Annotated in this window: 43 protein-coding genes and 2 tRNA genes; 20 read left to right on the top strand and 25 right to left on the bottom strand. The window is 41.5% G+C overall.

The window, feature by feature from the left end; genetic code table 11:
- A partial coding sequence (locus GX654_06110; protein NLD36428.1) for a lysophospholipid acyltransferase family protein occupies positions 1–857 on the top strand: 857 nt, incomplete at its 5' end.
- Between the two features lie 3 nt (positions 858–860).
- On the opposite strand, the gene GX654_06105 is transcribed toward GX654_06110, so the two are convergent.
- Both GX654_06105 and GX654_06100 read right to left on the bottom strand, forming a co-directional pair.
- Entirely contained in the window at positions 861–1781 is a 921-nt protein-coding gene (locus tag GX654_06105) for a diguanylate cyclase (protein NLD36427.1), read from the bottom strand.
- The gene (locus tag GX654_06100; protein NLD36426.1) at positions 1778–4966 is read right to left on the bottom strand and encodes a response regulator; all 3189 of its coding nucleotides are present in this window, start codon (positions 4964–4966) and stop codon (positions 1778–1780) included. Before GX654_06100 ends, GX654_06105 begins: the two co-directional genes overlap by 4 nt.
- A gap of 536 nt (positions 4967–5502) precedes the next feature.
- Here GX654_06100 and GX654_06095 point away from each other — a divergent pair.
- Positions 5503–5883, top strand: coding sequence for a response regulator (locus GX654_06095; protein ID NLD36425.1), 381 nt, complete (start codon positions 5503–5505; stop codon positions 5881–5883).
- Here the strand turns inward: GX654_06095 and aroB are convergent.
- Together aroB and GX654_06085 are read right to left on the bottom strand one after the other, a co-directional pair.
- A complete protein-coding gene (aroB, locus tag GX654_06090) occupies positions 5867–6895 on the bottom strand; it encodes a 3-dehydroquinate synthase (protein NLD36424.1) in 1029 nt (342 codons plus the stop codon). The genes GX654_06095 and aroB overlap by 17 nt on opposite strands.
- A gap of 19 nt (positions 6896–6914) precedes the next feature.
- Positions 6915–7451: a DUF2284 domain-containing protein gene (locus tag GX654_06085; GenBank protein NLD36423.1), complete on the bottom strand. Its 537-nt coding sequence runs from the start codon at positions 7449–7451 to the stop codon at positions 6915–6917.
- A 269-nt stretch (positions 7452–7720) separates the two neighbouring features.
- On the opposite strand from GX654_06085, the gene GX654_06080 reads away from it, so the two are divergent.
- Entirely contained in the window at positions 7721–8707 is a 987-nt protein-coding gene (locus GX654_06080) for a hypothetical protein (protein ID NLD36422.1), read from the top strand.
- A gap of 86 nt (positions 8708–8793) precedes the next feature.
- Here GX654_06080 and GX654_06075 read toward each other — a convergent pair whose 3' ends face one another.
- Positions 8794–9852, bottom strand: coding sequence for a glycosyltransferase family 9 protein (locus tag GX654_06075; GenBank protein ID NLD36421.1), 1059 nt, complete (start codon positions 9850–9852; stop codon positions 8794–8796).
- Between the two features lie 405 nt (positions 9853–10257).
- On the opposite strand from GX654_06075, the gene GX654_06070 reads away from it, so the two are divergent.
- The 3 genes from GX654_06070 (at position 10258) to GX654_06060 (ending at position 12921) form a co-directional block, all read left to right on the top strand.
- The gene (locus GX654_06070; protein NLD36420.1) at positions 10258–10983 is read left to right on the top strand and encodes a hypothetical protein; all 726 of its coding nucleotides are present in this window, start codon (positions 10258–10260) and stop codon (positions 10981–10983) included.
- Between the two features lie 5 nt (positions 10984–10988).
- A complete protein-coding gene (locus GX654_06065; GenBank protein NLD36419.1) occupies positions 10989–12044 on the top strand; it encodes a glycosyltransferase family 9 protein in 1056 nt (351 codons plus the stop codon).
- A 202-nt stretch (positions 12045–12246) separates the two neighbouring features.
- Positions 12247–12921, top strand: a complete 675-nt coding sequence (locus tag GX654_06060; GenBank protein NLD36418.1) for a hypothetical protein — start codon at positions 12247–12249, stop codon at positions 12919–12921.
- A 22-nt stretch (positions 12922–12943) separates the two neighbouring features.
- Here the strand turns inward: GX654_06060 and GX654_06055 are convergent, their stop codons facing one another.
- Positions 12944–13969, bottom strand: a complete 1026-nt coding sequence (locus GX654_06055) for a glycosyltransferase family 2 protein (protein ID NLD36417.1) — start codon at positions 13967–13969, stop codon at positions 12944–12946.
- A 266-nt stretch (positions 13970–14235) separates the two neighbouring features.
- Here GX654_06055 and GX654_06050 point away from each other — a divergent pair, with 266 nt between their 5' ends.
- Entirely contained in the window at positions 14236–14862 is a 627-nt protein-coding gene (locus GX654_06050; GenBank protein NLD36416.1) for a phosphotransferase, read from the top strand.
- Positions 14863–14877: 15 nt separating this feature from the next.
- On the opposite strand, the gene GX654_06045 is transcribed toward GX654_06050, so the two are convergent.
- Together GX654_06045 and GX654_06040 are read right to left on the bottom strand one after the other, a co-directional pair.
- The gene (locus tag GX654_06045) at positions 14878–15267 is read right to left on the bottom strand and encodes a response regulator (GenBank protein NLD36415.1); all 390 of its coding nucleotides are present in this window, start codon (positions 15265–15267) and stop codon (positions 14878–14880) included.
- Positions 15268–15372: 105 nt separating this feature from the next.
- Entirely contained in the window at positions 15373–19461 is a 4089-nt protein-coding gene (locus tag GX654_06040; protein ID NLD36414.1) for a response regulator, read from the bottom strand.
- A 435-nt stretch (positions 19462–19896) separates the two neighbouring features.
- Here GX654_06040 and crcB point away from each other — a divergent pair, with 435 nt between their 5' ends.
- Genes crcB through GX654_06015 form a run of 5 tightly spaced genes read left to right on the top strand, consistent with a single transcriptional unit; the run spans position 19897 to position 24305 of the window.
- Positions 19897–20274 (top strand): fluoride efflux transporter CrcB, encoded by a 378-nt coding sequence (gene crcB, locus GX654_06035; GenBank protein ID NLD36413.1) that lies wholly within the window; start codon positions 19897–19899, stop codon positions 20272–20274.
- A gap of 11 nt (positions 20275–20285) precedes the next feature.
- Positions 20286–21560, top strand: a complete 1275-nt coding sequence (locus GX654_06030; GenBank protein ID NLD36412.1) for a CBS domain-containing protein — start codon at positions 20286–20288, stop codon at positions 21558–21560.
- Positions 21561–21609: 49 nt separating this feature from the next.
- The gene (locus GX654_06025; protein NLD36411.1) at positions 21610–22206 is read left to right on the top strand and encodes an MFS transporter; all 597 of its coding nucleotides are present in this window, start codon (positions 21610–21612) and stop codon (positions 22204–22206) included.
- A gap of 26 nt (positions 22207–22232) precedes the next feature.
- Positions 22233–23507, top strand: a complete 1275-nt coding sequence (gene eno / locus GX654_06020; GenBank protein ID NLD36410.1) for a phosphopyruvate hydratase — start codon at positions 22233–22235, stop codon at positions 23505–23507.
- A 45-nt stretch (positions 23508–23552) separates the two neighbouring features.
- On the top strand, positions 23553–24305 hold the full coding sequence (locus GX654_06015) for a hypothetical protein (protein NLD36409.1): 753 nt from the start codon (positions 23553–23555) through the stop codon (positions 24303–24305).
- Positions 24306–24420: 115 nt separating this feature from the next.
- Here GX654_06015 and GX654_06010 read toward each other — a convergent pair whose 3' ends face one another.
- The 3 genes from GX654_06010 to ileS all read right to left on the bottom strand — a co-directional run bounded on the left by GX654_06010 (position 24421) and on the right by ileS (position 29878).
- Positions 24421–26088, bottom strand: a complete 1668-nt coding sequence (locus tag GX654_06010) for an OFA family MFS transporter (GenBank protein ID NLD36408.1) — start codon at positions 26086–26088, stop codon at positions 24421–24423.
- Between the two features lie 227 nt (positions 26089–26315).
- On the bottom strand, positions 26316–27080 hold the full coding sequence (gene lgt, locus GX654_06005; protein ID NLD36407.1) for a prolipoprotein diacylglyceryl transferase: 765 nt from the start codon (positions 27078–27080) through the stop codon (positions 26316–26318).
- Positions 27080–29878 carry an isoleucine--tRNA ligase gene (gene ileS, locus GX654_06000; protein NLD36406.1) on the bottom strand — a complete coding sequence of 933 codons (2799 nt, stop codon included), beginning with the start codon at positions 29876–29878 and terminating at the stop codon, positions 27080–27082. Before ileS ends, lgt begins: the two co-directional genes overlap by 1 nt.
- A gap of 201 nt (positions 29879–30079) precedes the next feature.
- Here ileS and GX654_05995 point away from each other — a divergent pair, with 201 nt between their 5' ends.
- The 3 genes from GX654_05995 to mgtE all read left to right on the top strand — a co-directional run bounded on the left by GX654_05995 (position 30080) and on the right by mgtE (position 33140).
- The gene (locus tag GX654_05995; GenBank protein NLD36405.1) at positions 30080–30475 is read left to right on the top strand and encodes a DUF3568 family protein; all 396 of its coding nucleotides are present in this window, start codon (positions 30080–30082) and stop codon (positions 30473–30475) included.
- Between the two features lie 295 nt (positions 30476–30770).
- Entirely contained in the window at positions 30771–31763 is a 993-nt protein-coding gene (locus GX654_05990; protein ID NLD36404.1) for an exopolyphosphatase, read from the top strand.
- Positions 31764–31784: 21 nt separating this feature from the next.
- Positions 31785–33140 (top strand): magnesium transporter, encoded by a 1356-nt coding sequence (gene mgtE / locus GX654_05985; protein ID NLD36403.1) that lies wholly within the window; start codon positions 31785–31787, stop codon positions 33138–33140.
- Between the two features lie 19 nt (positions 33141–33159).
- Here the strand turns inward: mgtE and GX654_05980 are convergent, their stop codons facing one another.
- Positions 33160–35829: a hypothetical protein gene (locus GX654_05980; GenBank protein NLD36402.1), complete on the bottom strand. Its 2670-nt coding sequence runs from the start codon at positions 35827–35829 to the stop codon at positions 33160–33162.
- A 213-nt stretch (positions 35830–36042) separates the two neighbouring features.
- Positions 36043–36118: transfer RNA gene (locus tag GX654_05975), tRNA-Ala, on the bottom strand.
- Between the two features lie 92 nt (positions 36119–36210).
- Here GX654_05975 and GX654_05970 point away from each other — a divergent pair.
- Positions 36211–36295, top strand: a tRNA-Leu gene (locus GX654_05970).
- 110 nt (positions 36296–36405) lie between these two features.
- Here GX654_05970 and GX654_05965 read toward each other — a convergent pair.
- From GX654_05965 to GX654_05910, 12 genes are all read right to left on the bottom strand, one after another.
- A complete protein-coding gene (locus tag GX654_05965) occupies positions 36406–37596 on the bottom strand; it encodes a tyrosine-type recombinase/integrase (GenBank protein NLD36401.1) in 1191 nt (396 codons plus the stop codon).
- Between the two features lie 168 nt (positions 37597–37764).
- The gene (locus GX654_05960; protein ID NLD36400.1) at positions 37765–38109 is read right to left on the bottom strand and encodes a hypothetical protein; all 345 of its coding nucleotides are present in this window, start codon (positions 38107–38109) and stop codon (positions 37765–37767) included.
- A 505-nt stretch (positions 38110–38614) separates the two neighbouring features.
- Positions 38615–38866 carry a hypothetical protein gene (locus GX654_05955; protein NLD36399.1) on the bottom strand — a complete coding sequence of 84 codons (252 nt, stop codon included), beginning with the start codon at positions 38864–38866 and terminating at the stop codon, positions 38615–38617.
- An 81-nt stretch (positions 38867–38947) separates the two neighbouring features.
- Positions 38948–39661 (bottom strand): hypothetical protein, encoded by a 714-nt coding sequence (locus tag GX654_05950; GenBank protein NLD36398.1) that lies wholly within the window; start codon positions 39659–39661, stop codon positions 38948–38950.
- A gap of 56 nt (positions 39662–39717) precedes the next feature.
- Positions 39718–40140 carry a hypothetical protein gene (locus tag GX654_05945; protein ID NLD36397.1) on the bottom strand — a complete coding sequence of 141 codons (423 nt, stop codon included), beginning with the start codon at positions 40138–40140 and terminating at the stop codon, positions 39718–39720.
- 204 nt (positions 40141–40344) lie between these two features.
- The gene (locus tag GX654_05940) at positions 40345–40632 is read right to left on the bottom strand and encodes a hypothetical protein (protein NLD36396.1); all 288 of its coding nucleotides are present in this window, start codon (positions 40630–40632) and stop codon (positions 40345–40347) included.
- The gene (locus GX654_05935; GenBank protein NLD36395.1) at positions 40632–40838 is read right to left on the bottom strand and encodes a helix-turn-helix domain-containing protein; all 207 of its coding nucleotides are present in this window, start codon (positions 40836–40838) and stop codon (positions 40632–40634) included. The genes GX654_05940 and GX654_05935 overlap by 1 nt, the downstream gene beginning before the upstream one ends.
- A gap of 48 nt (positions 40839–40886) precedes the next feature.
- Positions 40887–41126: a hypothetical protein gene (locus tag GX654_05930; protein NLD36394.1), complete on the bottom strand. Its 240-nt coding sequence runs from the start codon at positions 41124–41126 to the stop codon at positions 40887–40889.
- 420 nt (positions 41127–41546) lie between these two features.
- A complete protein-coding gene (locus tag GX654_05925) occupies positions 41547–42290 on the bottom strand; it encodes a hypothetical protein (GenBank protein ID NLD36393.1) in 744 nt (247 codons plus the stop codon).
- A 693-nt stretch (positions 42291–42983) separates the two neighbouring features.
- A complete protein-coding gene (gene zupT / locus GX654_05920; protein ID NLD36392.1) occupies positions 42984–43877 on the bottom strand; it encodes a zinc transporter ZupT in 894 nt (297 codons plus the stop codon).
- Between the two features lie 372 nt (positions 43878–44249).
- Complete coding sequence (locus GX654_05915; GenBank protein ID NLD36391.1) at positions 44250–45716, bottom strand: sodium:solute symporter family protein; 1467 nt, start codon at positions 45714–45716, stop codon at positions 44250–44252.
- A gap of 196 nt (positions 45717–45912) precedes the next feature.
- A complete protein-coding gene (locus GX654_05910) occupies positions 45913–47391 on the bottom strand; it encodes a sigma-54-dependent Fis family transcriptional regulator (GenBank protein NLD36390.1) in 1479 nt (492 codons plus the stop codon).
- A 183-nt stretch (positions 47392–47574) separates the two neighbouring features.
- Between GX654_05910 and GX654_05905 the strand changes: the two genes are divergently transcribed.
- The 4 genes from GX654_05905 to GX654_05890 all read left to right on the top strand — a co-directional run bounded on the left by GX654_05905 (position 47575) and on the right by GX654_05890 (position 53249).
- A complete protein-coding gene (locus GX654_05905) occupies positions 47575–48981 on the top strand; it encodes a radical SAM protein (GenBank protein ID NLD36389.1) in 1407 nt (468 codons plus the stop codon).
- 9 nt (positions 48982–48990) lie between these two features.
- Entirely contained in the window at positions 48991–49416 is a 426-nt protein-coding gene (locus GX654_05900; protein ID NLD36388.1) for a divergent PAP2 family protein, read from the top strand.
- Between the two features lie 263 nt (positions 49417–49679).
- Complete coding sequence (locus tag GX654_05895; GenBank protein ID NLD36387.1) at positions 49680–50753, top strand: sel1 repeat family protein; 1074 nt, start codon at positions 49680–49682, stop codon at positions 50751–50753.
- A gap of 303 nt (positions 50754–51056) precedes the next feature.
- Entirely contained in the window at positions 51057–53249 is a 2193-nt protein-coding gene (locus GX654_05890; GenBank protein NLD36386.1) for a PQQ-binding-like beta-propeller repeat protein, read from the top strand.
- Positions 53250–53521: the final 272 nt, after the last annotated feature.

Genomic DNA, 53521 nt, shown 5'->3' with positions numbered 1-53521 from the left:
CATTTCATCTTATATCAAGGATATTCCCCTTAAGGATATGGCTCTTCTTTGGTCGACTTTTTGGCCTCATCTTTTATCTGATTGACCCTCATCATAGAAGAATCTCTTTGATAAACCTAAAATTTGCGTATGGCAAAGAAAAGAATGAAAAGGAGTTAAAGGCTATTGCCAGATCAAACTTTATGCACTATGGCATGATGGGATTTGAATGGATACACATGATGCGGTTAACAAGAAAGGGCATGGATAAATTAAAGACCCGTATTCATGTTGAAGGCGAAGAGCATCTGATCGCAGCCAGAAAAAAGAACCCCTCAGTTATCATATTAAGCGCCCATTTTGGGAACTGGGAATATGCCCACCTCTATTTCGCTGACACCTTTAACAGGCTTAATTTTATTGTCAGAATGATTGATAACCCTATTATTGAGAAGGAGAGGGTTTTCAATAATGAAAATTTTGGTGTAGGCATACTCTATAAGGAAAACGGGCTCAGACCGGCCATTAAAAAACTTAAGAGTGGCGAGGATCTTGTTATCTTTTCAGACAGGAAGGCTAACCTTCGCGAAGGGATACCCTGCCACTTTTTCAATCAGAAGGCATCAACCATTCCGCTTATATATAGCCTTGCAAGCAAATATCATATCCCTGTTGTTCCCATGTTTATGTACCGCACAAAGGATGTAACAAAACACCGACTCGTCTTCTTCCCTGAGTTAAACATTGAAGGGCTTGATATGACCCAGGCCACACAGCTTCAGAATGATACCATTGAAAAGGCAATCAGGGAGCAGCCTGAACTATGGCTGTGGATTCACAGGAAATGGAAATGCTATCATGAGGAGATCTATAAATAGCCATCATGAAGGCGCACCACATTGTTCTGAATAGCATATGGCGTTTCTTGTGTTCTTGGCCCTGTAAAGGGCATTATCTGCCTCAGACAGTATCTCATCAATACCCTTTTCTCCATCTGCTTTTGTTACGCCTATACTCACAGTAACAGATAGATCACCTGACCTTGTCGCTATCTTTGTATCTGCTATAACCCTGTGCAGCCTGGTAAAACATGTCATCTTATTAATATTGCTTTCTGATGAGGGTAAGATAATCAAAAATTCCTCTCCACCATACCTGCCGATAAAGTCATGTTCTCTCAGATTTGAGTTCATGATCCTGGCAAAACCCTGGAGTATTTCATCACCTGTCTGGTGGCCATATCTGTCATTAATCAACTTGAAATGATCAAGGTCACACATGCCTATATGGAGTATACTGCCGTTCCGTTTAATCCGCGAAAGCTCCTTTGCAAGCATTTCAAGTATGGCCTTTCTGTTATAGAGCCCTGTTAGTGAGTCATGCATGGCCTCATAGATAAGCGCATGTTTGGCCTTTTCCAGCTCTGACTGTATTTCCACCATGCGTTTCCCCACATTAATCCGTGCCTGAAGCTCTTCATTGTCATAGGGTTTTATTATATAATCGTTTGCACCTGCATTGAGACCCTCAACGATATTCCTTTTCTCGCTCTTTGCGGTTAGCATGATTATGTAGATAGTATCATTAACCTGCGCTTTTCTTAGATTCCTGCATACATCTATTCCTGACAAAACCGGCATGTTCCAGTCAAGAAGGGCAAGTTTAGGCCCATCAGGCTGCGACAGGATATCCATTGCCTGCTGCCCGTCAACCGCAAATACTACTTCATAACCCCATTTGGCAAGTATTGCCCCCAGGATTGTTCTTGATGTCAAGTCATCTTCTGCTACTAAAACTTTCATGGATTCCTTTTTCCTGTCTCAAGTCTAAATTTATCAAATTCCTTTTCAAGCCTTGCCATAAGGTTTTTCAGGTTTTCCAGATCCCCTGACTCGCCGGCCTTTTCCATGTCACTTGCGATCCGCTGTAAAGAAGGGCTAGCTATATTTGCTGATGCCCCTTTGATCTTGTGTGAGAGGACTCCTGCTAAAGCATGATCTCCTTCCTCTACTATTATTTTGAGATCAGCCATCTGGGCCGGTATATCCTTTAAGAAACCCTGTAGGACTATATCGGTAAGCTCTTTATCTCCCATTAATCTTTCAAGAAGAATTTCATAATCAAATACACTCAGTTCAGGGGCATCACTTTTATCAGGATAATTTTCATTGGGAAATTCCTCCACGATCCCCTTATTCAGAAGCCATCTTTCAAGCTTATCCCTTAGAACCAGCGGATCTATTGGTTTACTGAGATAATCATTCATGCCTGCATTCAGGCATTTTTCCCGGTCACCTTTCAAGGCATTTGCAGTAAGTGCAATTACCGGGATATGTGGGTTTTTCACCCCGTCATCGTTTTTCCTGATCCTTCTAGTGGTCTCATAACCATCCATATCAGGCATCTGGCAATCCATAAGGACAATATGGTAATTATTTTTCTTTAAAGCATTTATGGCTTCAGCGCCGTTTATCACAGTATCCACCCTGTACCCCAGCTTGTTCAGTATAGCCGCTGCAACTGCCTGATTTGTTATCGAGTCATCAGCAAGCAGGATCCTGAAATGGTGCTTTCTCTCATGCTGAACAGTATTATCATCTTTTACAGGTTGTGATAAAATGCCCTTATCAATATCAAGTGCAATCTTTTGACCTAGGGCCATTGAAATAGAATCAAAAAGCTGGCTCTGGCGCACAGGCTTTAAAAGGCATGCTGAAAATCCCGCTTTTTTAAGTTTTTCATTTTCACCAAGGTGCCCTGAAGAGGACATCAGGATCAGTGCAATATCGCCAGTCTCCTTATCTTCCTTTATCTTTCTTGCCAGCTCTTCTCCATCCATTTCAGGCATCTGCATATCAAGAATAGCCGCATCAATCGTAACACCTTCTGATGTAAATCTATGGATTATATCAAGGGCGCTTGACCCGTCAGGGGCCTCAAGGGTATGGGCACCCCAGGAGTTTAAGAGTGTGCTCAGAATCAGGCGGTTGGTTTTGTGATCATCAACTATTAGTATCCTTTTATTTTTCAGGTCAATCTGGTAATTGATATCCTGGGTATCAATATTATCATTTATTCCAAATTTTAATGTGAACCTGAATGTAGAGCCAAGGCCCTCATCACTTTCAACACCTATCTTCCCTCCCATCAACTCAACAAGCTGCTTTGATATTGCAAGACCAAGCCCTGTTCCGCCATATTTTCTTGTCGTAGAGCCGTCTACCTGGGTAAAGGCGGAAAAAAGGATGGCTATTCTTGAACGGGGAATGCCAATACCAGTGTCAGAAATTCTAAAATCCAGGGATGCTATCTTGTCCTCTCTATCTTCAAGCGTAACCTGAACCGATACCTCTCCATGATGGGTAAATTTTACTGCATTTCCCATCAGGTTAACAAGTATCTGCCTCAGACGTCCGGGGTCACCCTTCAGATGAAGTGGTACCTCCGGTGATATAAACGATGTAAGCTCAAGCCCCTTTTCCTGTGCCTTTAGTGATATCATTTCAACTGTATCTTCCATGAGGGCACGCAGATCAAAATCTATGGTCTCAATCTCAAGCATGCCTGCCTCAATCTTTGAAAAATCAAGGATATCATCTATAAGAGAGAGGAGTGAATTGCCGCTTGTATCTATTACATCCAAATAATTTCTCTGTTCATTATTAAGTTCTGTCTGCATCAGAAGCCCGGTCATACCGATTATGCCGTTCATTGGGGTCCTGATCTCATGGCTCATATTCGCCAGGAATTGACTTTTGGCGCTGTTTGCTATCTCAGCCTTAACTACCATCTCATTTGAATATAGGATAGATTTTTCAAGCTCGCGGTTGGTTTCCATAAGCTGTTTCTGATATTCCTCAAGGTCTATTGTCCTCTCCTTAACCTCTTGCTCGATAACAGACCTTTTTTTTATCTGGAGATAAAAGAGATAGGAAAGCATACTGCCTATTAAGAGGGTTATGAAACCAGCAACAGCCGGTTGATAGGTAAGGTATTTTTCAAGCAGCCCCTTTTGAAAGATAGAAACTACTGCCCATTCCCTTTCGCCAAGCCTGAAGGTATGACATCTCCTGAAAAAAGCTTTTCCTGATCTATCCAAACCTTTTTGAGCTATCAGTAAATTCAAATCGGTTTTTTTAATGGGTGCATTATCTGTGTTTGGCTGGTTTACTGACATAATCAATGATGCGTCGCCAGATCCATCCGTGATATCGTAAAAATGGGATGAGACCCCTGTAAAACCTAGGTGCCTGAATGCATCCTCAACCATCTCCCTGAAATTTATCGCCCCCAACAGAAAACCTGTCAGCCCCTGTTTACCGCCTGATGATATGAATGATGTGCCATTTTCATCATACACAGGTGTAATCAGGAGGAGTTTTTCCCTGGAATCAGCCTGACCGGTCATATCATAATGGCTGATTGCCACCACCTTGCCTATCTCAGATGATTGACTCATCGCTGCAAAAATCTTTTTGTTTGTAGAGAGATCATAACCTATTGTCTGATCATTCCCAGAATAGGGCTCAATATAATATACCGGGAAGTATTCATCCTTTTCCTTTGCCGGGTACATCATGTTATCCTTACCACGGTATAAGAACAGGTAGTTTTCAATCCCATCTCTACGGGCCTGTTGTTCAAATGCATGCCTCTCAATGTTCTTAACCCTGGGGACCCATTCAAGGGTCTCTAAAAAGGGGTAGGTCTTCAGGAGATCAGTTGCAAAGTGTTTAAATTCATCCCTGGTTATAGAATCAGATGAATTATAAAATGAATTTAACAGACCTATTATAGATATGGCATGTGAACCCACCAGTTCAAGATATCTGGCTCCACGGTCAGTTGTATTTATAATATATTCCCTTTGAAGAAGATGCTCCTTCTCCCTTATTATCATAAAGGTTATAGCCGAAAGAAACAGGCTTATAATCAGGATAACTACAGGCAACCCCTTTATCTCTTTTATGTGTTTTGATAAATTCACAGCCTACTCCACGACAATAACATCCATCTGTTTAATAAGATCAGATTGCGGGGTTAAATCGCCTGCATAAGGCAAAACTGATATAAATGAAATTAATATTATAAACTTCATGTTGAATATTTTCATATCCGCTGAACCAATTTTTCATGCATACTATTGAATTAAAGAACCAAATATTTATGTAAAAGCAATATACATGCCATTAACTCATCCTTGTTTATTCATCCTGAAAATGGTCAAATAAAGGACAATAAAATAAAGTGATTTCAGGAAAATGTGTTTTAACATCCTGTAAATATTTGCAAAACCTGGCAATCAGCGTCTGAGCGATCAGCCTGTTACCATACTCTTAAGAAAGGGACCTCCTCACAAAGACATAAAAGATTTTATATTAGTCAATATATTGACATAATCGAGAAAAAAATGATGTTCTTATTATCAGGGAGAAAAAGAGATAATTTTATACAGAACAGGTTGACAAATTCCAATATAAATTTTAGATCATGCCTGATCCCGTAAATGATTGGAGAGTTAATATGACAAGCAAATATATACTGGTAATTGATGATGATCCGGACATGGTTGAAACAATAACCCTGATGCTTGAAAGCAGGGGTTGCACCGTTGGGAAGGCCTATGACGGCGTTGAAGGTGAGGAATCCATAAAAATAAAAAGACCTGATCTGATTATTCTTGATGTAATGATGCCCAGGAAGGATGGGTATACCCTTTGCGCAGAGCTTAAGGCAAGCGCCAGTACAAGGGAAATTCCGGTTATTCTTCTTACTGCTGTGAGTGAGCATGTGCCGGGCACAAAATATTCCCATGCAGATGGAATGAACACAGAGGCAGATGAATACATACCCAAGCCCATAGATACTGAGGGGCTCTGGAAAGCGGTTACTTCGTTAATATAAAATATTCCTCAAGCTCTTTTATTGAAAGATCCTCTATTACTGCCTTTCCTATTCCATGCAGGAGGACAAAATGGATGGTGCCGCCATCTCTCTTCTTATCCCTCTTCATTGCATCCAGTATCCTTTGTTTATCCGCCTTTAATTCAAAAGGAAGCCCCAGGTTTTTAATCAGTTCAATAATCCTCTCCTTGTCAGGTTGAGTTAGGATACCCCTGCTTTCTGAAAGGCCTGCTGCCGCTGACATACCAATGCTTACGGCCTTTCCATGACTTACGCCTGTAACCTTTTCCACTGCATGGCCTATTGTATGGCCGAAATTAAGAATCCTTCTTTCCCCTCTCTCCTTTTCATCCCTGTTTACGACATCAGATTTTATTTTTATAGAATCATATACAATGCGCTCAATTACATCGTTATCAAGCTTAAGAATGGCTTTATGATTATTCTCAAGGTATTCAAACAGATTTTTATCAGCGATAGCACCATGCTTAATGACCTCAGCACACCCGTTGAGTATCTCCTCATCAGGAAGGGTTTTAAGCATATCAGGGTCACATATGACAAAATCAGGCTGGTTGAAAACCCCGACTATATTCTTATATCCCTTGAAATTGACACCGTTCTTCCCTCCTACACTTGCATCCACCTGTGAAAGCAGGGTTGAGGATATAAACCCGAAGGGAACACCCCTCATGTATATGGATGCCACAAACCCTGTAACATCGCAGATAATACCTCCGCCTATGCCGAGTAAAAAAAGACCTCTATCTGCCTCCATCTCAACAAGCTCATTAATGATAAAGCTAACTGTATCAAGGCTTTTCACCTTTTCATCTGCATCAATCTTTATGGTCTTATATTGCGGGAATGTATCATTATAAAGATTATACACATTACTGTCAGCCACAATTACAACATTGGATGAAGGGAGATATTTCTCCACATTTTTATAACTCTCGCCCACCATGAGTTTTGATACATTTGAACTGCCTTTTATTTCAAGACAACGCATAAATACTCCTTAACGAAATCTATTCGATTAGAACACAACCCACATATGTCAGTGTCCCCGGGCCGTAATAATAAGGGATATTGTTTGCCGTGCATACATCGCTTACAACAATGCCGAACGCCTCCATTGAAGAGATCATCTTTTCGGGAAAACGGCAGGGATTATCAGGGTATGAACACTCACTGCATAGGGTACAGGCGCCTGTACCTATGACCAGAGCATCAGGATAGCCTTTTTTGATCTCATCGTTAAATTTTACAAGGGACTTTCTGTGAACCTTTTCAAGTTCCATCATTGCCTCAAAATCAAAGGAATCCTCAAGCGCCCCTTTTGTCTGAAGGATCAGGCCATGTTTATAACTTCTGATAATCTTCTCACAGGCATCAAGCTCTCCGCATACAGGAGGGCATGACCAGTTTTTCCCATAGGCATGGCATTTATTCTCTGCGCATGAATCACGCACCTCTTTGCGCACCTTGATAGTATCAGTATCAAGCTTTCCTACGTGGGTAAAGCCACAGGAAAGAGCAAGGGCCTCTATCTCTCTGTAATCCATTATTAAATCTCCAGATTTATCTATATTTCCTATGCTATGGTTAAAGCAAATTTCTTTCCAAGTCAAATCGTAAATTAGGAGGAGGGATAAATCAGGAAAAAGGCGGATAATCCAAATTTATATTGATATTTATCTGATGAAAATTTATTTATAAATGATTCTATCGATTACTGGATTTAACCGATAAATGCCAGCTTCTCCAGTATCTCTTAATACCCTTTAAGATATACTGTGCTTCAAATATCTTTTTGTGATTAGAGGAGGGTGAAATGGTAACAGAGGTTAATACAAGAAATAATCTTACCAGGACTGTCATTGGCGTTATAATAATGGCCCTTGCAATAACAGTGGTTATTCAGCACAGACGCATCATTGCATTGGCAGAAAAGGCAAATGAATCTTATCCGCAAGAAGAGCCGGAAAAATACATGGCAGAGATTAAGAGACTGGAATCCCTCATTGCTGATATGAAGGCAAAGCAGGATTCTACTGTTACTCCTCTTCAAAAAGCTAAAACAGCAGCAACTGCAGGTACACAGGAGATCCAGGTAGAAAACAGGGCTACGAATAGCGCTAATTTTCCTGACAGATCTGATTTCATGAATAGTCCTGAGATGAGGAACAACCAGAGGGCATTTTTATCAGACCGATATGATGCCTTTGTAGAGGAAAACAACCTCTCTGAAGAGACCAAAACCAGATTATATGACCTGCTTTCCGAGATGCGCATGGAGATGATGAACAGGTTCCCCAGACCTGGAAGAGGAGGGTTTTCGCCTGAAATGATGGATAGTGAAACATTCATGCAGCAGATGGAGGAGATTAACTCAACATATGATAATAAATTATCAGAGGTTTTGTCGGTTAATGAACTTAATGCCTTCAAGGAATATCAGAATTCGGAACAGGAAAGGATGCTCTTGATGGGCTTTAATGTAATGGCTGAAGATAACAGCCTTGATAAAGAAAAACAAAATGAACTGATTAAAGCCCTGTATAATGCCAGACAAAATGACCCGGATACAAGAAGAGAGGATAGTACTCTTATGGTTCAGGGAGGGCCGCCATTCGGCAGGGGGCCAATGAATGAAGGGGCTGGGAATAATGCCATACTGAACACTGTTTACATTGAAACAGCAAAGAGTATCCTATCTGAAGACCAGATGCAGGAATTCGAAGATTATCTGAATTCCAGACAATCAATGCCTGGCATGAGAAGGATGCCCCCGCCTGGAATGCCACAGGGAAAGGAGTAGGGTTTAGGTGTTCATTTAAATTAGTGTTTAGCAATAACCATATAAAAAAGAGATTAGGCTGACAGCTGATAGCTGAAAGCTGAAAGCTAATAATTTAAAATAGATACTGTTTCAGCCAAAACCTCATCCATATTTTTATTATTTATATCAATCACCCTGTCATTTTTACCAAGAGGTCCATAGGCTTCAGGGGATGTATTATTAAACAGGGCAATAATGTTAGTTTTTGCTGCTGATGCCAGATGCATGGGGCCGGTGTCTGCACAGATAAAAAAATCCAAAGCAGCCATAAAAGATGCCAGTTCTCTTAAATTTTCAAATGAAATCGATTTTATATCATCACTGACAGCCTTTCCGTCGGGGGCTATTATATCCACAAATATATAAGGATTCCCTGTTGCTAATAACTTATTGATATATTCCAGCCAGTATTTATCAGCTATTTTTTTTTCATATCGGGCATCGCGAAAAATCCCTATTATTGTCTTGTCATCGATATTATCCTCACCAATAAGCTGCGCTAATATCTCTTTACCTTGTGCTTTCTCATCATCAAATAGTGAAATATCAAGGTATGGTTCATAGGTTAATCTTTCTCCGGCAAATGCCTCCATCACGGCTAAAGGTAATAATGCGGCATGTTTTGTCTCAGGTAAATCAACAACAATATTTGCGAAATTAATAATATTTTCCACTCTAAAACTTAATTTATATCTTGCTTTAACAGATGCCTGCATAATATTACTGCTTCCTGAACTTTTTGCCGGAGAGATAGTAAGATCATACCCATTCTTATTCAGCTCTTTTATTAAAGCAAATAACTTGAATGGTCTTTTTATAAGGCGGGAATTGGCACAATAGATTTTGTTAACATTAGTCATTCTCCCTATTAGGTCACTGAAATCAGCCCCTAATAGGAGATCTATTTTGGCGTTGGGCAACTTTTTTTCCAGGGCCTTAATAAGAGGAGTTAAAAAAAGGGCATTGCCAATACGATGGTTGAGCCTGATTATCAATATCCTGTTTATCTCCTTTGCATCAATCTTATCATATTCTATTTTTGTATTTATGATCCTGCATAAAAAGGCATTTAAAGATTTAGACAGGGAACGTCTGATTATTGAATGCCATGGTCTTTTTGCCATAAAAATTTCTCCAATAGATTTTTTTCCTTTAACAGTCCGCAAATAGTCAGGTAAAGAAGAGTGCCACTCCCAACTTAATTTTCACAGTAGGTCCAGGATAAATGCACATGAAATTACCAGAATTAAGAATCCTCGTCAAATAATGATAGAGCAAGCTAACGACTACAAGGCCCGTTATCTGGCGGATTGAGGTTTTCAGTAGTTTTTTTCTCCTGTGCATTTTACACTTGTATCAGGGGCATATTTAATATGATTTATTATTTTGATTTTCTCAAAAACATGTGGTAGCAACAATCTGTAATTTTAAATTTTGTTTTTCACCCAATAAACAGCTTTTCATATGAAGACTTTTTGTTAATAATAGGCCACTGCCCTGTCGTCAAATTATTCGTGAATAATTATAAAATGAAATATTTTAACTATAAAGAATACAGAGTGCTTTCAAACATAGATGAAGATAAAGCCATATTTTTGTTAAACAGTATATTTTCAAAAAGCTATCAGACAATTTCGGAGTATAATGATAATAAAAATTCTTTTGTGTCTCAAATAAAAATAAAAGATTTTGATAAAATTATTTTTAAAATTCCACGAAATAGAAACTCAAGATGGGGGGAGAGGTTTCTGACCTTTTTCAGAGGGAGCGACTCCTTCAGGATTATAGAGAGCTTAAAAAAAATAAATGATATTGGATTAAATGCTCCAGACCCCATTTTTGCTGCGCAAAAAAGAAGATTTGGCATGGTGGTAGACAGTTTTTATGCCTATAATTTTATAGAAGGAAGAGAGGCCGCAGATGATAATCTGCCAGAAGTCTTAAAATCCCTGCAAATCCTGCATAGCAAGGGATACACAAGGAGCGATCCAAAACTTACAAATTTCTTAATAAAAGATGATCAGGTCTACTTTATTGATTTCAGGCTCAAAAGGCCTGCTGTTTTTAAAAAACTATTTATAATGATAAATCTATGCAAGTTTTTACAGGCAGAACAAAAAGCGATAGGTTTAATAGATGATAATCTGAAAGATTCCATTTTGTTTAAGACAGCTTTTTTGTTAAATGATATAAAAAACACTTATAAAAAAATAAGAAGAAATATAAAATCAAAATTTTGCAGAACTAAAGGTTAAGTTAGATGATTTCCACAGCAAACTCCATCTGTATTGTCAGGTTATCAGCGTTAGGGGATGTGACTCATGTGCTGCCGGTGATCCATACCCTTAAGACCCACAGGCCTGAAATCAAGATCACCTGGGTGATCGGAAAGGTGGAACATCAGCTTTTGGGCCATTTGCCCGGCGTAGAGTTTATTATTTTTAACAAGAAAAATGGCATAAAAGAATATAATAATACAAGAAAACAGTTGGGCAACCGCTCTTTTGATGTGCTGCTTCTTATGCAGCTTTCCCTGCGTGCCAGCCTTTTAGGCCTGGTTATAAGGGCAAAACGAAAGATCGGGTATGACAGAATCCGCGCCAATTTTTTTCATGGCCTCTTTATTAATGAGCGGATTGCCTATACACCAGAGCAGCATGTTTTGGATAGCTTCTTAAGTTTTCCTGATAAGCTGGGCATCAGCAAAAAGGAATACAAATGGGGCCTGCCTTCAGTTCCCGGGGCACAGGATCTGGCTCAGCAGGTTTTAGATCCTGAAAAGCCATGCCTTATCATTAGCCCGTGTTCGAGTCATGAACTCCGTAACTGGCATGCAAAAGGATATGCTGCAGTAGCTGATCACGCTGTTAATCAGTATGGAATGCAGGTGGTCATCAGTGGCGGTTCATCATCTGCTGAACACCGGATGGCAGATGAGATCATCCGCTTGTGCAGGATAGCGGCCCCGATCAACCTGGTAGGCCAACACACATTTGCACAATTTCTTGAACTTTTGCGCCGTGCAACAGTCCTGATTACACCTGATTCAGGTCCCATGCACATGGTCGCTATTACAGACACGCCGGTGATAGGCCTTCACGCAGCCTCCAATCCATTTCGTACAGGACCTTACAAGAGTCTTGAATGGTGTGTAAACATGTATAATCAGGCATCATTAAAGTACCTCAGGAAACCCGCGGATCAGATCCGATGGGGAACCAGGATATTAAGACATGGGGTCATGGACCTTGTCGAGGTCTCCCATGTAATAGACAGGCTGGATAAACTGATGAATAAAATAAAAACAAAGGAATGAAAAAAGAGATTAATATCGGAGTCGGGTCAGACCTGGTTGAAGAAAAATCATATCAGGAGTATAAACGTAAATAGACCTGACAGGGCCTTATTTAAAAACATTTACGAAAAAGTCATTTGGAGACCCTTTATAATAATGAATAAATATATCTTTCCAATTTACAGGGCCATTGTTCCAAAAACTTTCACGACAGAGAATTATTATGTTTGAAGGTCTGACACTCGCTGATATCGCTAAAAAGCAATGCGGGATATTAAGAAAATCAACGGGCACAAGGCCGGTTATCTGGCGGATTGAGGAAAATGGCGTAAAGGCCATTGTAAAGGACTTCAGTTTAAACAGTTTCTGGTTCAGGAATATTGCAGGTCGCTTTCTAATATGGCGTGAAAAAAAGGCATATAAAAAACTTGAAGGATTATCAGGAGTGCCTTCTCTTTTCGGTTCAATAGGAGGGGTAGCCCTGATTATAGAAGAAATTCAGGGAACTGAACTCGGGAACATGGATGTTTCAAAAGAGCTTGATGATAAATTTTTTAGTGATCTAAAAAGACTGATTGACAGTTTTCATGATCGAGGAATCGCGCACTGTGACCTGAAGAGGATGCCAAATATATTGTTTGGTAATGATAGGAACCCAAATATTATAGACTGGGCAGCATCGATCTCAAGGTCAGAATTCAGGTTTTTCCCCTTGAATCTAATCTATAAAAGATTCCTTCAGGATGATCTTAATGCTATTACAAAAATCAAGTTAAAATACCGGCCTGAAAGTGTGAACCCTGATGAAAAACGTCTGTATACTGATCGCAGCAAAACAGAAAAGATTATCAGGGCGATAAGAGACTGGCTCAGGGATTTTTTAAAAAAAATTGCCTGAACATTTTTTCTCATCCACAGGTTTACGAGTCTCTAACCTTCTTTTCCCGATAGCAAATTGAACGCGGACTGATCCAGCTTTTAACCCTAAAGGCATTCGCGTAATAACGACATAAATTCATTAAAAGCAAACGTTGCACTTTTGCCCTTTTGCTGGGAAAGACAAGGCAGGAGAGCAATGCCAGGATTATGTTCTTAACCAGGGCCCTTAAGACCAGAAACACCTGCATAGCAGTGCGCGACAATCCCTGTTTATGAATACTGATGTACACGTGGCTTGATATATAAACTTCAGATTTGGTTAAAGCAGATACACCTGTATTTATGCGCGAACTACCTCCATGATTATGTAAAAAACTGGCCTGCTGCAACATAACAATTTTGCCTCCCATTTTTGCAGCCCGTTTACATATATCAACATCTTCACTGTACATCCAGTAACGCTCATCCCAGCCTTTCAGGTTAAGATATGCCTCTCTCCTCATAAAAATCACAGAACCTGAGACCCAATCCGGAAAGACTACAGCCCTCTCTCTTGAAAACTCCCTTTTTAGTCGCCTTCTGTTGATAAACCGGTACAGAGATTTTCCTATCCCTGTTAATGATATCCATCTTGGGAAAAAACGCTCAACCCTCTCTATCCTGCCTTTAGGCGCTACCTGGAGTACTGATAATATAGAGTTTGTGGGATAATCCTTAATCGTTGTTATTAACAGCTCGATACTTCCGGGCCGCACAATTGTATCAGGATTAATAAACAGCAGGTATTCGCCCCTGCCTGCCCCTGCCCCGGTATTACATCCATGGGCATAACCATAATTCCCGGTATTAAGTATAAAGCGGACTCCTGGAAAGGCATAGGAGTAAGCCTCAAACTGGCCATCATTTGAACAGTTGTCTACAACAATGATATCCAGAGTGATATTTGATCTATCCACGCATTGCAGGGATCTTAAACAATCCGCCAGTTTTTCCCAGGAACGATAGTTTACTATGATTACCGATACAATTTCGCATCCGGTTTTATTTTTTTTATCAACGTTGAGCATAGTTGTAATAACTCCTGTAAAACAGCTTCATCTTTGGGGGCATAATGACGTAAGCGAACTAAAAGATCAAGCGACTTGAAAATACCGGGGTATTTAATGTAAAAAATTGACCAAATCCTGTTTGTGTGATAGCTGACACCCATGAATATGTTGTTAATAAGTATTAAAACTTAATATATCTAAAATCAATTCGAACAAATGAATGTATAATTATGGCCCCTATAATTAAACAAAAATATAAATCATATTCGTTTGGGTCATTATCCATGCTGAATCACCTTCAGCTTGAAACACTGATCAAAATATTTGATGAGCCCAATGTTGAAACAGATGAAATCCTCGGAGGAAGAGGCTCCATAAAAAGGTTAGAGCTGGAGGGATTTGGGCCGGTTGTTATCAAGTATAATACCCGTGGAGGTCTTATAAGATTATTTATTGAAAGAACATATATAAGAACCGGTAAGCCCTGTAACAGGATAGAGTTTGAGCAACTGATAAATGCATCAAAGTCTGGGGTTAATGTCCCGGAACCGGTTGCTTTTGCAACAAAGGGTTCTCTTTTTTACAGAGGATGGCTTGTTTTAAAGGAGATAAAAAACAGCGAGACCCTTGCCGCAATCAGCTTAAAAGATGAAACCAGAATAGCCAGACTCCTGAATGAAATAAGAAGACAAATTGCTATCCTGATGAATTCAGGATTATACCATGTGGATCTTCATCCGGGGAATATTCTTGTTAACGATAACAATGAGGTATTCATTATAGATTTCCATAAGGCGCGCAAGTTTAAGGCAGGCAAAGAGAAACTAAAGGATAAATATTTCGCCCGCTGGAAAAGGGCAGTAAAAAAGCACGGCCTGCCTGAAACACTTAATGAGGTGTTTAGAAAATGATATTTGATTTTTCATTCAAGCCCTCTTTGTTTTTGCCTCAACAAGCTCCTTAATCTTTTGTGCTGCAAGCTCAGGGTCAACAGGCTTTGGCATCCAGCCCTGTATACCTATACTCTCCAGTGTTGCTACAAGGGCGGGTTGGTTATCAATGGCGCTCATAATAATTACCGGTGTATCCTTGTCAGTTTCTCTTAGCTTGCTCAAGAATGCCTGGCCATGCATCTTTGGCATGATGAGATCAAGGAGTATGAAATCAGGTGAGCAATATTTTAATATATCTTGCGCATGCTTTCCATTATCTGCGCATATGATATCAAACCCTTTTCTCTTTAACAGGCTGGCAAGAATCCCCCTTGATGTAATATCGTCTTCAATAATAAGAACCCAAATCTTTTCTTTTGCCATTATGCACCCCTATATTAGTTATACTGTTTAAATTAGCTGTCAGCATTCAGCTATCAGCCGTCAGCCAAACCTTTATTTTAAAAGTCTTTCACAGAAACCTGAACGCTAACTATTCTTCATTGTCTTTTTCAAAATGGCAAACTGTTTTTTTAATTCAGGGAAAAGTCTTTTAAGCCCATCCATATCGCCTGATTTCCCCGCCTTTTCCATTTCATAGGCTACAGCCCTTAATGCCTGCCCTTCTATACTTGCCGCAGCGCCCTTTATCCTGTGTGCCTGATACCCTGCCTCTTCACTTTTGCCATTATCAATAAGTCTCTTAAGCTTTCTTATCTGTTTTGGCATGTCTTCAAGAAAACCATTGATTACAGTATCAGCAAGTACGTCATCAAATCCCAGTCGTGCCATCAGCATATCTTTATCAAATACAGGATCAGCCTCAGCCTCCTTTGCCTCAACAGGTGTATCTTTAATAACACTGTATTGTGTCAACCACTTATTCAGGACAGCAGACATGGAATCCATCCTGATCGGTTTGGTTACATAATCATCCATCCCTGCTGCAAGACTCCTTTCACGATCGCCTGCCATTGCGTGGGCAGTCATTGCAATAACAGGAATACTGTTATTGATTACTCCTGAATCAGGATTACGTATTATACCTGTTGCTTCATAGCCATCCATCTCAGGCATCTGGCAATCCATAAGCACCAGATCATAAGGCACCTTTTTCAGTGCATTAATCGCCTCTTTTCCATTCCTGACAATATCAAGCGAGTACCCCAGTTTTTCAAGTATACCTTTTGCCACCTTTTGGTTCGTAGTATCATCTTCAGCCAGAAGGATTTTAGCCAGCCGCTTTCTTTCCGCTGAAATATGGAGGTCCTGTTTCCGTCCTTTAACCTGTTCCGAAATTTCCTGTCCCTGTTCGCCTGATACTGCACAGAGGCAATTATATAACTGCATCTTTTTAACCGGCTTATTCAGATAGGCCGTAAAGCCAAATTTATCTATCGCAAACGTATCATGACGCTGATTCAGAGCGGAGAGCATAATCAGAAAAATATCTTTAAACTCCTCTTTTTCTCTGATCTTTTGCGCCAGCTCCTCCCCGTTCATTTCGGGCATATTCATATTTATAATGGCTATATTATAAAGATCTTTGCCTGCTGCCGCACCAAGTTCTTCCAGTGCAGATGATCCATTAGATACCTCTTCAAAACGACACCCCCATGATTTAAGATATGTCCGTAAAATCTCTCTGCTTGTACTGTTATTATCAATAATCAGGATTCGTTTTTTCCGGATTTCCTCCTGCATTATCTGTTTTACTTCAGTGCATCCTTGCTGTTTTTTAAAAACAGCATAGAACCAGAATGTGGAGCCCTTGCCCGGTTCACTTTCTACGCCGATTTCTCCGTTCATCATTTTTACCAGTTGCCTTGATATCGCAAGACCAAGACCTGTGCCGCCATATTTTCGGGTTGTTGAACCATCAGCCTGTGAAAATGATTCAAAGATCCTGGTCTGTGTATCAATGGGTATACCTATACCTGTATCAATGACACTAAACCTTATAGTGGCATCTGTTTCATTTTCACTCATAAGTGAGATATCTATCAGCACTTCACCCTGTTCGGTAAATTTTATGGAATTTCCAACCAGGTTTATTAGTATCTGACGTAATCTCACAGGGTCGCCTATCAAAAACAATGGGACATCAGCTTTTATAACAGAAAGATATTCCAGCCCCTTTTCCTGAGCCCTCAGGGCCATAAGATCATTGACCTCATCTGTTAATCTCCTCAGGTTAAAATCAATGGTCTCAAGATCAAGTCTGCCAGCCTCAATTTTCGAATAATCCAGTATATCGTTGACTATTGCAAGCAAAGCATTTCCGCTATTCTGGATAATTTTAAGGTACTCATTCTGCTCTTCAGTCAACCTTGCGGTAAGCAGGAGCTCTATCATGCCTATCACACCATTCATAGGTGTGCGTATTTCATGGCTCATGTTTGCAAGAAATTCGCTCTTGGCAATAGTTGCCTGTTTTGCCTCATCTGCCATCTTTTCAGCCTGATTGGTCGCCTCGACAAGCAGTTCATTTGTTTCGACAAGCGCCTCCTCTACCTCCTTGATGGGGGTGATATTCATATGGGTGCCAAACATCATGAGCGGCTTTCCATCACTGGTCAGGGTCATGACCCTGCCGCGAACCTGAATCCATACCCAGTGGCCATCTTTATGCTGCATTCTGTATTCGTTAACATAAAAAGGGGTTTCGCCTTTAAAATGGGCTTCAATAATCTCTCCTGATCTTTTGCGGTCATCAGGATGCATCAGATTCACCATTGTCCTGTAATCAAGATTCGCAAGCTCATCAATAGAGTAACCAATAATTTCAGCACATATTTTATTTATCCTGATCTCACCGGTCTGGACATTCCATTCCCATGTGCCTGCATGGGTGCCCTCTATTACATTAGAAAGCCGCTCCTGTTCCTTTTTAAGACTTGAGGTTCGCTCTATTACCAGTTTTTCAAGTGATTCCCTTCGGCGCACAAACAGGTTTATTATAATAACAAGGGCACAAGTAATAATGCCCCCCACAATTAATGCAATCCACCCCCTTCGGGCTGGATGAAGTCTGATGAATTCAGGTGATGCATACGCTGTTATAGCAAAGACACGTCCGAATGCAAAGAACGGACGCATTAGATCAGTGCCTGACATTTCAAAAGGTCTGGCGTTAATAGCCCCTGCGAGTTGAATAGAATTCCCATCAGGATAAAGCATGGACAATTCAAGGAGAACAGATGCATCAGACGATACATATTTTAAAAAGGAGCCCATCCTTATAACAGCCGCTGCATATCCCCTAACCTGACCCTGGATTTTATGATTAAATAGAGGACGAAAGACCAGTATCCCCTTTTGAGTTTCCTTTTCCTGGATAAGGGTGAGGGGGTCTGTTGCAGTGACAAACCCTGTTAATGCAGCCTCTTCCAATGCCTTGCGGCGTAAGGCCTCTGAACCCAGATCAAAACCCACGGCATCTTCATTGCCTTTGAGGGGCATTATGTTAACAACAGGAAAATACTCATTTCGCCCACTGGCAGGCGCCCTGTTACGGTTCTCATCTCTCTGCCAGATGCGGAAATATTTTGATCCTGAAGCCTCTATGTTCTGTTCAAAATTTTCCTTCTCAATATCAGGCACAACAGGAATCCATTCCCAGGCCTGAACCCATTTTTTTTCAAGCAAATATTCCGTATAGTTTGAAAAATCAATCTGTTCAATATGGTCAACACCTGAACAAAACCTTGCAAGGCCCTCTAACTGAATATTCTGAAGATCACGCATCATCTCAGCTATTGCGCCTGTCTTGATTGATGCCAGCTGCTTAAAGGCTTTTCTATGGTCAAGGCCTTCCTGTTCATTGAGTATGTGGCAGGATAAAAGGGTCAGGATGATCCCTGTGGCTGAAATAAACATGGTTTCTATATGTGACATCCAGTGTGCAGGAGAATCAAACCTTGCCCTGTGCCATAGCAGTATTATGCAGATAAAAATAACTGCCATCAGAATAATTATATAAAATGAGGGCACCAGGGCTGTCTTGAACAGAATGCTGTTCCAGTCATCAGCATCAATATCCATACCCACCACAGCTACAAGCCTCTCAGATTCCGGGTCTACCAGTGGAATAAGGGCTGACATCCATCTTCCCCATCTATCGGTCTGGGGGCCGACAATAGTTGCCTTCTTCTGATTAAAGGCAACCATATCTGCCTCTGTCACTTCATCGAATATCTGACCAGCAGGCGATTCATCTGAAGAACCAGCCGGTTCATTGTCAGCATAAAAAAACACCTTTCCATCAGGCAACTGCCCCATTAGATAGACAAACCTATATCTTGAATCACTTCCTTTTATTGCTGCGAGCTGTGCCTTCAGCCTTATATATTGTGGGGTACCAATATCTGCCCCTGTGCCGGTTAGGGCCAATATTTTGGCAATATCAAATGTTTGTGAAACGATCCTGGCATTATCCAGATGGTCATCCCGCATCTCCCGGTCTTTCCAGGCAATGATCTGGAAGACCATAAACGCACCGGAGAGGAGTGCAATAATCATCGCTATTGCAAGACGTGACCACTTACCGCCTTCAGATTTTTGATCTTTTGCATTCATATAAGGGCATCACACCTTTCTAAAACTGGTAGTTTTAGAATAAATATTAATTCAGAAGACCTGATTCAAATTTGCAATTTCAATGCCACCTGAAAGCTCTAAAATCAGTTGTAATAATAAAATGTTATGGATGATTAATAAATACAAATTGAAAAGAGAGATAAAAAGGCCATATCTAAGCCAAAATTTTGACTTACCGGAAAAAACCATATTTAATGTGGCCTGTTTAATTTAACTGAACCTCTGTTTTTTAGGTTGCTTTAATCAAAGAATATAGAATATATTTGACAAAAATCAGGGGATGGGGTCCCCCATATAACCGCTCGGGTAGAGCTGATGACTCCTATCGGCAGAGATGCATGGTAGGATGTTTATAAAGATGCCTGTAAGCGGTTTTTTGTTTTTATGATGAAAGCCTTTTATATTGAGATGCAAATGGTTAAAAATCTTATAATCATTATGTTGGGAGGCAGCCTGGGAGCGGTATGCCGGTACCTGATCGGGCTAATGGCTGCTAAGACATGGGGAGTGAACTTCCCATGGGGTACACTTATTGTGAATATGGCAGGCTGTTTTTTAATAGGGCTGATTTTTGCCCTTGCAGAGAGTGTCCGCTTACTTACCCCGAGCGTTCGTCTTTTTCTTATCACCGGGTTTTTGGGTGCGCTGACCACATTTTCCTCTTTTTCACTGGAAACAACAAATGCTGTCCGTGCTGGTCTTACGATTCAACCCATTATGAATATCATGATAAATAATCTGGGTGGTTTTGGATTAACCTTTCTTGGTTATTGGCTTGGAAGCCTTAAATAATGGAGGGAATGATGCTCAATTACAGGGCTATTGAAATCTTTACAAGCGAGGAGGCCCGTTACCTTAAGAAGCCTTTGTCTGACGCGGTTATGCAGTATATCAAGGAGCTCAAGATTGCTGCCCGGTGCATTATCACACGTGGTGTAGCAGGGTGTTATGAAAATGGTGAGTTGACAACCACTCGGCTTGAAATCCTTTCATTCAACCTGCCTGTTCGAATTTATATAATCCTTCCAGCAGCTGAAACAGACCGCGTATTAAACGGGCTCAATGAAATGGTCACAGATGGAATCATAACCCTGCATGAAATGAGCGTTATCAGCCATAGGACACGCAAATCATTTTTCCCCAGGCAATTATTAGTCCGTGATGTTATGACAAATTCCCCCAGATATGTTACTGCCGATACATCATTAAGTGATGCAACACGTTTATTGCTTTCTTATGTCTTCACGGGCCTGCCGGTAATCGATGAGAAAAAGAGGCCAATAGGTATGGTCACCCAGGGAGACCTAATCTACAAGGGCGGATTACCCGTGAGGTTGGGGCTGTTAAAGGAATCAGACAATAACTGCCGGGAATCATTGATCAACCGACTTTGTTCACGATATGTCTCAGAAATAATGACTACCCCTGTGATCACTATCTCAGCAGATAAACTCCTTACTGAAGCGGTAGAATTAATGGAAAACAAAAAGGTAAAACGCCTGCCAGTTACTGATTCTGAAGGTTCACTTGTTGGGATGTTGTCACGGATCGATATTTTTCACACTGTTATGCGTGAGGCCCCTGACTGGAATACCTTTAAGGCCCAAAAAATAGAGGTACAACACCTGAAGCATGTAAGAGATATCCTGCGCCGGGATACACAGACAGTATTAGCCAAAACAACCCTGGATGAGGTGATTCGAATTATAGGCCTCAATGATATCCAGAGGGTGGCGGTGGTCGATGAGCAGGAAAAGCTTCTGGGTTTGATCTCTGACCGGGATTTATTGCGGTATTTCAAACCGGATCAGGAAAAGATCTGGCATCTTTTAACCAAAATAAAGCAGACTTTTAAACCGGATGCTGCCAAGACAGGGACCCTACAACAGCAATTGACAAAAACCACTGCTGAGGCGGTCATGACAAAAAAACTGATCACTGTTGATGATGAGATGCTGATCGAAGATGCCATCAGGCTGATGGTTGAAAAGGGATTAAAAAGATTGCCGGTTATAGATTCAGAAGGCAGGTTTAAGGGTATGATCAGCCGGGATTCTTTGCTGCGCACCGGTTTTTGAATTCAACTATATATAAATCTGTTTTTAAGACTGAACAGGAACAGTGAAAATGGATGATATCTCTTTATGCAAAAGAAAATGGTGTAATCGAAATGTGGTTGCATTCGGGCTTACCAGTTTCCTGAGTGATTTCTGCCACGAAATGGCGACATCCATCCTCCCGCAATTCATGCAGGCTATAGGGGTCACAAGAGTGGTAGCTCTCTTATATCTCCTGCGTAATGTTGTTTACACTATTGCCTCCTATCCCATTGGCGCACTGAGCAGCCGCTTTACAAGGTCCCGCTATCTGGCAACAGGGTATGGCGTAGCGGTGATAACCTTTGCCGGTTTCACCTTTGTTGTAGGCTCCATCTGGTGGTTTATCATCTTTTTCAGCCTTGCGGGTATCTTCATAGCATGGGAGGATACGGTGGAAGGTATAGCGGTAAGGGATTATGTTGATGACACCATTGCCGGGACTGCCTATGGCATATTAGGTGTGGTGAACGGGTTTGGTGATTTTACTTCAAGCCTCATTGTAGGCATACTCTGGACAGCGGTTGGCGCATCATGGGGGTTTGCATATGCCTTTATCGTCTGCATTGCAGGTGTGCTGGCAATGGCGCGAGTTTCTTCATTAGAAAAAGCTGATCATGACTTATAAAAAATAAATTAAAAGGAGGATTAACTATGGGCAGTAAAATAAATAATGTTAACGCAATGGAGATTCTTGATTCACGAGGAAACCCTACAATAAAGGTGTTTGTTTCTCTTGAAAATAAATTAATTGCTTCGGCCTCTGTTCCATCAGGCGCCTCTACAGGCGAGAACGAGGCGGTTGAACTCCGTGATGGCGATAAAAAACGTTACGGAGGTAAGGGGGTCTTAAAGGCTGTAAAAAATGTTAATGAGGTTATAGCGCCTCATATTATTGGGATGGAGCCATCTCACCAGACCCAGATAGACCGGATGTTGATTGGCCTGGATGGCACACCCAACAAGGGCAAGCTGGGAGCAAATGCCATCCTCGGCGTTTCAATGGCGGTTTCACGCGCCGCTGCTGCTGAGGCTGGGCTCCCGCTCTACATTTATCTCGGAGGTCCAGGGGCATTCAGGATTCCCATGCCAATGATGAATATCCTTAATGGCGGAAAGCATGCAGATAACAGCGTGGACTTTCAGGAATTCATGGTTGCGCCTGTTGGCGCCCCAAGTTTCGCAGAGGCCCTGCGTTACGGCGCAGAGACTTTCCATGCACTCAAATCAATCCTTAAAAAGAAGGGATACAATACAAGCGTGGGCGATGAGGGAGGGTTTGCGCCTAACCTTAAAAGCAATGATGAGGCATGCGAAGTTATTGTAGAGGCCATAAAGGCGGCAGGCTACCAGCCCGGAAAGGATATTGCCATTGCCCTTGACCCTGCTGCAAGCTCATTTTTTGAAAAGGGTTCTTATAATCTTGCAAAGTCGGGTCAGGGGATAAAAAGCAGCTCTGAGATGACTGCCCTTTATCGATCCTGGACAGATAAGTACCCAATAATTTCCATAGAAGACGGCCTTGATGAAAATGACTGGCAGGGATTCAAGGAGCATACAGCATCTCTTGGAAGCAGGGTTCAGATCGTTGGAGACGATCTGTATGTGACCAATACAAGATTTATTGAGCGCGGCATTCAGGAAACCTCTACCAATGCTGTTCTGATCAAGCTGAATCAGATCGGGACTGTAACTGAAACCATTGAGGCTATACAGCTCTGTAGAAAAGCGGGGTGGGGTTATGTAATCTCTCATCGTTCAGGCGAGACAGAAGACCATTTTATCTCTGACTTTGCCGTGGCTATGGGCGGAGGCCAGATAAAAACAGGCTCTCTCTGCCGCAGTGAACGCATAGCCAAATACAACAGGTTGATGGAAATAGAAATGGAACTGGGAAAGGCCGCCCTGTTTAATAACCCGCTGAAATGATATAAAGTCTGGACTTGAGTGGGATGTAAGTATAAAGGAATAAAAATGAAAAACAGGAAATACAGAGCCCTTATCTCCTCTGACTGGAGCGAATGCCTTTCACCTTCAGGGCCTTTTGATGTTGTCTCTTTTACATATCCGAACCTGGAACCGGATATAGAAAAGATATTCAGGGCATACACAGGCAACGTTATTCCCCTGTCCGAGGCATACAGGCAAATAGCAGCCCTCTTACCGCAGCCAATTACTGAAGCGCAGATGGACAATTATCTTGATGAATGCTTTTCAACCTATCAAGGTGTGGCTAATTTAATCAAATGGTGCAATAAGAGGGATATCTTTTTCATGATCAACTCCACTGGAATGCAGGGATATTTTCAGCGTGCGTTCAGCAAAGGGCGCTTGCCGGTAGTACCGGTTATCTCGGCCAACCCTGCTATAAAATTTAAGGAAAATAAAAATATTAATTGTGAGTGGCATGATCTGACAGAAACACAGGACAAACCCTTAAACACCGCAAAACTCATGCAGTCCCTCGGTCTGATGCCTGGCAGGGTGATTATTATTGGAGACAGCGGAGGTGACGGCCCCCATTTTGAATGGGGATCAAAAACAGGCGCTATGCTTATTGGGAGCATGACAAAGTGGTCGCTAATGAAATATTGCAGTGAAAAAGAAATAAAGATCAATCTCCATTTTGGCCCATGTTATGAGAAAGGTGAGGTGAGGAATGAGAAACTTGAAAAGTATATAGACTTTAATAACCTTATACCCAAAATTGAGGCTGTTCTTTTTTAAAAGGGTATAGATCAAAAAATATGTAGCATTAATAAAAAAGGCCATATTTAATATGGCCTTTTTTATTATAATCAATTCCTGATGTGTTGACAGTTGATCAGGATATGTCAAAAAATTACTGAAACAATACTATTGCCTTCATTACAGTATTATAAAAACCATATATCAGAGGAATAACAACAGCAATCCATGCAAATGCAATCTTTACCTTGTGGCTTCCGGCACCAATATCTCCCATGTCAACACGGTTTCCAGCGCTTGCCTTTTCTGTTGATTTTTGGGCAACAAGCTTAACCTTATCCAGCTCTTCCTGTGTCATGTAATGCTTCGGGTTAACAGGACGAACAAGCAGGTTGCAGATAAGCCCTATAACAAGAAGGCATGCAAGGATATAAAGTGTTACATTATATGCCTGATAGGTAGGAACTCCCCTGGCAAGCTGGTATTCACGTATGGTGGTCACCAGCACCGGGCCTAAGATACCAGCGGTAGACCATGCGGTAAGGAGGCGTCCGTGAATAGCCCCTACCATCTGGGTGCCGAAGATATCAGCCAGATATGCAGGTATTGTGGCAAATCCTCCGCCATACATAGACACGCATATACAGAAAGCGCTGACAAACAGAGCAAGTATGCCTACCCTGCCAAAAGTTGGAGAGAGTGCATATAATGCAAATCCCAGTATGAAAAAAATAGCAAAGGTTACTTTACGTCCTATTACATCTGAAAATGATGCCCAGATAAAACGGCCGGATATATTGAATACAGATAAAAGCCCTGTAAATCCTGCAGCAATTGCAGCTATCTGTATTTTCTGGGCTGCATCAAGTTCATTAAAGTGCAGATTGAGACCGAGCAGCTTTCCACCAAAAACCTCCTGCAAAAGAGGAGATGCCATACCGATGATACCGATACCGGCTGATACATTAAGGCATAAAACCAGCCACAAAAACCAGAACTGAGGCGTTTTCCATGCCCTGCTGACATGGACATGGTTTTTTGTAATCATGGTGTTATTTGTAGTCGCAGCAGAGGGTTTCCACCCTTTTGGCGTCCATCCGGTCGGAGGGACCCTGTAGGCCATAGCACCCATAATCATATATATAAAATATATAACAGCAAGGGTCAGGAATGTCTCCCATACGCCAACGGAGGTCGGGATTCCGGCTGCATCGACTGACCTTGAGGAAAAAAAGTTCATAAGTGTATCAGCAAGAGGTGCACCTATCATTGCGCCTCCGCCAAAGCCCATGATCGCCATTCCTGTGGCCATACCACGCTTATCAGGGAACCATTTTATCAGCGTGGAGACAGGTGAGATATACCCAAGCCCGAGACCAATACCGCCTATAACACCTGAACCTATCCAGAGCATCCATACCTGGTGAAGTTTTACACCGATTGCTGATATTATAAGACCACCGCACCAGCATATTGTTGAAGCAAAACCTGCCTTGCGTGGCCCTGCTGTTTCAAGCCATTGTCCCCATATGGCGGCAGAAATACCCAGGAATACGAAAAACAGTGTGTACATTATGTTGACCATGGAAACAGGCCAGTCATAGGATGATGAAAATACCCTGGCAATATAACTCATGTCTGCCGGGGCAGCTACCGGGGCAGTTATGCCTATTACCTGTGAGAGGGGAAGCCAGAATACAGAAAACCCATATGCCATTCCTATGCACAAATGGATGGCCAGTGCCGCAGGAGGAACCATCCAGCGGTTGAAACCAGGACCCGCAATGGTGTGCTCCTTTTTTAAGAATTCATAATTAAACATGTTGACCTTCCTTTATATATAAAAAAATCTCTAAACTACATCTGTAGCAGCAGAAAATTATCACCAACAATTGGCAATAATTTCCTTTTTGAGGCCAGAACTATAGGAAGTTCGGCCTTTTATGTCAACATAAAATTCCTGCTTCTTTGTGGGAGATTTATCATCCATGAAAAGGGGGCAGTGCCTGATCCATATAAAATAGGGAGATTTTATTATATGACCATGCTTTATTTTTTTAAAACAGCCCTTTGTCTGAAAAGCATGGCAACTGCTCCAAACAAGATTATGAGGGCAACAAGCTGTGTCATTGTAAGGGTATCGTTAAACACAGAACCACGGGAATCACCCCTGAATTGTTCAAGAAAGAGCCTTGCCGTGCTGTGCAAAATGAGGAACCACAAAAAAACCTGCCCCTCATATTTTCTTTTTGAGTGAATTACCATCAAAACAGCAAAAATGATCATACCGCTTAAAAAGGAATAAATTTGAGTGGGGTGAAGCGGGATATCTGGTATTGCTATGGTCTTTGGGTCTGTAAAGGTAACTGCCCAGGGAAGATCACAGTGCCTTCCATAACAGCAACCCGCAAAAAAGCAGCCAATTCTCCCGATCCCTTCGCCTATAGAGGCTGCTGGAGACCAGAGGTCGCCTATTGTCCAGATATTATAATTGTATTTTCTGATATAAAAAAGGACAACGATAATTACAGCAATAAGCCCTCCAGAAAAAACAAGCCCCCCTTCCCAGATTTTTAACATATCCAGAGGATTTGCAAGGTAATTTGGTAAATTGATTATAATGTAGAGGAGTCTGGAACCGATCAATGCGCTTAATATAATAATAAAGCCCATATCAAGAATTATATTTGAATCAAGGCCTTTTGATTTACCAAGCCTTATGGCGGTAGCAAGGCCAGCCAGGCAGCCCAGGGCAACAAAAAGCCCGTAGGTTCGTAAGGTCAGGGGACCGATGCTGAAAAGTTCAGGATGCATTATTTTAATCCCATCTGTTTCAGTGCATCATAGCATCTTTCGCAGATACACGGGTGATCATGATATTTCCCAACAGTAGGGTCATGCACCCAGCACCTTTCACATTTGACATCTGCTGATGGTTCAACCTTGACCCTGAGCCCCTGGATCTCATCACTTGCATAACACCCGTCACTTTCTGTATTCCCAGTTTTTACTGAAGATACAATAAATATGGATGAAAGGTCATTCATATATGGCACTAGAAATTCTGTGTATTCATCAGGCAGCTCAAGGGTGACAGTTGCATCAAGCGAATGACCGATTAGCTTGTCCCTTCTTGCGATTTCAAGGGCCTTTGTTACCTCTTTCCTGAGTCTGATTATCTTCTCCCATCGTTCGTTCAGTCCCCTGTCCCTGTATTCCTCCTTCACGGGGATAAACTGGCTTGTATGGACGCTTGTAAATTTATCAGACCTGCTCCTGTACTGCCAGATCTCATCTGCTGTAAATGAGAGTATGGGGGCCATAAGCCTTACCATGACATCGAGTATCTCCTGCATGGCTGTCTGCGCAGACCTGCGTGCAATAGAGCCCGGAGGAGAGACATATAGCCTGTCCTTTATAATATCCAGGTAAAAGGATGAGAGATCCAATACACAGAAATTATGCAGGGTATGATAGATAATATGAAATTCAAAGGATTCATACCCTTTAAGTACCCTTTCATTCATATCCTGGAGCTTGTGAAGTGCCCATTTGTCTATCTCAAACATCTCAGCATATGGAACAATGTCCTTTTCAGGGTCAAAACCGTCAAGATTACCTAAGAGAAACCGGCAGGTATTCCTGATGCGTCTGTATGCCTCTGTAAGACGCGTCATGATCTCCTCTGATACCCTTATGTTATCACGATAGTCTTCACCGGCTACCCACAACCTCAGTATCTCTGCCCCATATTTCTTAATCATTGTCTCAGTGGCAATAACATTCCCAGCAGACTTATGCATGGCCTTGCCCTTGCCATCCACTACAAACCCGTGGGTAAGCACACTCTTATATGGGGCAACTCCCCTTGTGCCTGCTGAGCAGAGGAGAGAGCTGTGGAACCATCCCCTGTGCTGATCACTTCCCTCAAGATAAAGATCAGAAGGGCTTGACAGATACTCCCTCTGTTCCATAACCGCTGCATGGCTTACGCCTGAGTCAAACCATACATCAAGTATATCAGTCTCCTTTTTGAAATTCCTACTGCCGCAACCGGGGCAGCAGGCGCCTTCAGGGACAAGTCTTTCTTCAGGTTCGGAAAACCATATGTCTGCCCCGTGTTTTTCAACAAGATTTACAATATGATCGATTATCTCTTTTGAGATAACAATCTTTCCGCAATCTTTACAGAAGAGCACTGTAATGGGGACTCCCCAGGTGCGCTGCCTTGATATACACCAGTCAGGCCGCTTTGCTATCATGAGGGATATGCGCTCTTCGCCCCATGTAGGTATCCATGCCACCTTTTTTATCTCGGTAAGGGCCTTTTTCCTCAGGTCATTCTTTTCCATGGATATGAACCACTGTTCAGTAGCCCTGAAGATAATCGGTTTTTTGCAGCGCCAGCAATGGGGATATTCGTGTGTTATTGTCTTTTCCCTGATAAGCGCGCCTACACTCTCCAGTTTCTCTTTCACCTCATTATTTGCAGAAAAGACCTCTTTACCCGCAAAAAACTCCACATCAGGGGTAAAATGGCCTGTGGCATCCACCGGTGAGTAGATTTCAAGACCGTATCTAAGGCCTGTTTCATAGTCCTCACGCCCGTGCCCGGGGGCAGTATGGACGCACCCTGTACCTGCATCCAGTGTGACATAATCGGCCAGTACAACAAGCGAATCACGGTCATACAGCGGGTGCCTTGCCTTCATATTTTCAAGAACTGCCGGTCTAAATTTTTCAAGTATGCAGTATTTCTCATAGCCGAACAGGGCCATACAGTCTGTTAAAAGCCCTTCAGCCAGTATAAAGACTTCGCCATTTTCAATCTCAGCCGCAACATAATCCAGCTCAGGGTTAAGCGCTATGGCAAGGTTGGCAGGGATTGTCCAGGGGGTTGTTGTCCATATGACAAAAAAGAGGTTTTTACCCTTTAATGATGGCAGGGCCTGAGATATGTCAGAGACAACCGGAAACTTTACATAGATTGAAGGAGACTTGTCATCTTCATATTCCACCTCTGCCTCGGCAAGGGCTGTGTGGCATGAACTGCACCAGTAGACCGGCTTTTTACTCCGTTGGAGCCCGCCATTAAGGGCAAATCTTCCGAACTCCCTTACTATGGTGGCCTCATATGAATAGTCCATTGTAAGGTAAGGATTATCCCATTCCCCGGTCACACCAAGGCGTTCAAACTCTTCACTCTGGATATTCACATATTTTAAAGCATACTGCCTGCAGAATTTCCTGATATCTACCTGTGACATCTCCCTTTTCTTGCTGCCGAGTTCCTTGTCAACCATATGTTCAATAGGAAGACCATGACAGTCCCACCCAGGGACATAGGGGGCATCAAAGCCTGACATCTGCTTTGATTTGATAATGATGTCTTTTAGAATCTTATTAAGGGCATGGCCCATATGTATGTGACCATTTGCATAGGGCGGTCCATCATGAAGCATGTATTTCTTTTTCTCTTTTGACTGGCGCCTGATAATATTGTAAAGCCCTTCGGATCTCCATCTGCTGATTATCTCAGGCTCCTTTGTGACCAGGTTTGCCTTCATCGGAAATTCGGTATTGGGCAAATTCAGAGTTGTTTTATAATCCATTTCTAGCTTTCCTCCATTTACAAATAAAGGACTTGATTACCAAAAGAGATAATCCAAGTCAAACCAATATGTTGATTAAATGACATTAATCTTGAAATCGATATATTATAAGATATATTGACATCGAATATTATAACTATTATTTATATTGAAAATAATCGGTTTGAAAATACCCTCTACCCCAAAAAAGGAGAAAATATAATGTGTAAAAAATTTTGTATACTTGCTGTTATGATTTCAATTGTCCTCTCTTCCTGCGCTCCTGTGGCCTTTATTGGCGGGGCAGCTATAGGGCTGGGCGGCTACAAATATTATGATGGCAAACTCGTTGTTATATACCCTGCTTCACTGGAAAAAACATTTGATGCATCCATATCGGCCATGGAAAATCTTGAATATCAGATATATGAAAGGCAAAGGAAACTCACATCAGGGAAAATAGTAACCACAGGTTCAATAAAGGATCAGATCAAGCTCTCCTTCAAGTATCATTCAGTAGAAGAGACTGAGGTAACCATACGCGTTGGCCTCATGGGCGATGAGGCTGCAAGCAATAAGATAAAAGACAAGATCAGCGACTATCTGTTTAATAAATAACAGGTAGTGGCAGGTGTAAGACAGTTCTGGTATCTCTAACCAGAACAGTTTTAACACCGGGCTCCCTCGCGTTTAAAGCAGGATATTCTTGTTTAATGGCTATGCCCTGTGCACCGGTTTTATCAATAAAATACGCATCATACTTCTTTTCTTTATTTGGCAATCTTCACAAAAAACATAAGAAAGCATTAAAACATTGATATTTAAGCCTCCTTGATTTAAGTTAATATAAAATAATTATTCATAAAATTTTTCTAAGAATAAAACAATGCCCGATAAAAACTTGCAGGTATTAATGGAAAACCCCTTTCCCAGGTCCACATCTGTTGCAGACAGAATTCGACTGCTCATGAATGTTGTCGGGCAGAATGATGTGCTGGCAATCATTATGAATGCTGATCCTGACGCAATGGCAAGCGCCATGGCGCTTAAAAGGATATTCTGGAGAAGAGTGCGAAAAATAAATATCTATCATACCAACATCATCAAAAGAGATGACAACCTTGCCATGATTAACCTGCTTAAACTTGATCAGAGGCATATCAGAAAGATGAACCCGGAGGAGGTGACAAAGTTTGCACTGGTAGACTCGCAGCCTTCACATGGTGAGCTGTTAAGCAAATATGAGTATGATATTGTTATTGATCACCACCCTTTTATAGCACAGTCAAAGGCCATGTTTATGGATATTAAAGAGGAATATGGCGCAACCTCAACCATACTTACAGAATATCTCCGTGCAGCAGGCATAAAGCCTTCACCAAGACTTGCAACAGCCCTTTTCTACGGGATAAAGACAGATACCGACAATTTCACAAGAGAATCAACACAAAATGATATCAATGCCTTCCGGTATCTTTTTCAGTTCGTTAATACTAATAATATAAAAAAGATCGAGTCATCTGAACTTACCAGAAAGACCCTGGAGAGTTATAAAAAGGCAATGGGTAATTGCATTTTCATAAAAGACAGGGTCTTTATACCAATGGGAGTTGTGGATAACCCCGATACACTTGTAATGATAGCCGATTTTTTTATCAAGATGGCAGATGTGACATGGTCAGTGGCAGCAGGGATAAGCGGGAAAAAGCTTATAATAATTTTCAGGAATGCAGGCTTCAGGTATGATGCAGGCAAACTGGCAAACAGGCTCTTTGGGGAGTATGGATCTGCTGGAGGGCACAAGAGCGCTGCCAGGGCAGAAGTCCCCCTTGCCAATTTGGAAAAAGATGTGCCTGACGGGGTTGATTTTGCCCAGTTTATTATCGCGAAACTCAGGAGCATATAAGAGAGGAGCAGTTAAAAGGGAATGCAGTCAAATATAATAGATGAAAAACTGATATCTGAAGTCAAAAGTTCAATCAATGACAGGAACAGCAAGTACCTTTCAAAACTCATAGATAACCTGCGCCCTGCTGACCTTGCAGACCTGATCGAACACCTGAAACAGGAAGAGAGGATTTATCTCTTTGAAATGCTTGAGCCTGAGGGTGCCGGAGAGGTGCTCATTGAGATAGAGGCCCCGATACAGGAAAGTATTATTCATGATCTTGACAACAAGGCCATTACAGAGATTGTTCAGGAACTTGATTCGGATGATGCAGCAGACCTGGTAGGCGACCTGCCAGCCGAAAGGGCAAAGGACATTATAGAGACCCTTGATGACACAGTCTCTGATGACCTTGAAAAACTTTTACCCTATGATGAAGATAGCGCTGGCGGCATCATGGCGCTTGAATATGTTGCAGTTAAAGACCATTGTACCATCAGGGAGGCTATTGAAATAATAAAGTCAAAAAGAGAGGAGGTGGAAAACCTTTATTATCTCTGGGTGGTGGATGATTTCGGGAAGCTTGTCGGTGTTGTTTCGATGAAGGACCTGATCTTGGAACCCTCTGAAAGATTGATACGTGAAATCATGAATACCGAGATCATATCGGTTGATGTAAACCGTGACCAGGAAGAGGTAGCACAGCTCTTTAAAAAATATGACCTTGTAGCCATACCGGTAGTTGATGAATATAACCGGCTTGTAGGGCGCATTACTCATGATGACATTATTGATGTTCTTGAAGAGGAGACGGATGAAGACATATCCCTTATGGCCGGTGTTATGCATCAGGAGATTACAGAGGATTCATATATAAAGATCTCAAAGGCAAGGCTTCCCTGGTTGATTGCAGGGCTTTTCGGAGGGCTGCTGGCAGCAGCTGTGATCAACCGGTTTGAACATTCGATTGAAAAACTGATAGCACTGGCCTTCTTTTTCCCTGTTATCATGGCAATGGGTGGAAATACCGGCACTCAGGCATCTACAGTAGCAGTAAGGGGCCTTGCAACAGGCGATATAAGTCTGGTGGATGTCTGGAAAAGGTTATGGGTCGAGATGAAAGTAGCGATGGCAAATGGCCTGATATGCGGGGTATTGCTGGGTATAGTTGTATATTTCTGGGTCGGAAACATTGGCCTGGGCCTTGTGATAGCCGTTTCCCTCATGATGATAATAATAATATCAGGCTTTATTGGCGCAGCAGTTCCTCTGGTGCTCAAAAGGATAAATATTGACCCGGCCCTGGCAACTGGCCCATTTGTAACAACAACCAATGATATCCTTAGCCTGCTTATATATCTTGGCCTTGTGACAGTTTTTCTTAAACTCGCCTGACCCGACCCCTGTTATGCGACTAATGTTTATGACTTCCTTTCTGGGAAGTAAGACTGGATAAGATTATGCCAGTAATGCCTCCAAGGATAATGATCACTTTCTGGTAATGCCATATCCCGGTTGTTGAGAGATTAAGGTCTGGTATTATAAAGTTAAGGTAATGCACCATTATGGGCAGAAGCAGGAGTGATATAATTAGGTTGGCGGACTGGAATACCAGATTCTTTTTAAAAAATTTAACAAGAAACCCCAGGAACTGGGCAAACGCATCCATTCTCCTTAGTTTATTCTCCAGCGCTATCAGTTCAACGGAATAGCCTTTCAGCTTATCCAGCGTATCATGAAATTCCCTTGCTGCCTGATGCTTCATTTTTTCATGCACAATCTCAATATTGTACTCCATGCTTCTCAACCTGCCTGCTACAGGTCTGACCATAAAATCATAGGGAAGTAATTCGAGATATTTTTTACACCTCTGCATCAACTGGTCAATTTCTTCCTCTATTTTTGAAAGTTTGATCTCACGGCCTTTAACAATCCTGTTGCCTAAGTTAAGGATATCCTCTTCATAATGGATCACATCAAGATACCCGAAAAAGCTGTTTGTACTCATAAGCTGTGCTATCTTGGCGATATGAGTATTTGCCTCTATTATTTCTTCAGCCTCTTTGCCAATGATTTTTTCAAGTCCTGTCAGCTCATCCTTTGCAATCGGCAAAAATTTTTCAGCCTTTTCCTTTGCTTCTATAAGAAGATAATCAACACTGGAGGCAATTTCTCTCTGGTAATTTGCGAGTTCAGGATCAATCAGTGCATAGATATAATAATCCCTGTTTTTCCTGATCAGTTTTATCAATTGTTCGACAGCAGAATTAATGTTGCCGCTATGGAACTTTGAAAGGATCTCAAAATATGTCGCCTCTGTACAGTGAGGAGAAAGCTTCAGTATCTTTCTTAATGACTCCCTGGCCTTATTGTATTCCCTTGACAGGGTGGATATCCTGTACATGAGAAAATGAACAAATATCTTTTCAGGGATCCTTACAGCCGTCTCAAGCGCCTTTTTCAGTATCAGTGAGGCATTCTTCAACTGATTGTTTTCGATATACATGAGCCCTGCAATACAGTACAGCTTGTAGTCAGTGCTTTTTTTCTTTATCTCACTCTCAATAATGGATTCAACCTGGGTGTGATTTGATACCCTGAGGCAGTCAAACCCTAACCAGAGCAGCCCTCCCCTGTCATTATCTTCCTGGCTGACCTTTATCCGGTTCCAGTTATCTTCCTTTGTATTCCATATGGTCCTTAAAAGTCTCAGCTGGAAAACGCCCTTGAGTTCATAAAAGGCATTATGGGCCATATATATGGGATCATTTTTATTCATCGATTCAATATTGTTTAATATGGCGGGGTTGGCCTGGAGATAATTTAGAAACAGGCTGTTTATACTGTTCAGAGGCATATACCCCAGTTTCTCAATATATCCTGACAACTCTGTAATCATTTTTGAGGGACAGGCTTTTGTTTCATGGGACTGGCTCCCGCAATAAAAACATGGGGTAAAATCGCCATTTACAAGGGCCTGCTGATACCTGAACATTGTTGTGCCTTCCTGGTGGCTCTCTTTGTCCTGGGACAAAACAAGGAAAGAGCCGTTAGACCCTTTTCCGCTGTTCAAGCTTATATTATGAATACCTTCATTGATCATCATCTTAAATGCATTCTCGGTTGTATATATTTCACCTGGCTCAAGCTGGTTAAGGTTAGTCTTGAGATTATTCAGGGATATTCTGCCTGCAATGATATAGGCGCCACTGTCCAGGATTATCTGTAAGGGGAGGCACATGTTTGCCTCATCACCCATATTTGTCTGAAGATAGCCGGTAATGTGTCTTGCAATCTCATATGCAAGGGAGGTCTTTTTTACAATAAGGCTTATTGAACGATCACTGTTGATCTGCTCCTTTTCGATAGTTACAACCGACCAGAACCTGCTCTTTTCTGCTATCAGCTTGTTCCAGAGATTATCAAAACGGCGGCTTCCCAGGTTAAATATCGGCCTTAAATGCAGAATCGTCTTCTTTGTAGGGTCAAGCGCTATATGGCTGTCCCATATAACCTTGAAGAGCTTCAGATCCTTTATTGCACTATTGGTCTTTGGCACCTCAAAGCCTTCAAATCTTACAAGAGGGATATTTTTTATTGTGGAATGGAGTTCCCTTGAAATCAGTATTTCATCACCTGAGGCAAGGGGCAGGAATTTGGCAGCCATGTTTACGACATCACCAAATATGTCGCCCTCATCGATGATCCCGTCACCATAGTGAACACACAGCCTTATATGTATCTCACCCTTTTCCTTTTTTTCATTATTATATGTCTGGAATTTCTGCTGTATCTTTATGGCTGACTTGAGTGCATCTTCAGGATTAAGAAAATAGGCCATAACAGAATCACCAAGCATCTTGACTACCTTGCCGCCAAAGTCACTGACAGCAGGGGATGCAAGATCCTGATGGATTTTAAGCATCTTTCTACCTTCTATGTCGCCGTTTTTCTTAAAATATTCCGATGACCCCACTATATCGGTAAAAAGCACCGCCATCTTCTTGATGGCATCCTTTGAATAGTCTGTCTTTGGCTTCTGGGGGATATTCAAACTATTCTCCTGTTTTGCACCTGTCAACATTCGGCTGTTCCTTTGCCCACTTCGATATATTTGCGGTTATAGTCAGCTGTACAGCATTAATCTTACCAATATGCATGGCTTCCCAATGTATGATCGTCACAAGGCATATAAAACTTAATTATTTATTGAATTTGTTAAAAAATTCCTGAATTAGCCAGCCTGGGGAATAAAAATGAAAAAGCACCCAAAAGGGTGCTTTTTATTGGTTTGATTTGGTGGAGCTGATCGGGATCGAACCGACGACCTCTTGAATGCCATTCAAGCGCTCTCCCAACTGAGCTACAGCCCCGGAAGAGGGTGCGATATTAACAATACATCGATACCATGTCAATAAGATATTGACATGACATGAATATCAATTATAATCCCACAAAAAATCATGCCGGAGTGGTGAAACTGGTAGACGCGCTGGACTCAAAATCCAGTGAGCTTTACGCTCGTGTCGGTTCAAGTCCGACCTTCGGCACTTTTAAAAACAAGCACCTTGAAAAATCCAACGTCCCTAACACTTACACCACAATACTTTTACCACCGTTAACCTTTAAAAGCCTTGCCAATACTGTCTTTTCTGATTTACTATTTTTCATTTTCAACAGCTTGGTCAACAGAATGGTCAACATTTATTTTTTCCTGCCTGTATTCTTCCAGGCGTTCCGCTGCTCTTTTCAGATCCTCAACATCAACAGTGTTATACCGGGCAAACATGCTATGATCTTCATGCCCCATGATTGCCTGTATAACGCTCTGATGTATTCCAGCGCGGCGCATGTCAGTATTGACAGTATGTCGGATAGAATGAAACGTGAGCCCCCCTTTGCGTCCATATGCAAGACCTGTCTTTTTGACAGCCGCTTGGAAGCTTGCCCGGACATCATAAACAGGCTGCCCCTTGAATAAAAAAAGATATTCACTCTGAAAGTTAACCGGCATTTTTCTGAAAAGGTTCAAGAGCTCCTTATTCATTGGAATGGTCCTTGGTCGGCCATTTTTTGTATCTTCTGCTTTAAGCTGGATAAGACCTTCTCTCATGTTCAAATGACTTCGTTTAAGGCCTAAAACTTCAGATCTTCTCATACCGGTATGATATGCGGTTATCGTAATCGGCTTTAAAAAATCTGAGCAATTGTCAATCAGCGCATACGCTTCTGAAACACTCAACACTTCATCCTTAACATTGGCGCCTGCCTTTAACTGTTTTTTTACCAGTTTAAACTTTCGTAAAATATCCCCAGATACTTTTTCATTATTCCAGGCTTTATATACCATGGCTTTAGCCGCGCCCATTTCTTGATCAATTGTCGCCGGTGCAAGCTCTTCAGCCTTTCTCATTGCTTGATAGTTCTCTAAATCCTCAAGCTGTATATTTGATACTAAGGTATCCCCGAAAACAGAGTTAAATTTCCCCAATGCAAGTTTTACCCTCCAGGCGGATGAAAGGCCTTTAATCGAATCAAGAGACAAATACCATTCTGCAAGCTGATTGAAGTTCCATTTAGATTCTTTTTTTACATCCAGGATTCGGTTTTCGGATTTCTGGACCTCCCTTTTTGATAATGCCTTTCGCGCATCCATGATCGAATATCCATCCAGATCAGTATATGCGGAAACTGACTCCCTTTTTTGTTTTCCATCAGGCATACGATAACTGATCCAGTATTTAATTTTTTTAGATTTTTTTGCAGCATCAAGGTCCTGCCCACAGAGACACACTTTGTTTTTCACTGCCTGCTTTTTATGACATACGAAACATTCTTGCAAAATTGCCATTTTTTACCCCTTTCTTTTTAAGTTTATAATTTCACTGAGAAAGCATTCTTCAGTGAGGTAAATACATATTCAATGTAACAAGCCACCACTATGGCAATTGTTAAAATGAAAAGGTTATACAAAGGATACCCTTCTGCATTAAAATCGATTGTAGCCTTAAATAACTCATTACAGACCCTGTTCTCTATTTCCTCTACCCACTTTATTCAGCCAATTATGAAAGGCCTGCGGAGTTATATTATATTTTTTTGATATAAAAACTTTGGTGCTGCCATTGTCCAGCAAGTGAAAAATTTCTTCCTTAACAGAATCAAGTCTCGATTTCCCTGATCCTATAGGCCGACCCGGTGCCCGTTTTTGGGTAGCTGTTTTTTCCAGCAAAGGATCTTTCTGATCTGATTCTGACTTTATTACTGAATGTGTAGAGGATAGTGTATCGCTTTTACTTTTAAAAAGTACCTTTCCATTTACTTCCAAGGGCTCCAAATCAATCATTTTTAATTTATTTGTCATGCTTGGATAAAACCTCCTATTTATTCTTGATTAATTTATCAATTATATTATTTTTACTTTATCTTTTAGTCAAGTAATATTAAGCAAAGGATATTTGAAAATTTATTTATTGTGAAGCTTGGGTTTAATACCCCGCCCCTTGAGGCGTTCCATGTTTTTTAGATACCCCGTCGCTTGCGGCGGGGAGGTTTCATTCCAAAATATTTTTTAAAAGACAGTTAGAATTTTCCAGATACATATGATATGTTCGGCAATAATCTTTTCTTAAATGTAAATATAACCTCTATATACTTACGCGAAAGGACAGTTATCATGACTACTAAGGAAATTAAAGAAACGATACTAAGACCTTGTCCTGTATTGAATAAAGTCTTCTTTATTCCATCAATTTGGTACGAACATAATGGTCAAATAATACCACCTCAATGGATTACTGATTGTCCCAATAAAAATGAGTGCGAAGTTGGTAAAACTAATCCTCCGGATTGGGATAAATGTCCTTTGCCTAAAAAACCTCAGTAAGAGAGACACTGATATTCGCTACATTTTCAGGTATTGGTAAATCATGTTCAAAAATCACAAGAGTTGGAGCCGGAGCCCAGAAGTATATACCCTTATCATCTTTAAAGAAATAATTTGCCTGTACCTTTATTTTAACTTTACCGCTACCAATTTGTATTGGAAGTAACAAAGAAGGCGCTTCGATAATCGATTCACCATTAGACCCATAATTATTTTTTTTTATTATACTTCCCATGAATAACCTCTCAAAATCTATCTATCAATTATCAGAAACCCTGAAAGCGTTCTGTCCATGCATCCAGGGTTTCATTTCATATTAAAGGCCAAGATCCGCCCTTTGCTGCATTCGATTTGCTTCCGTTTCGTTGTCTCCTGAAAAAGAACCCAATATTGCTTTATTACTAACTTTTACAGGTCCCATAGGTTCTTTCGGTATTGTTGAAGAAAGTGTCGGTATCAAGGAAAACTCGCTTCCATAAAAAATATTGGAAAAAATTTTCACTTCCTGCAGAAGAGTTTCAAGCTCTTTTTCATGGGCCATTATCGCCGTGCAGAGTTGAAATTTTTTCAGCTCTTCACCCCAAGGAAATTCCAGGGCCTGAAACACCTCATAACTCTTACATTTCATGAAAATTTGGTAAAGCCCCGACTGCAAAGGGTTCCGCATTTTGCCAAGTTCTTCAATCAACTCAGTAACAACTTTGCCATAATCATTAAGGGCCTGTAACCCTGATAAAATCTCATATGCTTTTTTTAAATACGGGCCTAACTTTTCATAATAATTTGTTTGCAGTTCTTGTTTAAGGCTTGCAACTGCAAACTCATTCTGTAAAGTATCAAGCTGGCCGTCAAGAATCTGAAGAGCTCCTTCGAGCTGCTCATTTTCTGTTTGTAATATTGTTATACGATTTACCCCGGATGAAATCGACGCAGGTTTTCTTTCCCTGTCAGCTGTATTTATGATCAACTTGATATTTGAGGCCCTCAAGCTGCCTATTTCCTTTTCTTTATCGGCCTTTTCAGCCTTCAAGGCATCGATCTTTTGCTTTATCTCATCGATTTCATTGGTTAATTCAGCGACTGTCTTCATGATTGTTTCCCTCCCCTTTTAAGGATACGATCAACAAGGGCGTCCTCAAGGAGGTCTTCCCGGGCCTCTTCGCGGGTCATGCCTTCAGCCTCAATTTTACCAATGGCCTTTCGTTTGATCAAAGGATCTGAATTTCCAAGAGCGAGAATTTGGTCAACCATTTTATCCTCTGCCCTTTCATCAAAAGGCATAGAGGCCTCTTGATTCGCCATTTCAACATGGGCAGCATTATCCTGGCCCTCTAAGCGCGTTATCCTTTTGCCCAGGCTGATAGAACCCTCTGAAAGCCGGTCAATCCTTTCCTCATGATTTCCAATCCCTATTGATGCAATATGCCTTGAAGAAGTTGCATCACCCTCAGGCCAACCCGCACAAATAACACGTAAACCATTTTCTGTCTGACAATCCATAAAATTCATTTCTTTTCCCTCCATAAATAATATTGTTTGTATGTTTGATTCCCCTTGGGATTTTTTTCCTTATATGCGTAAAAAACCTAACAAATTTGTGGTCACTTACCGCAGTCGCAAAACACCCCCCCGGGTGTCTATGATTTTGGGAGGGGGGGGTATGTTCTGATATCATTGTGCTACCGCCTTCCTTCAGCATCCATAAACCCCCTGCTATATGGTCTGCCTTTCCTTCCTGTATGGCCTGACAGGGAGGAAAAGAAGGAGCCCGGGGCATCCTTGCAAGAGGGCGAGGTTTCCAGGTCTCCCCCGATCCGGATATGCCCCGGGTATTTCATAACCCCGGAACACCCTGCAAGTCGGCGCATCGGCCAATCTGTCAGGTAAATGTCCCAGTGTAAACTTGTTGACTATGTGATGACCAAGGCCTTTAAGACCATTGCCAGTAAAGGGTCTTGATGTTATCAACTGGATTATAAATCCAGCGCGTCTACAAGCCATTACAAGCTATCAATGTAAGATTGAACGTCTCTTAAATCGAATCTGATCAAGCCTCGTTTGTTGCCTATCCGTTTGGCCTTTATTCTCAAAGTTCCCGCGCTATGTTGATTATATAAGGACTTCGGATTCACATTTAAAATAGTCGCAACCTGCTTGATGTTTAAAAGCTGCGGTATTCCCCCTTCTTGTTTTTTTTCTGCAATCATTTTATGTTTCCTCCATTTAAAAATATTATTAATAATAAATAGTTAACCTTATTTTTTGTTAAGGCCCATTGCGACCTCATAACCCTGCCCGTGCTGCCTTATATATTCCTGAGTATGTTTTTTATCCTCAGGGCCTTCTCCAGTTGATACCATTTCATTGTACTCATTCAGTAACCGCGATAAAGCCAAGATATTTTTTGCTTCAGGGAAACTCTTTGAAGATCGTAATCTGCGGCTAAGATCATTTGCCAGTCTCCCTATTTCTGCCATAAGTTGTTGTTTTTGCATATATTATCTCCTTACACATGTATGCGCCCGGCATCATATACTGTATACATTTTCAGACTCAAAACACATATCTTTAACAAAAGCGTATAATATTTAACAATAACAGGGATATAAAGCATTATGATTAATCTTTTGAGGAAAAGGATTGTATCCTGAAGGATATGTATTTCATGTTTAAAAATACTGTAAATTTTTATGAAAGTTTGTTTTTTTCCCATGATATTTTTAAAACCTTTTTTATTATATGAAAGTCCGTTTTTTAAAACGGACACCTATATCTATACCTATAAAACCTATATAAAAACCTGTATAAATACCTATATTGTCGGTAATTCTAAGACAAACCGCGGTAAAATTACGACAAACAGCGCCCAAATTAAGACACGAAACGGTAATTCTAAGACAGCCGAACCGGTAAAATTAAGACACATAGTTTTTTTCCAGTTTATTTGCTTCATAACCAAAGCTCTCCTGAACCTGTCCGTTAAGAAAATCAAATTTAAACCTTTTGTCTGGGATCAGGAATACTTTCAGCTTTCCATCAAATACCTCTTCATCTACCAAAAATTTTTTACGTAAATCAGCTATCGCAGGCCAGAAATTCTGACGAGCAATACCGGCATACGAACATAAGAAGGATGCGTCAATATCACAAAATTCGAATGTGCGAGATCCATATGCTTCTGCTATCTCGGAAGGGTCAGAGGTGTCATAAATTGCTTCCTCTTCATCCCAGCGGCTGAAGGTTCGCAAGACCATGTATAACGCCGCAGGAGCTGGCTTTAATTGACGCCAGTTGCCGCCAGATAGTAAAACCTTATGAAAGTAAAAAGTTTTCGCATTCTCATTTATTGTGGGAAGTGTAAATACCTTGTGTTTTCTGTTCATGGCTGTCATTTTCCAGATAAATTTCAAACCATGATTCTCAATCATCCAGCTCAGCCCCTGTCTAACGGTCTTTGCTGATACACCACACATAGATCCTAGCGTTCCTTCACTCGGCCATGACTGCCCCTGTACGTTCATATGGTAATAAAGCCCTGGAAATATTTTTTTTACACTCAAAGGCATAAGAGCCCATCGCTTTTCGATGATCATTTTCTTGTCAATCTTAAAAAACCGGTTACCATTCAGGTCCTCGCCATATTCCTTTTCAGAAAACAAATGCATCTTCACCCCGGATTTTTTTGCGCCCGCCAAAGCTGAAGAGTGGAAGAGGCATCTGGGGTGAAGAGCTATTCCACACCCTCAAGCCCCAGCAGGCGCAAACGTTAAAATCAAAACCAGCCACATAATTCAAAACCTTAACTTTTGGGTTCACCGATTTAAAATTCCAAAATCAGGATTAATTTATAAAAATGTTAAGTCCAATTAAATGAAGTGTCAAGTTTTTATAATAATTACAATTAGTTACAAATTTATCATAGGACTATATATAGTCCTATGAAACGCAATCAAAACGTCTTTTTGCATGTATTATCAATAAGTTATGATTTTTTTAAAAAATATTAATTTTTTTCTAATTTTTGGAGGTTTTTAAGCTTTAAAATTGCATATTTAAAAATTAAAAATTGAAATTTTATAAAAAAAATCGCCCTGAAAATTCACTTCCAGAGCGACTTTAAAATCATATTTGGTCATCATATGGTCAACAGATCCGCTAAAATAACCTACTATTTCAAAAGATATAACCGCATTACATTTTAATCCTAAATAACAGGTAACTATTTAAATATATTTATTTTTATCCGTCCTTAACATTTCATTTTAATACAATAAAATCCCTTTAGATTTGGACTCAAAATCCAGTGGGCTTTACGCCCGTGTCGGTTCGATTCCGACCTTCGGCACCATCTGTTATTTAAACATAAGCAGGCTTAAGGCCATAACGGCCATTCCGGTTATAAGACCGATTATGCTGTCATGCCCTTTGCCATATGCCCTGCTGGTGGGGATAAGCTCATCAAGGCTTATATATACCATGATTCCTGCAACGCCTCCGAACATGACTGCCATAAAACCCTGAGGAACAATTGATGTCTGCCAGCCAATTATAAACCTCAGGATGATATAGGCGGTAACTGCGCCCACAGGTTCTGCAAGACCGCTTAATAATGAAAACAGGAATGCCTTTTTTCTGTTGCCAGTGGCATAAAAAATGGGGACAGAAACGCTTATGCCTTCAGGGATATTGTGAAGAGCAATGGCAACAGCTATTGCAATGCCCAGCGACGGGTCATCAAGGGCGGCTAAGAATGTGGCAAGCCCCTCAGGGAAATTGTGGATACCAATGGCAAGGGCGGTAAAAAGGCCCATACGCATCAGCCTGTTATGGCCGGGGCTGTGATCATGAGTACCCTGATCTCTCTTTTTCAAACCATCCTCTGTAAAGGGTGGTGGGGCCAGAGGGTTCTTCATTAATGCCTTCTCACTGTCTGAATGTATCTCATGAGGGTTTTCTGCAGCAGGAATAAGCCTGTCAATAACACCTATCAAGAGTATCCCTCCAAAAAAGGAGGCTGCATTTATCCAGTTACCCAACCTCTCGCCATACTGCTCTACAAGGGTTTCAAGGCCCTTGAAAAAAATTTCCACAAATGAGACATAGAGCATTACACCAGCTGAAAAGCCTGTGGCAAGAGATAGGAAGCGGTGATTATCCTTTTTGGCAAAAAAGGCCAGCACACTCCCGATGCCGGTCGCCATGCCCGCAAACAGGGTCAATCCTATTGCTATAAGTACATTATCCATCTGTTGCAGAGATAAAAAAGGGCAATAGATTATGATTCCATGCCCCGTTAAGTAATTAAAATCTGTTAATCATTGATAACTATTTTTTATTTTTCCAAAACTTCTGTTTGATTGCCCCAAAAATAATAATCAGGCCAAGGATAAACATGATACTACACAGATAATAAGCTATAGCAGCATCTAATAAAGGCATAATAACCTCCTCTCTTTAAAATAAAGACCTACCACTTTTTTCCGGGGTGAGCGAGTCTCCAGATAATATAAAATACCACAGCCATTCCCATTGTTATAAAAAATTGTATTAAAAGTATTTTCCAAGGCCATGCCATATTGTTTTCTCCTTTTATAGATATATTTTGTTAAATTTTTACGCTACTTCTGCTCTGCCATTTTAAGCTGCCGCAAATAACCCGGTTTTCCAGGCAAAATAAGATTCAGGAAAACACCAAAAAAAACTGTTGCAAATGTGGTTGGGTATACATTCAGGCTCATATAGTCAGGCAGCCATGTGGGCGGAGCAAATGTCCACAGAAAATTTGCACCGTAACCAGCCAGCATGGTCACCCATGCTGCAAATCTGTTGACCTTCCATACCATACCTATCAGGTAAACCCCAAATACAGGTATTCCAAAAGAAAATGTCCAGAAGAATATGGAAAGCACAAGTTGGAGCTTAAGTGCCGGAATAATCACGATAAAGGCGCATACAAAAATCATGACCCTTGTAAGTATCAGGAATGTCCTGTCACTCATTTTTGGGTTTACCGCCCGCTTGAAAATGTCATGAACAATCATATGAGATGAAGCCAGTATAAGCTGGGAACTGGTTGAAAGGGTTGCAGCCAGAAGAGCAATCATCAATATGCCTACCATCCACTGTGGAAGCGCCATCAATGCTATTTTCGGTACTGCAAGCTTGGCGCCTGCTGCGGCTATTCCCGTAATGGACATACCAACCAGTGCCAGAATTACCCATGGATATGTCACAAGACTGTTTATAAAGGATGCATAAAAAACACCTTTGCGGATATCCGATTCAGACCTTGCAAGTAAAAGAGGCTGGTACTGTGCCTGAGATGCACTGCACATGAACACGAGAAGAAACAGGCACGGGATAAGGAGCGCATACATAACATCCGGTGAAAAATTAAGAATACCCAAATGAAAAGGTAAATTTGCATTTGTATAGAAATCAGCTACCGATTGCCATCCTCCATGACCGTTGTTAAGCCACCTTCCGGTTGCAAACACAGCAGCAAATGAACCAGCTATAAGCATAATCGCATTAACAAAATTCATCCATGCTACCTGCTGGAGGCCTGCTACTATAATATAAAGAATTGTAAGGCCAACCGCGAGAAGTACGCAGTAAGGTTTGAATGGAATGGCCTCGCCGCTGAGGGCATAAAATGCGGTTGCAGTGGCCAGTATTTCAGCTATACAGATACCAATGAGCTGTGCAGGAAATACCGCTGAAATAAGCCAGCCTATACCATCTCCAAATATCTTTCCCATCCCTTCAGGAAATGTCTGGACATGAAGCCTTCTGAACCAGGGCCCAAACCATAACAGAAACAGGGGCACAAACAGACCGCCGCCTATGATTCCCCACCATAAAACAGATGCACCGAAACCTGCTGATGCCTCCCATAGTGAAAGGGTATGGCCGCTTCCAAGGGGAGCCAGGACAAAACCGGCTGTAATCAGCGGCCAGGCAAGTGTATGCCCGCCTCCTGTTACAAAATCACTGCCTGATTTTACCTTTTTCTTGAGATAGATGCTGGTGCCGACACTCAGGATAACATAATAACCGATTGCAATTATTAACGCTGTTGACATTCAATTCCCTCCCTCGCAAAGATATGATACCTGTTTCATTAAGAACTGGATTAAACAGATTGTACCTATTAAGATGAACAATCTGATTGACACCTATAACAGTCGGGTTTTTGATCTTTTATTGCCATCTTTTTATCATATTTTTAGAAAACCGGACGAAAAGTGTTTTATTCTGTATATCAACCTCTTTTCTTTGTCAACCTTGATATAACTCAATATATCTTCTTACTGTCCTGCGGTCGAGATTCATCCTTCGGGCCACCTCTTCATAGGTTCCATACCTTTCATACAGGAGTGCACAATACCCGCTTATCAGTGTCTGAGAATCTATGCTCTGGGTTTCTATCCCATTTTTCAGCATCTCCTTTATGCCACCCGAAGGTGAAACCTTTTCACCCCTGTATTCCCTTGTGAGAAGTATCCTGCGCGTAGCCTGTTCAAGTTCGCGAACATTACCCGGCCATGAATAACCCCTGCCAGGACTCTTTTCAAGGGATTCCAGTATAAGGGAAACAAGCTCATCTGATTTCTCGCCTGTAAGCCGGCTAACAATATTTTCAAGGATCAGCCTTAATTCATCCGGATCCTCCTGGATACGTTCAGAAAGAGAAGGCACAACGATACAGTCAGAGCAGAGCCTGTAATAAAAATCGCTCCTGAACAGGCTACTACCCCTTAAATCCTTAAGGGATTTATTGGTTGCAGCAATCACCCTCCCATTAAACCTTAAGATATCATGACTACCTACCGGGCTGAATGTACGCTCCTGAAGTATCTGCAGGAGTTTAAGCTGGATAGGAAGTGACACATCACCTATCTCATCCAGCAATATTGAACAGTGTGGCCTGCATCTGCTGAATATACCCTCATGCTGATTAATTGCCCCTGTGAATGCCCCCTTCTTGTGACCAAAAAGCTCAGACTCTATAAGCGTTTCAGGATAGAGGGATAGATTGATAGATATAAAACTGTTCATAAAGCTGTCTGTAAAAACATTCTTATCAGGGTTATAGGGTATGAAGCCCGACCTGCCTATTGCTGCGGCGGCTGTACCTTTGCCTGTGCCAGTATCGCCGAGGATCATGGTAGAAAAGTCTTCCATCCGGTTCATGAGATAACGTTCATAAAGGCGGATATCGTATGTAAAAACATTGTTCCACAGATGCCTTCTTAAATCCCTCATGCATGGGCTCTGGCCTATAAGGGCCTTGTCAACAAAGTAATATGCCCTTTTCAGTTGATAAAGAATTGCAAAGAACCTGCATGCATCGTCAGGGTTAAAACCCCTTTTGATGAATAATGAAATGGCATCTTTACCAAATGGAACTACACAGGCTGATTCACCTGCCTTTAACTGTCTGGCAATAAGATCATCAAAATTTTTTGTAAAAATAAAGAATATCTCAAAGAGAAAGGCGCTCTGCATCATGACCCTGTCATCACCGCTATAGAGGCCAATGTCTGCCCTGCCCTCTTTTTCAAGTCTAGCTATGCCCTCTTTCATTTTTGAAAAGACGCAAAGAAGGCGCTCTGTTAAAGGGGCATCCGGCTGGCATTCTGCAATCCTGATATCCAGTTCGGTCCTTTCATCACTGAACGGGTTTGAAAGCGCTGCGCGGGATACAAGCCTGAAAAATGCCCTCTCTTCCTGTGTTAATTTTTTATAATTTGCCATGCATATTAGGTATATGCGTTATACAATTATTGTCAACATCTATATTCTTTTGAGACGATAAAAATCAAAGCACATTTCTTATCATATTGTTTTCATTGTGTTTAACATTATCATCCTCTGTGGCACACATTATGCCATCTGAATGGATTATCGGGTCTATATTTAATCAAAGGAGATGCTCATATGGCAGAAAAATTATTTAACCTGGCAGCACGGAATAAGGGGGGCATTAGACAGGTAGAGAAAGTAAACACCCATAACCTGTTTCGTATGCCCTGGTCTATGTCTGACAATGCATTTACATGGCTTGAAATCACAAGAAGGTGCGACCTCAATTGCAGTTACTGCTACCAGAAGAGTGACCCGGAAAGCAACAAGACCCTGTTTCAGATAGAACAGGAGCTGATCGCTACCCTTGGATTAAGAAAGACAGATACAGTATTTATCACCGGAGGAGAGCCACTCCTTCATCCTGACCTTGATGCTATTGTTAAGATGGTAAAATCCTATCGCGTAAAACCTGTGCTCATGACAAATGGAAACAGACTGAATGAGGAAAAAGTCATCTCTTTAAAGGAGAGCGGCCTCTTTGGATTTGTTATCCATGTAGACAGGGGGCAGGACAGACCAGGATGGAAAGGCAAACCTGAAAAGGCGCTGAACAACCTGCGGCAGGCGTATGCGGATATGATCTATAAGGCAGGAGGCATGATCTGCGGTTTTAACACGACTATACTTCCTGAGACCCTTAATGAACTGCCTGACATAGTTGAATGGACAGTGAAAAATATAGATAAGGTCTGCACAAACACGATTATCCCTGTGAGGGTGCTCGGAAAAGAAAATGGGTGGGATCTTTATGTAAATAACAAAAGGATAAAGTATGAGGAGACAGCCTTTTCCACAAGGGAGTATGCAACCAAAACACACAGAGACCTTACGTCATCTGACCTCATCAGGCAGGTGAAAAGGGTTATGCCCGACTTCACAGCCAATGCATTCCTGGGTGGCACAGAGGTACCTGATGCGCCAAAATGGCTCTTTTCAAACGTCGTAGGCACAAAGGATAAGGTTTATGGATTCATGGGACCATGTGCAATGGAGCTCATGCAGAATGGTTACCATTTTCTAAAGGGACGGTATCTCTCATTTCTAAAACCCTCTATGTACGGCATGGGTAAGTTGATGTTTCCCCTTGGGATCATGGACAGGGGTATCAGGAAGAGCTTCCTTTCATACATTAGCAGATGTCTGAAGAATCCTTTAAACCTGTTCAAGAAGGTATATGTACAGAGCCTTTTAATACTACAGCCACAGGATATCCTTGAGGACGGCAGACAGGATCTGTGCGATGGATGCCCTAACAAGACATACCATAATGGAGCCCTTATCTCTGCATGCAGAAAAGAGGAGTATGTCAGGTTTGGCGGCATGGTGATACTAAGGAAAAAGGCGGGTGAAAAAAAGGTAACGGTGTATGACTGGTCAGATAAACTGTATGAGGAATATACCTTTCATAATCTTAAGTTTAATGTCGGGCTTAATGAAAAGGACTTTGATCCTGATAATGATCAATACAATTTTTTCTAGGGAGACAATATGAACACCATATTATTAGCAACCCTTGCAGCATGGATTATGGCACAGGCAATAAAGGTATTAACCGGATTCATAAAATATGGGGGAGAAGACAGGTCACGTGTAATATGGAGGATCATCTGGGCAGGGGGAATGCCCAGCGTTCACAGCTCGGTAATAACATCGGTAGCAGTGACAATATTACACACCTCAGGTATTGAGAGCACAATCTTCGGGCTTGCAGCGGTCATGAGCCTTATAGTTATCTATGACAGGGGCAGGATGTATGCCATATATAATACCTTCCAGAAAAGATTCCCTGACTTTGCCGAAGAGATACAGGGAGACCCAGTATTAAAAGACCTTGTCGGCCACAGGCCAGCAGAGATAATTGCCGGTGTTATTATAGGTGCTACTTCAAGCCTGGCAATCCGCTTTTTATTGTAATGAATTTAGCGTTGAACCAAAGAATATAATAATTATATGTAATCCCTTTCCTTCGTAAAGTAATCGTTTACACAATAACTATGGAAATAATTTCATATTTTTCCTATTTCATGACATCACATCTTAACAACATACTGATATTATTAACTATAATTTTTTTTAATTTTCAGGTTTAATTTTTGCATACATCTTTTCCAAACCTGTGGTAAGAAGAAAAAACTAATTTCAGAGATTAGGAAGATTTAAAAGGGGGATTTTTAATAATGGGGGCTTGTTTTCGTACTGTACTTACTATTACAGCGGCAATAATATTCCTATGCAGCCAGGCACACGCAGGCCAGGTAAAAAACTCATCTCAATTCAAACTGAAAAATGAGACTGACAGCTTGATGACTAATATGTACAGTCCTGAAATCAAGCTCCTGAACATCAGTAATGATGAACTCTTCCGCACTGCAATGAACGGCACGGCTGAAGATCAGTTTCAGGCGGGCATGCTGTTTGGTCAGGGGCAGGAGGTGGAAAGGGATTTTACAAAATGCATCCGGCTGCTTGAAAAGTCCGCAAAGAGTGGAAACGTTAATGCCTCTTTCCTTTTAGGTACCATCTATATAAAGGGCGGGAGTATCTTTGAAGAGGTAAAGACAGAGATAGAGTATGGAGGAATACTTATACCCGCAGAATTTCCCTATGATACAAGCATGGCATTCCACTATTTTCTTATATCAGGTAACAGGGGTGATACGCTGAGCCGCGATGTATGCTGTGTTATAAAGAAGCAGATCCTTGATGCGGGGGAAAATAGAGAAGGCGCAAAAAGGATGTTCCAGAGCCTTGAGGCATTCGCAAAAACCGGAAATGCCCTTGCACAGAGATTTATGGCTGAGCTCTACAGCGAAGGTAAGATGGTAAAGCAGGATGATCAAATTGCCTTTGACCTGTTCAAGGCAAGTGCTGAGCATGGTGATGGCTGGAGCCAGTATAACACTGCACGTAAATACATCAGCGGGCACGGTGTAAACCGGGATACAAAAGAGGGTTTTGAGTGGATGAAAAAGGCAGCAGAAAATAATCTCTCTGTTGCACAGTTTGATCTTGCAGTGCTCTATTACCTGGGCACAGGCACTGCTGTTGATAAGCATCTGGGGTATGTATGGCTTGTGGTTGCAAAGGAAAACGGGCACAAAGAGGCTGAGGCACTTGTGAAGGAAGCAGATAAAGAGGGTTTAACAAAGGAAGAAAAAAAGGCCGCCCTTGATATGGCTGCAAAATTATTAAAGCAGTTATCAGCGCCCAGGGATACAGATAAGCTGCTTGCTGCTTTAAAGAGCAATTGATTTTACAAAGCCTGAAATCCACCTGAAATATCAAGTCTCAAATCATCACTAATAATACAATGCCCCGCAACAAAGCAGGGCATTTTTTTAACTGCAAATATCTATTGGATTTTTTCTGGGATATGCTATAAGTTTCCTACTCTTCTGAGCTATTTCTTCCTTTTCTTTTTCTTGTATTCCTCCTCACACTCTCAGGCTGAGCATCGTTCTTTAAAAATTTAATACTATATCTGGTTAAAAGAGTTTCATGTTTGTAAGTATTATTAATTGATAAATGCTTTCAAAAAAGAAAGGGATTTGACGATGAAAAAGATAAACCTGCTTATCATGATGTTAATGTTTTTTTCAATAACCGGAAATAAAAGTATTGCCGCCACCCTTAACGTCCCATCCGAGGCATATTCAACTATTCAGGCTGCCATTGATGCGGCCGGTGAAGGAGATACTGTTGAAGTAGCAGCAGGCACATACACTGAGAAAATTACCATGAAGTCGGGCGTGATCATTCATGGTGCAGGGCCGGATGTGACCACCATAAACGGCGGTGGTTCAGGCAGTGTGGTAATCGCCGATGGTGTTAATTCATCGGCAAGGCTTGAAGGATTTACCATCACTAACGGATCGGAAGAATTTGGAGGCGGGATGTTCATTAATGAAGCATCACCGAATGTGACCAACTGCGTTTTTACCATGAACTCGGCAGTCTATGGTGGTGGAATTTTCAACAGTAATTCATCGCCGGTCATTACCAACTGCACCTTCTCAGGTAACTCCTCTGATTCATATGGCGGAGGAATGAACAACACAAACTCCTCACCTGTTTTGACCAACTGCTCCTTTATAGAGAATACCGGCAATGGTGGCGGAATATACAACAGCAACTCCTCGCCGGTTGTTACCAACTGTATATTCTCAGGAAACTCCTCTTCTTTACATGGCGGAGGGATGGCTAATTACAGCGGATCTGCGCCTTCGCTGATTAACTGTATTTTTGGCGGAAATAGTGCATCCACACACGGTGGCGGAATATTCAATAACGGTTCCTCACCGTCTGTTACAAATTGCATATTAATTGAAAACTTGGCTGGCAACAGCGGTGGAGGCATACGGAATGATTTTGGGGGCAACCCGGTTGTTACAAACTGTACCATATGGGCAAACAATGCTGCAAGCGATGGAGGGATAAGCAATTACTCATCTTCACCTGCTGCGGTCAACTGTATCCTGGGGGAAAATTCATTGCCAGAGATTACCCCGTCATCCATGGTTGTCACCTACTCGAACATCAAGGGAGGGTACCCGGGCGCCGGCAATATCGATGCAGATCCCCTTTTTGTTGAAATCGATGATGGGGATTTTCACCTGCAAAAGGACTCGCCCTGTATCGATGCTGGTGACAATTCTGCATCTTCAATACCCGCGAATGATTATGATGGAAATGACCGCATTATTGACGGCAACATTGATCGTACAGCCACAGTGGATATGGGTGCTTATGAATATAACCCTGATGGCACACAGAAATGGGTATTTTTAACAGAAGATATGATAGAATCTTCACCGGCCATCGGTTCTGATGGTACCATTTATGTAGGTTCTAATGATAACAGGCTCTATGCAATAAACTCAGATGGCACACAAAAATGGTCTTTTACTGCTGGAGACGATATTCAATCTTCTCCAGCTATAGGTCGTGACGGCATTATCTATGTGGGATCAAAGGATAATAACCTCTATGCAATAAATCCTGACGGCAGTCAGAAATGGATTTTTATTACCAATGATGATGTGGGTTCTTCTCCTGCCATAGGAGCTGACGGCATCATCTATGTGGGATCAAATGATCATAATCTTTATGCAGTAAATCCTGACGGTAGTAAGAAATGGGCGTTCACTACAGGAGAATACATTCAATCCTCCCCGGCCATAGGTTCTGACAGCACCATATATGTTGGTTCAACAGATGGAAAACTTTATGCAGTCAATCCTGACGGCACACAGAAATGGATTTTTAATACCGGCAATTATTTGTCAGCATCCCCTGCTATCGGAAGTGACGGTATAATATACGTGGGTTCAAGAGACCAAAATCTCTATGCACTAAATCCCGATGGCACACAAAAATGGACATTTAATGCAGGAGGCTGGGTGGAATCCTCTCCAGTCATTGGCCCTGACAGCGCAATATATATAAGCGTTGGAAGTAAATTTTACGCAATAAACCCTGACGGCACACAGAAATGGGCCTTAATTACCGGAGGCAATCTTTATGCCTCGCCTGCCATTGGTTCTGACGGCACAATATATCTGGGAACAGGCGGTATTTTCAATGCAATCAACCCTGACAGTAGCTTAAAATGGAATTACCATCTCTCAGATGAATATGACTTTTCCTCTGCGGTTATAGATTCCGAAGGGGTATTATACTTTGGGGCAGGGGATAGAAAACTCTATGCGATTAATACCCTGTCATACGGCCCGGCAAATTCAGCCTGACCCATGTTCATGCATGATGCAAAGCATACGAGCCGTGCAAGGCAAAAGCCAAAAGGCATGCCCTGGCTTATGATTCTTTTGGAATAGAGTTGAAAAGAAAATATTCCTGTATGTAATAACTGTTCCTGATAAGAATATCGATAATATGTAGAGACAAGGCATGCCTTGTCTCTTCTATGGGACCACTTGTCAAGCCAAATTAGTGTTAATTGTTATTTTAGTCATACCTCTAGCCTTAGACCATGTGAACAGTAGTAGTAATTTATATAAAT

Origin of the sequence: Desulfatiglans sp., assembly GCA_012513605.1 — a bacterium.
Taxonomy (GTDB): Bacteria; Desulfobacterota; DSM-4660; order Desulfatiglandales; family HGW-15; genus JAAZBV01.
This window is presented reverse-complemented; position numbering and strand designations above follow the sequence as displayed.

Coding starts and splice junctions, on each gene's coding strand:
- GX654_06065 (NLD36419.1), top strand. CDS start 10,989: ATGATTTCCACAGCAAACTCCATCTGTATTGTCAGGTTATCAGCGTTA.
- eno (NLD36410.1), top strand. CDS start 22,233: ATGGGCAGTAAAATAAATAATGTTAACGCAATGGAGATTCTTGATTCA.
- GX654_06085 (NLD36423.1), bottom strand. CDS start 7,451: ATGGATTACAGAGAGATAGAGGCCCTTGCTCTTTCCTGTGGCTTTACC.
- ileS (NLD36406.1), bottom strand. CDS start 29,878: ATGGATTATAAAACAACTCTGAATTTGCCCAATACCGAATTTCCGATG.
- GX654_05915 (NLD36391.1), bottom strand. CDS start 45,716: ATGTCAACAGCGTTAATAATTGCAATCGGTTATTATGTTATCCTGAGT.
- GX654_06010 (NLD36408.1), bottom strand. CDS start 26,088: ATGTTTAATTATGAATTCTTAAAAAAGGAGCACACCATTGCGGGTCCT.
- lgt (NLD36407.1), bottom strand. CDS start 27,080: ATGCATCCTGAACTTTTCAGCATCGGTCCCCTGACCTTACGAACCTAC.
- GX654_05980 (NLD36402.1), bottom strand. CDS start 35,829: ATGTTGACAGGTGCAAAACAGGAGAATAGTTTGAATATCCCCCAGAAG.
- GX654_05955 (NLD36399.1), bottom strand. CDS start 38,866: ATGGGAAGTATAATAAAAAAAAATAATTATGGGTCTAATGGTGAATCG.
- GX654_06080 (NLD36422.1), top strand. CDS start 7,721: ATGGTAACAGAGGTTAATACAAGAAATAATCTTACCAGGACTGTCATT.
- GX654_06015 (NLD36409.1), top strand. CDS start 23,553: ATGAAAAACAGGAAATACAGAGCCCTTATCTCCTCTGACTGGAGCGAA.
- GX654_05965 (NLD36401.1), bottom strand. CDS start 37,596: ATGGCAATTTTGCAAGAATGTTTCGTATGTCATAAAAAGCAGGCAGTG.
- GX654_06095 (NLD36425.1), top strand. CDS start 5,503: ATGACAAGCAAATATATACTGGTAATTGATGATGATCCGGACATGGTT.
- zupT (NLD36392.1), bottom strand. CDS start 43,877: ATGGATAATGTACTTATAGCAATAGGATTGACCCTGTTTGCGGGCATG.
- GX654_06025 (NLD36411.1), top strand. CDS start 21,610: ATGGATGATATCTCTTTATGCAAAAGAAAATGGTGTAATCGAAATGTG.
- GX654_05895 (NLD36387.1), top strand. CDS start 49,680: ATGGGGGCTTGTTTTCGTACTGTACTTACTATTACAGCGGCAATAATA.
- GX654_06030 (NLD36412.1), top strand. CDS start 20,286: ATGCTCAATTACAGGGCTATTGAAATCTTTACAAGCGAGGAGGCCCGT.
- GX654_05935 (NLD36395.1), bottom strand. CDS start 40,838: ATGATTGCAGAAAAAAAACAAGAAGGGGGAATACCGCAGCTTTTAAAC.
- GX654_05990 (NLD36404.1), top strand. CDS start 30,771: ATGGAAAACCCCTTTCCCAGGTCCACATCTGTTGCAGACAGAATTCGA.
- GX654_05910 (NLD36390.1), bottom strand. CDS start 47,391: ATGGCAAATTATAAAAAATTAACACAGGAAGAGAGGGCATTTTTCAGG.
- aroB (NLD36424.1), bottom strand. CDS start 6,895: ATGCGTTGTCTTGAAATAAAAGGCAGTTCAAATGTATCAAAACTCATG.
- GX654_06050 (NLD36416.1), top strand. CDS start 14,236: ATGCTGAATCACCTTCAGCTTGAAACACTGATCAAAATATTTGATGAG.
- GX654_05940 (NLD36396.1), bottom strand. CDS start 40,632: ATGGCTTGTAGACGCGCTGGATTTATAATCCAGTTGATAACATCAAGA.
- mgtE (NLD36403.1), top strand. CDS start 31,785: ATGCAGTCAAATATAATAGATGAAAAACTGATATCTGAAGTCAAAAGT.
- GX654_05945 (NLD36397.1), bottom strand. CDS start 40,140: ATGAATTTTATGGATTGTCAGACAGAAAATGGTTTACGTGTTATTTGT.
- GX654_06070 (NLD36420.1), top strand. CDS start 10,258: ATGAAATATTTTAACTATAAAGAATACAGAGTGCTTTCAAACATAGAT.
- GX654_06040 (NLD36414.1), bottom strand. CDS start 19,461: ATGAATGCAAAAGATCAAAAATCTGAAGGCGGTAAGTGGTCACGTCTT.
- GX654_06045 (NLD36415.1), bottom strand. CDS start 15,267: ATGGCAAAAGAAAAGATTTGGGTTCTTATTATTGAAGACGATATTACA.
- GX654_05890 (NLD36386.1), top strand. CDS start 51,057: ATGAAAAAGATAAACCTGCTTATCATGATGTTAATGTTTTTTTCAATA.
- GX654_06075 (NLD36421.1), bottom strand. CDS start 9,852: ATGGCAAAAAGACCATGGCATTCAATAATCAGACGTTCCCTGTCTAAA.
- GX654_06105 (NLD36427.1), bottom strand. CDS start 1,781: ATGAAAGTTTTAGTAGCAGAAGATGACTTGACATCAAGAACAATCCTG.
- GX654_05900 (NLD36388.1), top strand. CDS start 48,991: ATGAACACCATATTATTAGCAACCCTTGCAGCATGGATTATGGCACAG.
- GX654_06060 (NLD36418.1), top strand. CDS start 12,247: ATGTTTGAAGGTCTGACACTCGCTGATATCGCTAAAAAGCAATGCGGG.
- GX654_05905 (NLD36389.1), top strand. CDS start 47,575: ATGGCAGAAAAATTATTTAACCTGGCAGCACGGAATAAGGGGGGCATT.
- GX654_05930 (NLD36394.1), bottom strand. CDS start 41,126: ATGCAAAAACAACAACTTATGGCAGAAATAGGGAGACTGGCAAATGAT.
- GX654_05995 (NLD36405.1), top strand. CDS start 30,080: ATGTGTAAAAAATTTTGTATACTTGCTGTTATGATTTCAATTGTCCTC.
- crcB (NLD36413.1), top strand. CDS start 19,897: ATGGTTAAAAATCTTATAATCATTATGTTGGGAGGCAGCCTGGGAGCG.
- GX654_05960 (NLD36400.1), bottom strand. CDS start 38,109: ATGACAAATAAATTAAAAATGATTGATTTGGAGCCCTTGGAAGTAAAT.
- GX654_06055 (NLD36417.1), bottom strand. CDS start 13,969: ATGCTCAACGTTGATAAAAAAAATAAAACCGGATGCGAAATTGTATCG.